Source organism: Mesobacillus subterraneus (genome assembly GCF_023715485.1).
Lineage (GTDB): Bacteria > Bacillota > Bacilli > Bacillales > Cytobacillaceae > Mesobacillus > Mesobacillus subterraneus_B.
Genome location: NZ_JAMBOF010000008.1, coordinates 171,817 through 226,094, shown reverse-complemented (window position 1 = coordinate 226,094; position 54,278 = coordinate 171,817). Strand labels below are relative to the sequence as shown.

78 protein-coding genes, 1 tRNA gene and 1 pseudogene (1 of these 80 running past the window's edge) are annotated in these 54,278 nt (G+C 41.0%); 70 read left to right on the top strand and 10 right to left on the bottom strand.

Features of this window, described 5'->3' with window-relative positions; all coding sequences use genetic code 11:
- Positions 1 to 631: 631 nt before the first annotated feature.
- Both M3204_RS14135 and M3204_RS14130 read right to left on the bottom strand, forming a co-directional pair.
- Entirely contained in the window at positions 632 to 1,111 is a 480-nt protein-coding gene (locus M3204_RS14135; protein WP_251482874.1) for a hypothetical protein, read from the bottom strand.
- Positions 1,108 to 1,482, bottom strand: a complete 375-nt coding sequence (locus M3204_RS14130; RefSeq protein WP_251482872.1) for a hypothetical protein — start codon at positions 1,480 to 1,482, stop codon at positions 1,108 to 1,110. Before M3204_RS14130 ends, M3204_RS14135 begins: the two co-directional genes overlap by 4 nt.
- A gap of 329 nt (positions 1,483 to 1,811) precedes the next feature.
- Here M3204_RS14130 and M3204_RS14125 point away from each other — a divergent pair, with 329 nt between their 5' ends.
- The 9 genes from M3204_RS14125 to M3204_RS14085 all read left to right on the top strand — a co-directional run bounded on the left by M3204_RS14125 (position 1,812) and on the right by M3204_RS14085 (position 8,973).
- Complete coding sequence (locus M3204_RS14125; protein ID WP_251482870.1) at positions 1,812 to 2,297, top strand: DUF4912 domain-containing protein; 486 nt, start codon at positions 1,812 to 1,814, stop codon at positions 2,295 to 2,297.
- Positions 2,269 to 3,489: a glycosyltransferase family 4 protein gene (locus M3204_RS14120; RefSeq protein WP_251482868.1), complete on the top strand. Its 1,221-nt coding sequence runs from the start codon at positions 2,269 to 2,271 to the stop codon at positions 3,487 to 3,489. Before M3204_RS14125 ends, M3204_RS14120 begins: the two co-directional genes overlap by 29 nt.
- The gene (locus M3204_RS14115; protein ID WP_251482866.1) at positions 3,486 to 4,118 is read left to right on the top strand and encodes a hypothetical protein; all 633 of its coding nucleotides are present in this window, start codon (positions 3,486 to 3,488) and stop codon (positions 4,116 to 4,118) included. Before M3204_RS14120 ends, M3204_RS14115 begins: the two co-directional genes overlap by 4 nt.
- A 57-nt stretch (positions 4,119 to 4,175) precedes the next feature.
- Complete coding sequence (rpmG, locus tag M3204_RS14110) at positions 4,176 to 4,325, top strand: 50S ribosomal protein L33 (RefSeq protein WP_082686875.1); 150 nt, start codon at positions 4,176 to 4,178, stop codon at positions 4,323 to 4,325.
- A 142-nt stretch (positions 4,326 to 4,467) separates the two neighbouring features.
- Positions 4,468 to 5,037 (top strand): 5-formyltetrahydrofolate cyclo-ligase, encoded by a 570-nt coding sequence (locus tag M3204_RS14105; protein WP_251482864.1) that lies wholly within the window; start codon positions 4,468 to 4,470, stop codon positions 5,035 to 5,037.
- Positions 5,027 to 5,815, top strand: a complete 789-nt coding sequence (locus M3204_RS14100) for a DUF92 domain-containing protein (RefSeq protein ID WP_251482862.1) — start codon at positions 5,027 to 5,029, stop codon at positions 5,813 to 5,815. The genes M3204_RS14105 and M3204_RS14100 overlap by 11 nt, the downstream gene beginning before the upstream one ends.
- Before the next feature lie 132 nt (positions 5,816 to 5,947).
- A complete protein-coding gene (locus M3204_RS14095; RefSeq protein ID WP_251482860.1) occupies positions 5,948 to 6,898 on the top strand; it encodes an L-lactate dehydrogenase in 951 nt (316 codons plus the stop codon).
- Between the two features lie 150 nt (positions 6,899 to 7,048).
- Positions 7,049 to 7,246, top strand: a complete 198-nt coding sequence (locus M3204_RS14090) for a hypothetical protein (protein WP_251482858.1) — start codon at positions 7,049 to 7,051, stop codon at positions 7,244 to 7,246.
- A 176-nt stretch (positions 7,247 to 7,422) separates the two neighbouring features.
- Complete coding sequence (locus M3204_RS14085; protein WP_251482856.1) at positions 7,423 to 8,973, top strand: rhomboid family intramembrane serine protease; 1,551 nt, start codon at positions 7,423 to 7,425, stop codon at positions 8,971 to 8,973.
- On the opposite strand, the gene M3204_RS14080 is transcribed toward M3204_RS14085, so the two are convergent.
- Positions 8,945 to 9,826 carry a hypothetical protein gene (locus tag M3204_RS14080; RefSeq protein WP_251482854.1) on the bottom strand — a complete coding sequence of 294 codons (882 nt, stop codon included), beginning with the start codon at positions 9,824 to 9,826 and terminating at the stop codon, positions 8,945 to 8,947. The genes M3204_RS14085 and M3204_RS14080 overlap by 29 nt on opposite strands.
- Positions 9,827 to 9,994: 168 nt before the next feature.
- Between M3204_RS14080 and M3204_RS14075 the strand changes: the two genes are divergently transcribed.
- From M3204_RS14075 to M3204_RS14050, 6 genes are all read left to right on the top strand, one after another.
- Positions 9,995 to 11,455 carry a spore germination protein gene (locus tag M3204_RS14075; protein ID WP_251482852.1) on the top strand — a complete coding sequence of 487 codons (1,461 nt, stop codon included), beginning with the start codon at positions 9,995 to 9,997 and terminating at the stop codon, positions 11,453 to 11,455.
- A 234-nt stretch (positions 11,456 to 11,689) separates the two neighbouring features.
- Positions 11,690 to 11,905 (top strand): YqgQ family protein, encoded by a 216-nt coding sequence (locus M3204_RS14070; protein WP_251482851.1) that lies wholly within the window; start codon positions 11,690 to 11,692, stop codon positions 11,903 to 11,905.
- A gap of 6 nt (positions 11,906 to 11,911) precedes the next feature.
- Complete coding sequence (locus M3204_RS14065) at positions 11,912 to 12,889, top strand: ROK family glucokinase (RefSeq protein ID WP_251482848.1); 978 nt, start codon at positions 11,912 to 11,914, stop codon at positions 12,887 to 12,889.
- A 291-nt stretch (positions 12,890 to 13,180) separates the two neighbouring features.
- On the top strand, positions 13,181 to 15,067 hold the full coding sequence (locus M3204_RS14060) for an LTA synthase family protein (RefSeq protein ID WP_251482847.1): 1,887 nt from the start codon (positions 13,181 to 13,183) through the stop codon (positions 15,065 to 15,067).
- Positions 15,068 to 15,261: 194 nt separating this feature from the next.
- Complete coding sequence (locus tag M3204_RS14055; RefSeq protein WP_251482845.1) at positions 15,262 to 16,413, top strand: hypothetical protein; 1,152 nt, start codon at positions 15,262 to 15,264, stop codon at positions 16,411 to 16,413.
- A gap of 21 nt (positions 16,414 to 16,434) precedes the next feature.
- On the top strand, positions 16,435 to 16,746 hold the full coding sequence (locus M3204_RS14050; RefSeq protein ID WP_251482843.1) for an MTH1187 family thiamine-binding protein: 312 nt from the start codon (positions 16,435 to 16,437) through the stop codon (positions 16,744 to 16,746).
- Between the two features lie 63 nt (positions 16,747 to 16,809).
- Here the strand turns inward: M3204_RS14050 and M3204_RS14045 are convergent, their stop codons facing one another.
- Both M3204_RS14045 and M3204_RS14040 read right to left on the bottom strand, forming a co-directional pair.
- Positions 16,810 to 16,983: a DUF2759 domain-containing protein gene (locus tag M3204_RS14045; RefSeq protein ID WP_251482841.1), complete on the bottom strand. Its 174-nt coding sequence runs from the start codon at positions 16,981 to 16,983 to the stop codon at positions 16,810 to 16,812.
- 119 nt (positions 16,984 to 17,102) lie between these two features.
- On the bottom strand, positions 17,103 to 17,570 hold the full coding sequence (locus M3204_RS14040; RefSeq protein WP_251482839.1) for a hypothetical protein: 468 nt from the start codon (positions 17,568 to 17,570) through the stop codon (positions 17,103 to 17,105).
- A gap of 106 nt (positions 17,571 to 17,676) precedes the next feature.
- Here M3204_RS14040 and M3204_RS14035 point away from each other — a divergent pair, with 106 nt between their 5' ends.
- Positions 17,677 to 18,312 carry an MBL fold metallo-hydrolase gene (locus M3204_RS14035; protein WP_251482837.1) on the top strand — a complete coding sequence of 212 codons (636 nt, stop codon included), beginning with the start codon at positions 17,677 to 17,679 and terminating at the stop codon, positions 18,310 to 18,312.
- 231 nt (positions 18,313 to 18,543) lie between these two features.
- A complete protein-coding gene (locus tag M3204_RS14030) occupies positions 18,544 to 19,638 on the top strand; it encodes a class I SAM-dependent methyltransferase (protein WP_251482835.1) in 1,095 nt (364 codons plus the stop codon).
- A gap of 100 nt (positions 19,639 to 19,738) precedes the next feature.
- Here M3204_RS14030 and M3204_RS14025 read toward each other — a convergent pair whose 3' ends face one another.
- Positions 19,739 to 19,984, bottom strand: coding sequence for a DUF2626 domain-containing protein (locus M3204_RS14025; protein ID WP_251482833.1), 246 nt, complete (start codon positions 19,982 to 19,984; stop codon positions 19,739 to 19,741).
- Positions 19,985 to 20,063: 79 nt separating this feature from the next.
- The gene (locus tag M3204_RS14020) at positions 20,064 to 20,765 is read right to left on the bottom strand and encodes a helix-turn-helix transcriptional regulator (RefSeq protein ID WP_251482831.1); all 702 of its coding nucleotides are present in this window, start codon (positions 20,763 to 20,765) and stop codon (positions 20,064 to 20,066) included.
- 196 nt (positions 20,766 to 20,961) lie between these two features.
- Between M3204_RS14020 and M3204_RS14015 the strand changes: the two genes are divergently transcribed.
- Positions 20,962 to 21,315, top strand: coding sequence for a Spx/MgsR family RNA polymerase-binding regulatory protein (locus tag M3204_RS14015; protein ID WP_251482829.1), 354 nt, complete (start codon positions 20,962 to 20,964; stop codon positions 21,313 to 21,315).
- A 154-nt stretch (positions 21,316 to 21,469) separates the two neighbouring features.
- On the opposite strand, the gene M3204_RS14010 is transcribed toward M3204_RS14015, so the two are convergent.
- Positions 21,470 to 21,541: transfer RNA gene (locus M3204_RS14010), tRNA-Gln, on the bottom strand.
- Positions 21,542 to 21,631: 90 nt separating this feature from the next.
- Here M3204_RS14010 and comGA point away from each other — a divergent pair.
- A pseudogene (gene comGA / locus M3204_RS14005) lies at positions 21,632 to 22,393 on the top strand (competence type IV pilus ATPase ComGA); the annotation flags it as partial.
- A gap of 16 nt (positions 22,394 to 22,409) precedes the next feature.
- Here comGA and M3204_RS14000 read toward each other — a convergent pair.
- Both M3204_RS14000 and M3204_RS13995 read right to left on the bottom strand, forming a co-directional pair.
- Positions 22,410 to 23,858, bottom strand: coding sequence for a recombinase family protein (locus M3204_RS14000; protein WP_251482826.1), 1,449 nt, complete (start codon positions 23,856 to 23,858; stop codon positions 22,410 to 22,412).
- A 381-nt stretch (positions 23,859 to 24,239) separates the two neighbouring features.
- Positions 24,240 to 24,569, bottom strand: a complete 330-nt coding sequence (locus tag M3204_RS13995) for a helix-turn-helix domain-containing protein (RefSeq protein WP_251482824.1) — start codon at positions 24,567 to 24,569, stop codon at positions 24,240 to 24,242.
- Between the two features lie 168 nt (positions 24,570 to 24,737).
- On the opposite strand from M3204_RS13995, the gene M3204_RS13990 reads away from it, so the two are divergent.
- The 51 genes from M3204_RS13990 to M3204_RS13735 all read left to right on the top strand — a co-directional run.
- Complete coding sequence (locus M3204_RS13990; protein WP_251482822.1) at positions 24,738 to 24,938, top strand: helix-turn-helix transcriptional regulator; 201 nt, start codon at positions 24,738 to 24,740, stop codon at positions 24,936 to 24,938.
- 140 nt (positions 24,939 to 25,078) lie between these two features.
- A complete protein-coding gene (locus M3204_RS13985) occupies positions 25,079 to 25,480 on the top strand; it encodes a hypothetical protein (RefSeq protein ID WP_251482820.1) in 402 nt (133 codons plus the stop codon).
- Positions 25,481 to 25,632: 152 nt separating this feature from the next.
- Positions 25,633 to 25,815, top strand: coding sequence for a hypothetical protein (locus M3204_RS13980; protein WP_251482818.1), 183 nt, complete (start codon positions 25,633 to 25,635; stop codon positions 25,813 to 25,815).
- A 33-nt stretch (positions 25,816 to 25,848) separates the two neighbouring features.
- Entirely contained in the window at positions 25,849 to 26,067 is a 219-nt protein-coding gene (locus M3204_RS23885) for a YqaI family protein (protein ID WP_251482816.1), read from the top strand.
- Positions 26,068 to 26,080: 13 nt separating this feature from the next.
- Positions 26,081 to 26,476 carry a YopX family protein gene (locus M3204_RS13970; RefSeq protein WP_251482814.1) on the top strand — a complete coding sequence of 132 codons (396 nt, stop codon included), beginning with the start codon at positions 26,081 to 26,083 and terminating at the stop codon, positions 26,474 to 26,476.
- Between the two features lie 83 nt (positions 26,477 to 26,559).
- Positions 26,560 to 26,946 (top strand): hypothetical protein, encoded by a 387-nt coding sequence (locus M3204_RS13965; RefSeq protein ID WP_251482812.1) that lies wholly within the window; start codon positions 26,560 to 26,562, stop codon positions 26,944 to 26,946.
- Positions 26,939 to 27,214 carry a hypothetical protein gene (locus M3204_RS13960; RefSeq protein WP_251482810.1) on the top strand — a complete coding sequence of 92 codons (276 nt, stop codon included), beginning with the start codon at positions 26,939 to 26,941 and terminating at the stop codon, positions 27,212 to 27,214. The genes M3204_RS13965 and M3204_RS13960 overlap by 8 nt, the downstream gene beginning before the upstream one ends.
- Positions 27,211 to 27,405 (top strand): hypothetical protein, encoded by a 195-nt coding sequence (locus tag M3204_RS13955; protein ID WP_251482808.1) that lies wholly within the window; start codon positions 27,211 to 27,213, stop codon positions 27,403 to 27,405. The genes M3204_RS13960 and M3204_RS13955 overlap by 4 nt, the downstream gene beginning before the upstream one ends.
- Complete coding sequence (locus tag M3204_RS13950) at positions 27,406 to 28,101, top strand: AAA family ATPase (protein WP_251482806.1); 696 nt, start codon at positions 27,406 to 27,408, stop codon at positions 28,099 to 28,101. It begins immediately after the preceding gene.
- A gap of 1 nt (position 28,102) precedes the next feature.
- Positions 28,103 to 28,537 carry a DUF669 domain-containing protein gene (locus M3204_RS13945; RefSeq protein WP_251482804.1) on the top strand — a complete coding sequence of 145 codons (435 nt, stop codon included), beginning with the start codon at positions 28,103 to 28,105 and terminating at the stop codon, positions 28,535 to 28,537.
- A gap of 76 nt (positions 28,538 to 28,613) precedes the next feature.
- On the top strand, positions 28,614 to 30,956 hold the full coding sequence (locus M3204_RS13940; RefSeq protein WP_251482802.1) for a phage/plasmid primase, P4 family: 2,343 nt from the start codon (positions 28,614 to 28,616) through the stop codon (positions 30,954 to 30,956).
- A 149-nt stretch (positions 30,957 to 31,105) separates the two neighbouring features.
- Positions 31,106 to 31,543, top strand: coding sequence for a hypothetical protein (locus tag M3204_RS13935; protein WP_251482800.1), 438 nt, complete (start codon positions 31,106 to 31,108; stop codon positions 31,541 to 31,543).
- Positions 31,540 to 31,713: a YozD family protein gene (locus M3204_RS13930; RefSeq protein WP_251482798.1), complete on the top strand. Its 174-nt coding sequence runs from the start codon at positions 31,540 to 31,542 to the stop codon at positions 31,711 to 31,713. The genes M3204_RS13935 and M3204_RS13930 overlap by 4 nt, the downstream gene beginning before the upstream one ends.
- Entirely contained in the window at positions 31,710 to 32,231 is a 522-nt protein-coding gene (locus M3204_RS13925; RefSeq protein WP_251482796.1) for an ERCC4 domain-containing protein, read from the top strand. Before M3204_RS13930 ends, M3204_RS13925 begins: the two co-directional genes overlap by 4 nt.
- A 12-nt stretch (positions 32,232 to 32,243) precedes the next feature.
- Positions 32,244 to 32,972 (top strand): phosphoadenosine phosphosulfate reductase family protein, encoded by a 729-nt coding sequence (locus M3204_RS13920; protein ID WP_251482795.1) that lies wholly within the window; start codon positions 32,244 to 32,246, stop codon positions 32,970 to 32,972.
- An 11-nt stretch (positions 32,973 to 32,983) separates the two neighbouring features.
- The gene (locus M3204_RS13915; protein ID WP_251482794.1) at positions 32,984 to 33,199 is read left to right on the top strand and encodes a hypothetical protein; all 216 of its coding nucleotides are present in this window, start codon (positions 32,984 to 32,986) and stop codon (positions 33,197 to 33,199) included.
- A gap of 178 nt (positions 33,200 to 33,377) precedes the next feature.
- Entirely contained in the window at positions 33,378 to 33,734 is a 357-nt protein-coding gene (locus M3204_RS13910; protein WP_251482793.1) for a hypothetical protein, read from the top strand.
- Positions 33,721 to 34,047 carry a hypothetical protein gene (locus M3204_RS13905; protein WP_251482792.1) on the top strand — a complete coding sequence of 109 codons (327 nt, stop codon included), beginning with the start codon at positions 33,721 to 33,723 and terminating at the stop codon, positions 34,045 to 34,047. Before M3204_RS13910 ends, M3204_RS13905 begins: the two co-directional genes overlap by 14 nt.
- Positions 34,044 to 34,217 carry a hypothetical protein gene (locus M3204_RS13900; RefSeq protein WP_251482791.1) on the top strand — a complete coding sequence of 58 codons (174 nt, stop codon included), beginning with the start codon at positions 34,044 to 34,046 and terminating at the stop codon, positions 34,215 to 34,217. Before M3204_RS13905 ends, M3204_RS13900 begins: the two co-directional genes overlap by 4 nt.
- Before the next feature lie 19 nt (positions 34,218 to 34,236).
- Entirely contained in the window at positions 34,237 to 34,434 is a 198-nt protein-coding gene (locus M3204_RS13895) for a hypothetical protein (protein ID WP_251482790.1), read from the top strand.
- Between the two features lie 10 nt (positions 34,435 to 34,444).
- Complete coding sequence (locus M3204_RS13890; protein WP_251482788.1) at positions 34,445 to 34,627, top strand: hypothetical protein; 183 nt, start codon at positions 34,445 to 34,447, stop codon at positions 34,625 to 34,627.
- Complete coding sequence (locus M3204_RS13885; protein WP_251482786.1) at positions 34,628 to 35,047, top strand: hypothetical protein; 420 nt, start codon at positions 34,628 to 34,630, stop codon at positions 35,045 to 35,047.
- Positions 35,044 to 35,292, top strand: a complete 249-nt coding sequence (locus M3204_RS13880) for a hypothetical protein (RefSeq protein ID WP_251482785.1) — start codon at positions 35,044 to 35,046, stop codon at positions 35,290 to 35,292. Before M3204_RS13885 ends, M3204_RS13880 begins: the two co-directional genes overlap by 4 nt.
- Positions 35,289 to 35,888, top strand: coding sequence for a dUTP diphosphatase (locus tag M3204_RS13875; RefSeq protein ID WP_251482783.1), 600 nt, complete (start codon positions 35,289 to 35,291; stop codon positions 35,886 to 35,888). Before M3204_RS13880 ends, M3204_RS13875 begins: the two co-directional genes overlap by 4 nt.
- 180 nt (positions 35,889 to 36,068) lie before the next feature.
- Positions 36,069 to 36,320, top strand: coding sequence for a hypothetical protein (locus tag M3204_RS13870; protein ID WP_251482781.1), 252 nt, complete (start codon positions 36,069 to 36,071; stop codon positions 36,318 to 36,320).
- A gap of 134 nt (positions 36,321 to 36,454) precedes the next feature.
- Positions 36,455 to 36,637 (top strand): hypothetical protein, encoded by a 183-nt coding sequence (locus M3204_RS13865; protein ID WP_251482779.1) that lies wholly within the window; start codon positions 36,455 to 36,457, stop codon positions 36,635 to 36,637.
- Between the two features lie 29 nt (positions 36,638 to 36,666).
- On the top strand, positions 36,667 to 36,852 hold the full coding sequence (locus tag M3204_RS13860) for a hypothetical protein (RefSeq protein ID WP_251482777.1): 186 nt from the start codon (positions 36,667 to 36,669) through the stop codon (positions 36,850 to 36,852).
- A gap of 75 nt (positions 36,853 to 36,927) precedes the next feature.
- On the top strand, positions 36,928 to 37,110 hold the full coding sequence (locus tag M3204_RS13855; RefSeq protein WP_251482776.1) for a hypothetical protein: 183 nt from the start codon (positions 36,928 to 36,930) through the stop codon (positions 37,108 to 37,110).
- Positions 37,111 to 37,129: 19 nt separating this feature from the next.
- Positions 37,130 to 37,633, top strand: a complete 504-nt coding sequence (locus M3204_RS13850) for a sigma factor-like helix-turn-helix DNA-binding protein (RefSeq protein WP_251482775.1) — start codon at positions 37,130 to 37,132, stop codon at positions 37,631 to 37,633.
- A 94-nt stretch (positions 37,634 to 37,727) separates the two neighbouring features.
- The gene (locus tag M3204_RS13845) at positions 37,728 to 38,012 is read left to right on the top strand and encodes a hypothetical protein (RefSeq protein ID WP_251482774.1); all 285 of its coding nucleotides are present in this window, start codon (positions 37,728 to 37,730) and stop codon (positions 38,010 to 38,012) included.
- A gap of 518 nt (positions 38,013 to 38,530) precedes the next feature.
- Positions 38,531 to 38,902 (top strand): P27 family phage terminase small subunit, encoded by a 372-nt coding sequence (locus M3204_RS13835; RefSeq protein ID WP_251482772.1) that lies wholly within the window; start codon positions 38,531 to 38,533, stop codon positions 38,900 to 38,902.
- Between the two features lie 34 nt (positions 38,903 to 38,936).
- Positions 38,937 to 40,634, top strand: coding sequence for a terminase large subunit (locus M3204_RS13830; protein WP_251482895.1), 1,698 nt, complete (start codon positions 38,937 to 38,939; stop codon positions 40,632 to 40,634).
- A complete protein-coding gene (locus M3204_RS13825; protein WP_251482771.1) occupies positions 40,635 to 41,828 on the top strand; it encodes a phage portal protein in 1,194 nt (397 codons plus the stop codon).
- Positions 41,828 to 42,415 (top strand): HK97 family phage prohead protease, encoded by a 588-nt coding sequence (locus tag M3204_RS13820; protein ID WP_251482770.1) that lies wholly within the window; start codon positions 41,828 to 41,830, stop codon positions 42,413 to 42,415. Before M3204_RS13825 ends, M3204_RS13820 begins: the two co-directional genes overlap by 1 nt.
- Positions 42,387 to 43,820: a phage major capsid protein gene (locus M3204_RS13815; protein WP_251482768.1), complete on the top strand. Its 1,434-nt coding sequence runs from the start codon at positions 42,387 to 42,389 to the stop codon at positions 43,818 to 43,820. The genes M3204_RS13820 and M3204_RS13815 overlap by 29 nt, the downstream gene beginning before the upstream one ends.
- Before the next feature lie 25 nt (positions 43,821 to 43,845).
- A complete protein-coding gene (locus M3204_RS13810) occupies positions 43,846 to 44,022 on the top strand; it encodes a hypothetical protein (protein WP_251482766.1) in 177 nt (58 codons plus the stop codon).
- Positions 44,022 to 44,318 carry a hypothetical protein gene (locus M3204_RS13805; protein ID WP_251482892.1) on the top strand — a complete coding sequence of 99 codons (297 nt, stop codon included), beginning with the start codon at positions 44,022 to 44,024 and terminating at the stop codon, positions 44,316 to 44,318. The genes M3204_RS13810 and M3204_RS13805 overlap by 1 nt, the downstream gene beginning before the upstream one ends.
- Positions 44,315 to 44,635, top strand: a complete 321-nt coding sequence (locus M3204_RS13800) for a phage head closure protein (protein WP_251482764.1) — start codon at positions 44,315 to 44,317, stop codon at positions 44,633 to 44,635. Before M3204_RS13805 ends, M3204_RS13800 begins: the two co-directional genes overlap by 4 nt.
- Complete coding sequence (locus M3204_RS13795) at positions 44,635 to 45,084, top strand: HK97-gp10 family putative phage morphogenesis protein (RefSeq protein ID WP_251482763.1); 450 nt, start codon at positions 44,635 to 44,637, stop codon at positions 45,082 to 45,084. The genes M3204_RS13800 and M3204_RS13795 overlap by 1 nt, the downstream gene beginning before the upstream one ends.
- Positions 45,068 to 45,430 carry a hypothetical protein gene (locus M3204_RS13790; protein WP_251482762.1) on the top strand — a complete coding sequence of 121 codons (363 nt, stop codon included), beginning with the start codon at positions 45,068 to 45,070 and terminating at the stop codon, positions 45,428 to 45,430. Before M3204_RS13795 ends, M3204_RS13790 begins: the two co-directional genes overlap by 17 nt.
- Before the next feature lie 9 nt (positions 45,431 to 45,439).
- A complete protein-coding gene (locus tag M3204_RS13785; protein WP_251482761.1) occupies positions 45,440 to 46,030 on the top strand; it encodes a hypothetical protein in 591 nt (196 codons plus the stop codon).
- A 15-nt stretch (positions 46,031 to 46,045) separates the two neighbouring features.
- Complete coding sequence (locus M3204_RS13780) at positions 46,046 to 46,351, top strand: hypothetical protein (RefSeq protein WP_251482760.1); 306 nt, start codon at positions 46,046 to 46,048, stop codon at positions 46,349 to 46,351.
- A gap of 83 nt (positions 46,352 to 46,434) precedes the next feature.
- Complete coding sequence (locus M3204_RS13775; protein ID WP_251482759.1) at positions 46,435 to 46,632, top strand: hypothetical protein; 198 nt, start codon at positions 46,435 to 46,437, stop codon at positions 46,630 to 46,632.
- A 43-nt stretch (positions 46,633 to 46,675) separates the two neighbouring features.
- The gene (locus tag M3204_RS13770) at positions 46,676 to 48,643 is read left to right on the top strand and encodes a tape measure protein (RefSeq protein WP_251482757.1); all 1,968 of its coding nucleotides are present in this window, start codon (positions 46,676 to 46,678) and stop codon (positions 48,641 to 48,643) included.
- Positions 48,636 to 49,442, top strand: a complete 807-nt coding sequence (locus tag M3204_RS13765; RefSeq protein ID WP_251482756.1) for a phage tail domain-containing protein — start codon at positions 48,636 to 48,638, stop codon at positions 49,440 to 49,442. Before M3204_RS13770 ends, M3204_RS13765 begins: the two co-directional genes overlap by 8 nt.
- Before the next feature lie 12 nt (positions 49,443 to 49,454).
- Complete coding sequence (locus tag M3204_RS13760; RefSeq protein WP_251482755.1) at positions 49,455 to 51,281, top strand: glycoside hydrolase; 1,827 nt, start codon at positions 49,455 to 49,457, stop codon at positions 51,279 to 51,281.
- 77 nt (positions 51,282 to 51,358) lie between these two features.
- On the top strand, positions 51,359 to 53,194 hold the full coding sequence (locus tag M3204_RS13755; RefSeq protein WP_251482754.1) for a phage tail spike protein: 1,836 nt from the start codon (positions 51,359 to 51,361) through the stop codon (positions 53,192 to 53,194).
- Positions 53,191 to 53,370: a hypothetical protein gene (locus tag M3204_RS13750; protein WP_251482753.1), complete on the top strand. Its 180-nt coding sequence runs from the start codon at positions 53,191 to 53,193 to the stop codon at positions 53,368 to 53,370. Before M3204_RS13755 ends, M3204_RS13750 begins: the two co-directional genes overlap by 4 nt.
- 79 nt (positions 53,371 to 53,449) lie before the next feature.
- Positions 53,450 to 53,680: a hypothetical protein gene (locus tag M3204_RS13745; protein ID WP_251482752.1), complete on the top strand. Its 231-nt coding sequence runs from the start codon at positions 53,450 to 53,452 to the stop codon at positions 53,678 to 53,680.
- 71 nt (positions 53,681 to 53,751) lie between these two features.
- Entirely contained in the window at positions 53,752 to 54,114 is a 363-nt protein-coding gene (locus tag M3204_RS13740; protein ID WP_251482751.1) for a hypothetical protein, read from the top strand.
- Between the two features lie 12 nt (positions 54,115 to 54,126).
- Positions 54,127 to 54,278: the 5' portion of a phage holin gene (locus M3204_RS13735; protein ID WP_251482750.1), read on the top strand. The gene runs 115 nt beyond the window's last position; the window shows 152 of its 267 coding nt (coding positions 1–152); the start codon lies at positions 54,127 to 54,129; the stop codon falls past the right edge of the window.

The following is a 54,278-nucleotide window of genomic DNA, read 5'->3' as shown; positions in this document are numbered from 1 at the left end:
AGATTTAGGTTAAACTGTAATTGAGTCATAATTAATTCCTCCACATTGTTTTCGTCGCTGATAACATTGTTGACTAAAGGAATTAATTTGACTCATTTTCTTTTTACACAATTATATGGGCTTAATCGTTTGGGGCAAAGGAGAGGCCCTGCTTTTACCGTTTTCGGTTCTTTCTCACAGTTTGGGGCAAAGGAGAGGCCCTGCTTTTACCGTTTTCGGTTCTTTCTCGCAGTTTGGGGCAAAGGAGAGGCCCTGCTTTTACCGTTTCCGTTTTTTTCTCGCAGTTTGGGGCAAAGGAGAGGCCCTGCTTTTACCGTTTTCGGTTCTTTCTCGCAGTTTGGGGCAAAGGAGAGGCCCTGCTTTTACCGTTTCCGTTTTTTTCACGCAGTTTGGGGCAAAGGAGAGGCCCTGCTTTTACCGTTTTGAGTGCTTTCTCGTATTTTCGGGCAATGCAGCGAACTGATTTTACCTTCTCGGGTTCATTTTCGTTTTTTTGGGCAAAAGCATAAGTGTCCGGAATAGAACTCAACAGAATAACTAAAGAATAATAAAAAGACTGTAGACACACTGGTTTTTCAACTAGTATGTCTACAGTCTGAGACCCTGCTGATAGCAGGTCTAATCCATAATATTATCTATTTTTCGTAATAACTTTGGCAATCTGGTGATAATCCATGCCGCCAGTTAGCTCGTACTGACCGATTTGGACCTTGGTATGGTAGCCCTTGTCAATCAGGAATCTTTCAAACTTAGTTTCATCATCAATGATTCCCTGGCTTTTCAGCATGATTGCAACGTCACCTGGAGTCATTCCGCCAGCGATTACGAGGGTGAATTTTTTCTCCTCTTTCACTTCTTCTGCTTCAGTCTTTTCAGCAGGTGCTTCTTCTTTTGGCTTCTCTACTTTCACTTCAGCTTTCTTCTCATTGAGCTTTGCGAACTCATTGCTGCTCATTACTTTATAGCCTTTAGTTTCAAGAACCTTTTTTGCGTCCGAAACTGCAACTTTTTGTTCCGGTTCTTTTTCAGCGATTACACTGCCTCCTGCCCAAAGGAATATGGCAGAAAAAAGAATTCCTAATGCAAATGCTTGTGCTGTCCGTTTATTCATACGATCTGTCCTTTATCAACAAATTCACTAATGATTTCCTGTACCTCTTGATTCGAAAGAGAAGATTGCTTTGCAATCTGGTTAATATCCATACCCTGCTGGGCAAGCGACCATACTTGGTTTTTAATGATATCATGGATTTGCTTTTTGCCAGAAGTAAATGAAGATTGCTTTTCCAGGATTGAATCATTTACAAGCAATTCTTCCTCCAGTACCTTCAGCTTTTTCTTGATCTGGTAGAGATCCTGGATTTGTTGGATTGTTAACTGGTCTATTTCCTCGCGCAGTTCCTTATACGGGTCTTTTAAAAAGAATGAGAGTCCAAAAAGGAGTGCTGCAAGGGCGACCAGACTTATGATTATGTAGCCCATCTGTTATTCCTCCCGAGCTGTAATTAGAACACATAGAATTAGTGTACCATTCCGTATAGGAAAATTCGATTCATATTTTTTTCCTGAAAAAAAATGATAGTTTTGTCATATTATGATTTCCAGTCGTTGTAAAGCTTGTCGATCACCCACCATATTTGTAATTCATAAAGCCTAGTGAAAAATATTTGAACTCTTCCATATTGTATCTTCATGAGGGTGCAAATTACGACAATTTGTGTTCATTGTGGCAAGGCAGGTAACATGCTAACATAAATTTATAGAATAAATGTTTAATTTGATTCATACACTTAATAATTTGGGGGTGCAGCGTGACAATAAGAAAACATAGAGCAAGCAAGACATATGACCATCTGTCTGCGCGAATCCTTTCACCCGGCAAGCTTTTTGTTTTTTGGCAGCTCCAGGATGAGAAAGTGCAATTCATGAGCCGTTATTTCAATTTACCGGAAAAACGGGTTGTCAGAACCTTGCGACTGTATGATCTAGCGAATGGCAGGAATGATGGCTGTATTCAAGAGATCGTCTTGCGGCAAGATGTATCGAGCTGGCTATTCAAGGGTGTAAGCGAAAACCGAAGTTATGTTGTGGAACTAGGAATCAAGCTAAACGAAGAGAAATTTTTCCCGGTGTTAAGGTCAAATGAAATCATTTCAAGTCTTAACTCAATAGAATCAAAAGAAAATATTTATGATCAGCAGTCCCCTGGATGGGTAGGACAGGTGAGTACTTACACCTATTATGACACCCTTGAAGGGAGCAGCAAAAGTGAAAAACAGCAAAGGAACAGAAGATAGGAAGACTATCTTGATGCTATCCTGGGAGTATCCGCCGCATATAGTCGGGGGACTTGCCAGGCATGTGCATGCTCTCTCTATAGAACTAGTGAAAATGAATTATGATATCCATGTCATCACTGCAAGAGCATTTGAATCGCTAAGCTATGAAAAAAGGGATGGTGTCCATATTCATCGGGTATCCCCCTTGAATCAAAATGATCCAGACTTCCTTGCCTGGATTGGCGGCCTGAACTTAGCAGCGTTAGAAGAAGCAATCGCGATTGCTGATCATATCGAATTAGATGCAGTCCATACACATGATTGGCTGACAGGTCCAGCGGCTGAATTTATAAGCCAATCTTTAGGTATACCATTAATTGCGACCATTCATGGAACGGAATTTGGCCGCAATAAAGGAATTTATACTGAGCTGCAGCAGTTTGTTTTTTCAAAAGAAAAGAATCTTGCACACACAGCTGATGAAATCATTGTGTGCAGCAATTATATGGAAGATGAGGTTGCCAGATTATTTAAAGTGTCAAAAGAAAAGATTTCTGTCATTGCAAATGGAGCAGAGGCTGATAACCGCAGCATACCGGACATTCACATTGAGGAAGTATATCCTTTTTTAAGAGGAAGGAAAGTGGTCTTTTCAATCGGAAGAATGGTAGAGGAAAAAGGGTTTGGAACTATAATCCGTTCCGCATTAGCTCTAAAAACTGTCTGCCCAGAGCTTTGCTTTGTAATCGCAGGAAATGGACCGCTGCTAGAAATATACCGGCAAAAGGTAAAGCAGCTTGGATTGACTGATACTGTTTATTTCATTGGTTTTGTCAATGATGGCATCCGCAAAGGTTTTTTGCAAAGGGCAGACATGGCAGTGTTTGCAAGCAGTTATGAACCATTCGGACTTGCTGCTGCCGAAGCACTGGCGGCTGGTGTACCTACGATTGTAGCCGAAACAGGTGGGCTGAAGAGTCTTGTAGAGAATTTTGAGACAGGCTTTTACATGAAACCTGATGATGAAAAAAGTTTAACAGATACAATTAATTTCATTATAAAGAATGACCAGCTTGCTAGAGCCATAGCCACAAAAGGGGAATTAGCGGCTAATGCTAATTTCAGCTGGGAACAAAACGCGAAGGCAACAGATAAACTCTATAGTAGTTCATTAAATTTATACTCTTCACAGAAGGAGGGAATGCAATGAAAATGAATGCTTATCTTGAGGTAGACGATGATGGCAGAATGGAATACAGCAGAAAGCCTTTGATCTTCAGCCATGGTTTATGGATCGACGGTAAAATATACTGGCTGGGCAATGCCAGCGAAAAGCTGCTGCCGTTTGATGAATTATCGATTAAAGTCAAACAGGCTAATATACATTCTAAGGTAGAGTTTTTTGATATTTTCGTAACGAATCATGCCAAATCCTGTAAGCAAGCAAAATTGATCCTAATTCAACGGCATGCTGAAACAGCGAATGAACACTTAAGTTTCGTATCGCCAAATGAGGATGTCATCTTCCATATTGCCGATAAAAGAATTTATTTAGTGAACGGGATGAATAGCAGCGGCAGGATGAAGCAATGCACAGTCCAGCCGGTATGGAACATCAGTACCGAACGCCTGTGGAACTGCCGTGAGTCAGGAAAGCTCAATTATCAGCCGATGGCGAAAGGAGCAGCTGCCAGCGTCTTTTCGCTTGACCTGAATATGGGGCCTCGTGAAACTCAAAAAAGCAGCTGCTGGATGATTGAAGGGACGGAAAAAAATACGGTCGTAAATTTGAATAATATGCTTTTGAAAAACACACTAGCGTTTCCCGACAAAAAGTGATATTATAGAAAAGTCGTATGCACGAACCTAGCTTGAATTAGTTTGGAGGGAAATAATATGCGTGTAAACATTACATTAGCTTGCACAGAATGCGGAGAGCGCAACTATATTTCTAAAAAAAATAAGCGTAACAACCCAGATCGTCTTGAGCTTAAGAAATATTGCTCAAGAGAAAAGCGTTCTACTGTACATCGCGAAACAAAATAAGCAGCGGGAATTTTCCCAGCTGCTTTTTTGTTTGCTTAAATTCATAGAGTATATATAAATTTCCTTTTAAAAATGCCAGACAAAGAAAATAATGGTAAAGTTTATACATAACGAAATTTTGTGAAGTTTGGGGGAAGAATTGATGGAAGCGAAACAAAAACTTCGTAAATTGGTAAGAGCAGAGTTGTCGGAGCTGAGCTTACCTCATTATGAAGATATGTCCTACCAGATTGCCCAGAAGCTTTATAATGATCAAGACTGGAAAGAAGCTTCAACGATCGCCGTTACTATTTCAAAAGCTCCTGAGGTTGATACTTTTCAAATCATCCGTAAAGGCTGGGAGCAAGGGAAAAGAATAGTCGTGCCAAAATGCGAACCCAAGTTACGAGGCTTGGATTTCCGGCAGCTGACTCGATTCTCCCAGCTTGAATCAGTCTATTACGGCTTGTTGGAACCGATCGTTTCCGAAACAGAAACGGTAAAACCTGAAGAAATAGACTTAGTGCTCGTCCCTGGCCTTGCTTTTTCTGAAAGTGGATACAGACTTGGCTTTGGTGGAGGATATTACGACCGTTTTCTGGCAAACTATCATGGTAATACGGTTTCATTGGCCTTTAAAAACCAAATTGTAACTGAAATCCCAACTGAAGAGCATGATATTCCTGTAAAGAAAATCATAAGCAATGAAGAGGTTATATTCGTTGGACGCTGAGCAATTTATTGTCATAACTTTAATAGGGATCGCAGCGGCAGTTTTCAGCTATTTTAATCTTCTCAGCTCATCAGGGGCAGTTGCTGCATCTTTAACAGGAATATTGGTTTGGGCAGGGTTCGGAATCAATGGGGTGATTGTGATGGGCACCTTTTTTGTTACATCCAGTCTCCTTTCAAAATATAAACATAAGAGAAAGGAATACCTTGGAGAATTGCATGAAAAAGGTTCAGCAAGGGATTGGGCCCAGGTTGCCGCTAATGGAGGGACTGCCGCGCTAGCCGGTCTGGCTAACCTTTTGTCCCCTGATCCAGTCTGGCTTCTTGTGTTTTCGATTTCCCTGGCAAGTGCGAACGCCGATACATGGGCGTCTGAACTTGGGGTGTTAAGCAAGAAGTGGCCCGTATCAGTCAAAAATATGAAAAGAGTTCCAAGAGGAACATCAGGTGCAGTTTCAGGTTTCGGTACAGCTGCATCTGCTGCTGGTTCACTGTTGATTGCTCTATCCGCTTATTTTCTTTTTGGACTTGAACAGCGATGGGCCGTTGCAATTTTTATATTCGGGTTTGTCGGGACTATGCTGGATACGCTGCTGGGAGCCTATCTCCAAGCCGGTTATAAATGCGTAAAATGTGGGCTTTTTACAGAAAAAACCCTTCATTGTTCTATGCCTACCATCCAGGTTTCAGGTTACAAAAAACTCAATAATGATGCGGTGAATTTTATTTCGTGTTTTACAGCAGCATTTTTGGGAATGGTTTTATATATAGTTTTTTAGTTAAGGAATGCTCTGTAACAAAATGTTTATAATGATAACGTTTTCTGTTTCATAAAGGAATACATAAAGTTTGTGAAATAATGTACAATCTATTTGAGGGAAGATAATTACAAATTCAAGGAGGATGGCGATATGAAAAATCGTGTAAACCGTGTCGTGCTCGTCGGAACTGGTTTTGTTGGTTCAAGTTATGCATTTGCTATGGTCAATCAGGGAGTGGCAGAAGAACTGGTACTTGTTGATCTTAATAAGGAAAAATCAGAAGGAGACGCAATGGATTTGAACCATGGAATGGCTTTTGCCCCTTCCCAGACAAAAATTTGGTTTGGTTCATATGCAGACTGCCAGAATGCAGACTTGGTCGTACTTTGTGCCGGTGCCAATCAGAAGCCAGGCGAAACAAGACTCGATCTTGTAGAAAAAAATACAAAGATTTTCAAAAGCATTGTCGATGAAATCATGGCCAGCGGATTTGACGGTATTTTCCTTGTCGCAACAAACCCCGTCGATATCCTGACATATGCAGTCTGGAAGTTCTCCGGCCTGCCGAAAGAACGTGTGATTGGCTCAGGAACGATTTTAGACACAGCAAGATTCCGCTTCTTGCTTGGAGACTATTTTAAAGTTGATACGAGAAATGTCCACGCCTACATCATCGGTGAACATGGCGATACAGAATTGCCAGTATGGAGCCATGCCGATATCGGCGGCAAACCGATTGCCAGGATGATGAAAGACCAGGAGCACTACAAACACGATGACCTTGAACAGATTTTCACGAATGTCAGGGATGCGGCTTACCACATCATTCAACGAAAAGGGGCAACATATTATGGAATCGCGATGGGGCTTGTACGCTTGACTAAGGCCATCCTCCATGATGAAAACTCAATCCTTACTGTTTCAGCCCAGCTGAATGGAGAGTACGGCCACGAAGATATTTATATCGGCGTACCTGCAATAGTGAACCGCAGCGGGATCAGGGAAATAGTCGAGCTATCCCTTGATGAAGAGGAACAAAAGAAATTCGACCATTCCGTAGAAGTGTTGAGAAAAGTTATGGAACCTGTCCTGAAGAGTTAGTATCGAGGGAGCTGCATATAAGCAGCTCCTTTTTTATTGCTGCTGAAACCGCTTTCTACTATTATATATACACAACTTTTGGAATGTATTTTTTATCGGCAAGGGATAAAATCATCATCTTTTTCCTAAAATAAAAAGGGAGGGATATATATGGTAAGAAAAATGGTTTCGATCTTCATGCTTGGTCTTGCCGGTTATTTTTTATTTGATAACAGATACCGTGTCATGAATATGCTTCTGGGAAACAGGTTTTTGCGCCGAGTGGCAGTGGGTTCAATAATGGGTTTGCCCGGTATTAGAAGCAAGATGATGCAATCCGTGTTCTCAGGACCTTCAGAATTCCAGTAAAAAGACCCTTAGTGGTCTTTTTCTGTTTTTGTCAGGTGAATAGAGGGCTCTTGATATCTTGCTTGAGTATAATTAGTTTATAATATTTTAAAAAGGAAAAAATAAAGGAATGTACATACATATATTTATATATTTTATTGGCCAGATATTATTCTGGCAAGAAAGTAGGGGAGAAGTTGGCTTTTTTGGAAGAGTATTTGTTTTGGAGGGTCACGGAATTCCTGATTGTAAAAAAGGGATACCGAATCCTGCAATTATCGAAGGATCAGGGCGAGCTGTGGCTTGAGAAAACAGAAAACAAGCAAGCGCAGGTGATTCGCCTGCTTCATTATAATCTTGACTGGAGCAACTGGCTGCAGAGGGATATAGAAATAACTGCAGAAAACGGGGAACGGATACGGGGTAAGCTTGCTAAAGGAGACTTGAAGATATTAAATCTTTACTTTAGCGCATATCCACCTGTTGACGATTATGAATTCCGGCTTGCGGAACCATACCAATCCTCAGATACCGGCAAGGTAACTGTAAAATCGATTTTAACGGACCGTGCGAATGCGATGGATGCCTTAAGAGAGATTGAAAGTAATCTTGGTGATCAGGTAGATATCGAGCTCGTAGATGACTTTTCAAGCCACGATATTGAAAACATAAAGAAACATGCCCTGTCTACGGCATTTGACAGAGCAAAGGCAGAGCAATCCGTTTTTGATTACGGAAAACCCTTTTTCACATATATTTTTATTGCAATACAGATTTTGGTGTTCCTCGTGCTTGAGGCAGCCGGCGGAAGCACTGATACATCGACATTGATAAAATTCGGAGCTAAATTTAATCCACTTATTTTAGATGGGGAATGGTGGCGGTTTTTTACGCCGATTTTCATCCACATTGGATTGCTGCATTTATTCATGAATACTCTTGCCTTATACTATTTAGGAACAATGGTTGAAAGGCTTTATGGCAATTTCCGATTCTTATTTATTTATATAGTCGCAGGGTTTGGAGGAGTGCTTGCCAGTTTCATTTACAGCCCGAACCTTTCAGCAGGAGCGAGTGGTGCGATTTTTGGCTGTTTTGGGGCATTGCTGTATTTTGGCGTGACTAACCCAAGATTGTTTTGGAGAACGCTTGGTCTTAATATTCTGATAGTGCTTGGTATCAATCTCGCCTTTGGTTTTACGATTCCTGGTATAGATAATGCCGGTCATATCGGCGGGCTTGTGGGCGGATTTGCGGCAGCAGGAATTCTCCACCTGCCGAAGAAAAAACGTCCATTGCTTCAACTAGTTTTCCTGGCTGCTGCCGGTGCGACGATTTTTCTTGCCCTTCAATACGGATTCAGCGGTAAAGCTGATCTTGTTGACGAACGGTCGGTCCTGGTTCTTGCACAGCAGCATCTAAAAGAAGAAGAATATGAAAAGGCCTATGATGTGCTGTCAGCATACAAGCAAGAGGGGAAATCCTCTGCTGAAACAATATTCCTGCTTTCGTTTACTGAAATCAAACAGGGCAGACTTGAGGAGGCGAAGGGTCATCTCCATGAGGTTATTGAGCTTGAACCAAGTTTCCATGAAGCTTATTATAATCTCGCCTTGATTTATTTTGATGAAAAGAACTACTTGGAAGCACAGAAGTATGCGGAAAAGGCTGCGGAACTTAATCCTGGTCAGGAAAGCTACCAAAAGACACTTGAGCAGATCAAGTATTACCTTGAAGAAGCTGCTTAAGAACAATGCTTTCACCATCTTTGGTTTGCGTGACTACCAGGAGATGACTTTTATCCTTAGACACTAAAATAAGCGGCATGGTGCTGTCAATTGGATCAACGACAGTGCCATCGCTTTTTTTAATGCCCAGGTAGTAATTTTTATATAATCCCTCCCATAGCTTTCCGAGGATATTGGCAGTCTCTGTCTGGGAAAATCCCCGGATGGGCTGATCTTCATATTTCCTGATTTCATCAAGCGGGATGGTGATATAGTTCGCAGTCTGGATTCCGTAAGTTTTAGCAGCTTTGTTGAGACTTTTATTCAGCCTGTTAACAGTACTCTGATCTAAAACATTTTTCCATTCCTTCTCCAGCTTGCTTTTGGCTATTCTGAAGGAGTGAAGTGGACTGAAAGGTGAATCAATCACATAAAGCATGTCATCTGACATCCTTTGGGCACTTGTGATTTTATCTCCTGCGCCATGGAGCTCGGTATAATGAAAGGTGATCGCGTCATATCTAGCACTCTCCCCTGTCGAGATGATCTCTTCCTGGGATAAATCGGCTGTGTCCTGCTCCCATTTCCCAACTTTCCCTTTTAAAAGTCCATTTACATATAGCAGGCCTAAGTCCTGTCTTAAATATGCATCCCTGTCCAGAAGGGAGCTCTCTTTCCAATCGATTCGGTGAAGGTTATTTTTTTTGTTCTTTTCAAGTGTCAAAGTGGTGCTGGCACTTTTATAACGTACAGATTCATCGATTGGGAAAAACGTGATGGTTTCCTCTGATGGATTAACTATTTGCAGCTGGATCACAAGTGCAGAAACTGCTATGGCCAATGTACTAATCCCTAAAAATAGATATTTTTTCATTAATCTCATCCTTTTAAATTTCATATGGTTGACCGGTATAACCACTATATGACACTTGTCCTGAACACATGCAATTAAGTATGTTTTTCTCGATCTTTGGCTAAGATGGTGAAGGAAAAGTCAGGAAAATAATGGGTAGCGCTGTTATGAAAGGTGTTTAGATAGACTATGGCAGAAAAAAAGAAACATCCGGTTCATGCAAACCTCAAAGAAAATATTGAGTTTTTAAGGGAAGAGCTTGGAATTGGCAAGAGTTTCGATGTCATCCAGCTTGATGTTGAGTACGCTGGAAGGGACATGGCTTTGTTCCTTGTTGATGGTTTTGTAAAGGACGACATACTGCTCTATATTATGCAATTGCTCGCTAAGCTGGAGCCGGGGGCATTAGAAGTTGATACACTTAAGAAAATGGTCAAGACATACATTCCATATGTGGAGGTTGAAACAACCGATGATCTGGACAAGGTGGCGGACATGGTTCTTGCTGGACCGACAGCTCTGGCGGTTGATGGCGTTTCAGAAATCATCCTGATCGATGCAAGGACCTATCCTGTCAGAGGGCCCCAGGAACCTGATACAGAAAGAGTAGTAAGGGGTTCGCGGGACGGTTTTGTCGAAACGCTTGTGTTCAACACTGCGCTTACGAGAAGGAGAATCCGTGACCGCACATTAAGAATGGAATACATGCAAGTCGGCAGAAGATCCCAGACCGATATAGTTATTTGTTACATAGAAGATATTGCTGACCCTGATATGGTCAAAAAAGTAAAAGACTCTATCAGCAAAATTGATACTGACGGTCTTCCGATGGGGGAAAAGACAATCGAGGAATTCATTTCTGGCCGGCACTGGAATCCGTTTCCGACGGTAAGGTATACGGAACGGCCAGACACGGCAGCAACTCACATATATGAAGGGCATGTGTGCATCATCGTCGATGGATCGCCAAGTGTGCTTATCACACCCACTACCTTTTGGCACCATTTGCAGCATGCAGAAGAATACCGGAATAAGCCGCTTGTTGGAGCTTATTTGCGGATGGTGCGCTTCATGGCTGTATGGACTTCATTGTTTTTGCTGCCGCTTTGGTACCTATTTGCTGTCAGACCTGAATTGCTGCCCGAAAAGCTATCGTATATCGGTCCGAATGATCCCGGCCAGATACCACTGTTTTTACAGTTTTTCATCATTGAGATCGGAATTGACGTCCTGAGGATGGCAGCCATCCATACGCCAACTTCACTGGCGACTGCACTGGGACTAGTCGCTGCATTGATGATCGGCCAGGTGGCGGTCGAAGTCGGCCTGCTGACTAATGAAGTAATATTGTATCTTGCCATCGCTGCTATTGGCACGTTTGCAACCCCGAGTTATGAAATGAGTTTGGCCAACAGGCTTGTAAGGCTGTTCTTGCTCGTGATGACAGCGGCATTCCAGCTTTATGGGTTCTTGATCGGAATTGTTCTGTTCATTATCATGCTCGCTAGAATGAAATCCTTCGGGGTACCTTACTTATGGCCGTTTATACCATTTAATCTGAGAGCCTTCCGGGATGTCTTGGTCCGTTCACCAATTCCTCTGAAAAATCGGCGGCCGCGCATATTGAATCCGCAGGATCCGGATCGTTAAGATAAAGCAGCCTATGCTGCTTTTTTGTTTTTGTTTAAATACAATGTTGATTGGCACTCACAGTCCCGAGACTCCACCGGGATTAGAAACAGCTGGAACGGAAATCAACATTTAATTTAAATAGAGCCTCGTCTAATAAAAACTTCTCCAGCACTCTTGAGGCGGGTGCGCGTATCCATTATACTTAAGTAATGTAAACATGCTCTTATTTTCACAAACATCGAGGGGAATACGTTGAAAACGATTTATGAAATACAGCAATTCCTGAAAAAATTCGGGACAATTATTTATATTGGCGACAGAGTTTCTGATTTAGAGCTTATGGAGTCTGAGTTAAGGGAGCTCTTTCATTCACAATTGATTGAGACAAGAGACTACCAGACTGCACTTTTGCTGTTAAGGCATGAAATACAGCTGGAAAAAGAAAAAAATGCAAATAGGAAAAGGTGACACAAAATGGCTGAAAAATGGCTTGTTGGTGTAGATTTAGGCGGAACAACCACTAAACTTGCATTTGTTAGTTTATATGGTGAAGTACTTCATAAATGGGAAATACCAACTGATGTTTCAAATGAAGGGAAAAATATTACGGTCAATATCGCTAAAGCAATTGACGCGAAGCTTGAGGAATTGGGGCACTCAAAAAGCGAAATCGTCGGGATTGGAATGGGTGCACCTGGACCTGTCGACCTGCCTACAGGTGTTATTTTTGAGGCGGTCAATCTCGGTTGGCGTGAGCCATATCCATTAAAAGATTTATTGGAAGTGGAAACATCTTTGCCGGCAGTGATTGATAATGACGCTAACTGTGCAGCGCTGGGAGAAATGTGGAAAGGCGCTGGAAACGGTGCAAAGGATCTTGTTTGTGTAACCCTGGGTACTGGGGTCGGCGGCGGAGTAATTGCCAATGGTGACATCGTACATGGAATAAGCGGAGCTGCGGGAGAAATCGGTCATATCACATCATTAGCTGAAGGCGGAGCACCTTGCAACTGTGGCAAAACTGGCTGCCTGGAAACGATCGCTTCTGCTACTGGGATCGTAAGAATTGCTCTGGAAGCATTAAGCGCTGAAGATTCAAGCGGTGAACTTGCAGTGGTCCATAAAGAAACAGGACTTGTTACGGCGAAGGATGTCTTTGATGCTGCGAGGAGAAAAGATGTAACTGCCCTAAAGGTGATTGATACCATTGCATTGCATCTGGGAATCGCGCTTGCGAATATCGCCAACACCCTTAATCCTGAAAAAATTGTCCTCGGAGGCGGAGTTTCAAAGGCGGGAGATATTCTTCTTGATCCCGTGAAAGAACAGTTTTTAAGAAATTCATTTCCGCGTGTCGCGCAGTCGACTGAAATCAGCATCGCGACATTGGGAAATGATGCAGGCGTCATCGGAGCTGCATGGCTGGTGAAGAATAAGTTAGGACAGGTATAATAATCGGGATGAGGAGTTTTCTTTTTATATGAGAAAACTCCTTTTTTAGTTAGGAATAAAAGATTCAATTTTCCGAATTTGGACATTCCTGAAACTTTTTGAGGTTTGAAACGTCTATAATGGTGGAAAATCACATTGATGAGTCAATTGCTTAGTATACCGTTTATCTTTAATTTCCCGTTTGCTTTTTCGTAAAAAAAGTATTAAGATTATGTTTGATTCTTGAGCGATCAGAAAAATTAACCTAAAAATTCCCATATCTGTTATTTTTAACAGGGAGGTAACAAACCAATGAAAAACAAAAATTGGTCAAAAGCATCCATTGTTGCGATTGCGACAATCCTGCTCTGGCTGAAAACTTACATTGCCTATAAAACTAGCTTTGATATTAAAATCGAAAATTGGAGACAGGAAATCATCCTGTTCATAAATCCTTTGAGCTTCCTGATGTTTATCTTTGGAATCAGCTTGTTCATGAAGGAGAAGAACCAGAAGCGCTACATTTTGATTACAAGTTTCATAGTTTCAGCAGTCTTGTTCGCTAATGTGGTCTTCTATCGCTTCTTTAATGACTTCCTTACGATTCCGGTCCTGTTCCAGACGAGTAATATGAGCGATCTGGGAAGCAGTGTCACTGAACTCATCAACTTTAGCGATTTATTGTATTTCGCTGATTTCATCATTTTAGCCGTTCTTTTAAAAGTTAAACCAAAATTCATGGGATATCGGGAATATTCCAAGGTAGATCGCAGAGCATTTTTCCTTGTTGCCATCGCGATTGCTTTTTTCAACCTGGGAATGGCTGAAACTGAGCGTCCGCAGCTGCTGACAAGAACGTTTGACAGAGAAATGCTTGTCAAGAACATCGGAACCTACAATTATCATCTTTACGATGCGTACTTACAATCAAAATCATCCGCACAGCGTGCTATGGCGGATGGCAGCGAACTAGCTGACATTGACAACTATGTGCGTGCAAATTATTTGCCGCCGAATGATGATATGTTCGGGATTGCCAAGGGCAAGAACGTGATCCTGATTTCTATGGAATCGACACAGAATTTTGTTATCAACCAAACGGTAAATGGTCAGGAAATTACACCTTTCTTGAACGATTTCATTAAAGAAAGCTATTATTTCGACAATTTTTATCACCAAACTGGACAGGGGAAAACCTCTGACTCTGAGTTTTTGGTTGAAAACTCGTTATATCCATTGAGCCGTGGAGCCGTATTCTTTACTCACTCAGGGAATGAATATACTGCTACACCAGAAATACTGAACAAAAATGGTTATTTTACAGCATCCATGCATGCAAACAACAAGAGCTTCTGGAATCGCGATATCATGTACCAGGCATTGGGATATCAGCGTTTTTATTCCTTGCCTGATTATGAAGTGACTGAAGAAAATTCAGTAGGCTGGGGAATGAAGGATGTAGACTTCTTCCAGCAATCCGTGCAGCATCTGAAGGATATGCCAAAACCGTTCTATTCAAAATTTATTACTTTGACTAACCACTTCCCATTTGAATTGAGTGAGGAAGACAGCTTAATCCAGCCGTATACTTCTAATGACAAAACGGTTAATAACTATTTCCCAACTGTCCGCTATCAGGATGAAGCAATGAAGATGTTTGTTCAAAAGTTAAAGGATGAAGGTCTCTATGAAGATTCAATCATCATTTTATACGGAGACCATTATGGAATATCCGAGAACCATAACAAAGCGATGAGTGAGTATCTTGGCAAAGAAATAACGCCGTTTGAAAGCACTCAGCTTCAGGAGGTTCCATTTATTGTCCATATTCCAGGAGAGAAAGGAAAGACAATCTCTACAGTCGGAGGTCAGATTGACATTAAGCCGACGATCCTTCACATGTTGGGCATCGATACAAAGAATGACATTGATTTCGGTTCAGATCTTTTCTCAAAAGACAGACTAGACTTTGCTGTCCTTCGCGATGGCAGCTTTATCACCAAGGATCAAGTATTCACACGAGATACTTGCTATGATAAAGCGACAGGTGAGCCTACAGACAGGGCTGCTTGTGAACCATATATGGAAAAAGCGAAGAATGAACTCGAATACTCTGATAAAATCATTTACGGTGATTTGCTAAGATTCTATGGCCAGCCTGAAGGCAGCAAAGAATCCTACCCGGAAACCGCAAAATAAAATCTGATAAAACCTGCGCCTTAAGAGCGCAGGTTTTTTATTTATTTTAAGGATTGAATTTTTATATTATGGGGTGTATGTTATCAATATCCGGAAAGTGCAAAATAAATATACATTGATTTTTCAAAATTAAATGAAACATTTAGGCAATTTCCACGTACAGATATATACAGTGTTTTAAAGGGGGTGTAGAGGTGGAGCGCAAGGAGAATACATATCGTGCAACATTTTTAATGTCTCTGTTCTTTATACTATCCACTTCTGCTTTCCTCCTTACTGGCTGCTCACCAAAGCCTGATGGGGCTTACCATGGAGGAGCGAAGCACAGCTTGAACAGAGTGAAAGAAACACCGAGTCCCTCATTTTTAGGAGCCGAAATCATCCCTATCCAATCTGATGGAGAAGAGTTTTACAAAGCTGCAGGCTGGCTTAATGATTCATCTATCCTTTATATAGCCAATAAAGGCGAAGGTTCTTTGCTTTATTCCTATAACCTGGCTACAGGGAAATCCACCTTGCTTTTCGAGAGCGAAGTGCCCATCATATCTGCTGAAGCAAGTCCGGGAAAAAAGATGGTAATGATCCATAGTGCTGTTTCCAATGAAGGTATCCTGACTATCATAGATCCGAGAGGGAAAAAGTTGCATTCCACGAATATTGATTCTTACGAATTAAACTTTGAATGGAATCCTTTTAATGAGGAGCTGATTTTGATTTCAGCCTTTACTGAGGAATGGGATTTCAGTTCTTATTTATGGAATTTGCGCGAAAATGATTTACAGGAAATCAATCTGTCAGAACCTTTTGTACGCTGGATTTCAAAGGAAGAATTGGTTTACCAGAAGTGGGATGAAGAGGGCATTGCTTTGCAAGCTCCCTTGTATTCAGTATCACTTAATGATAATCAACCAGCTGAAATAGAGGATGATGTATTCCAGTTCGATTCATTAAGCGGGTATCTGTTGACTGTGAAAATTGATGAGCAAGCGAATCCTCAAACAGCCCAGTATACCGTATATGGCAAAGGAATTAATCCGGCAGCCAGTTTCGATGCACCGGTTCTGACCTCTTTTTCTGGATGGGTTGTCCCATTTTATGATTTAATGGAAGAAGGGCAAGATTTTTTATATTTGCGCGCACTTCATAATGGAGAAGCAGATATATACCAGGAGGGCTTCGACCTGATCCGTTTTAATCTTGGATCGAAAACAGAGGATTTGATATTTTCCGGGTTGGCCAATGAGCCTATTTCCTGTTCACCGTCTTCTAAAATGTGCCTGTACGGTTTTCAGCTGGAAAAGGTTTTGAATATAGACACAAAGGAAATAATCGAGCTCGTTCAATAAATTTTTCTAGGAGAGATTCTTATGGCAATAGTAGATGTAACAGTTATTCCAATTGGCACTCAAACTCCCAGTGTAAGTTCATATGTAGCTGATATCCAAAAAGTTCTCAAGGAATACGAAAAAGAGGGGAAAATCCAGTTTCAGCTTACACCAATGAATACTTTGATTGAGGGAGAGCTGCCTGTATTGTTCGAAGTGATCCAGGCGATACATGAGGTGCCCTTTAACGCAGGAATCCACCGTGTTGCCACCAACATCAGGATTGATGACAGGCGCGATAAAAAAAGGAAAATGCATGAAAAAGTGGAGCGTGTTAACGAGCTGCTCAAATAATCAGGAAACCATTGATATAACAAAAAAGACCACCTGCAAAGGGTGGTCTTTTAATGCCTTAGATTAATGCGCAACTGGGAATCCATGGTTAAGGATGGTCATGACTGTGAACCAGCCAAGTACAACGAATGTTCCTCCACCGAATACGATTCCAAGAAGGTTTTTGTTTTTAAGTGCCGAAAAAGTAGCATAGCCGGCAAGCAGCGTAACTAAAGCGAAGATAATTGCCAATCCCATGATAAAGCCCCCTTCATAATTATTAGGCAGACAATAAGCCTGTTTGTTGATAAGTTTAGGCGGCAGCCTGTTATGTAATTACAAGCATACACTCGTTTTTTATTTTATATTTTTTTAAATCATTTGTCGAGGTCTAAAAACTCAACTTTAACTTCATATGCTCTTACTATACCCTTTATTAGTTCAGTATAATGGCTGATCGTGAAAAAAATGCCGCCATCGGCTTTGAAAACCAGATGCTCTTCTAATTGGAGCAAAGCCATTTCAATTTGAATAGTGTTACCGTCAGAAATTTTGAAAGCTGCAAGATCTTCGATATACAGATAAACGGAATCTTCAGCGTGAAATCCATAATCAAAAAAAACTTCGCCGGACGCCCCAGCTGTTAATTTAACCAGGCGATGTGTTTCTTCAAATAAATCCGCTTCCTTCAATAATTCTAGAGCATCTTCAGCATCTCTTCTGTTGTCGTATATATAAATGTTTTCATGGATTCGAACTGGTGGCGCCACAGAGAGCAGGAATTGTTGGAAATCTGGCAGCTCCGTCAAAAACGGTTTGGTTTCAACCCCAATCAGTTTGTACACTTTTTTTCTCTCCTTCGTTTCTAAATGGGCAAATCCTTAAATCTTCCCCAATAATAGTGTAGAATAAGTATATCAATATTACCATTAGAAGCTGGAGGCATTATACATGAAATGGAAACAGGTCCCGCTTGGGCCATTGCAGACAAATTGTTACCTCGTCTATGGTGACGACCAATCATGTCTTATCGTAGACCCTGGTGATAATCCGAAAAAATTAATAAAAATGATTGACCAGCTGGAATTAAAGCCTGAAGCTATTTTGCTGACACATGCGCATTTTGACCATATCGGCGCAGTTGACAGCATCCGGGATAAATATGCCTTACAAGTTTATATCCATGAAAAGGAAAAGGATTGGCTCACGGATCCTGCCATGAATGGGTCGAAACATTTTATGATGCAAGATAGTATTACAGCTCGTGCTGCCGATCATTTAATAAAGGATGAAGGAGAAATGTCAATCGGCAAATTCACGTTTGAAGTGTTTGAAACGCCAGGGCATTCTCCAGGAAGCATTTCCGTCCACTTTCCAAAAGATCATTTTGTCATTGCTGGTGATGCACTTTTTAACGGAAGCATCGGCAGGACTGATTTGCCAGGCGGGAATCATAATCAACTGATCAGAAGCATCCATGACAGGCTTTTGGTATTGCCAGAAGAAACAGAGGTATTGCCAGGACATGGGCCGACCACTACAATTGGCCATGAAATGGATTCCAATCCCTTTTTGAATGGATTTTAACTTAAGCTGTCTTCAAATGGCTAGTATACGGCAGTGATGATTTTTTTGATTAGGGATGGTTTAGTGCTCTTTTCATACCTAAGGAACTAGAAAAGCCCTTCTCAAGGAGAAGGGCTTTTCTGGGGGATGTTCTATTCATATCATGGGAGGGGATATAGTTAAGCTACTAATTAAACAATATTATAAAGAAAACACTATGTCAATAGTGAAAATCATCATCAAGGAGTAAATATGAAAGAAATAATCAGCCAGTTTATTGCCGATTCACCACATAAAATGATTTCTTATGCTGACTTCATCGAGCTTGCCCTCTATCATCCTGAGAAAGGCTATTATATGAAAAAACGCGAGAAAATTGGCAAAGGCGGTGACTTCTATACAACCAGCAATGTATCTGACATTTTCGGCAGATTGATTGGGAAGTGGTTTGCCAGAAATGCAGGCATTCTGGGGCTGCAGCCTTCGGTTTGTGAGATAGGGGCAGGGAATGGCCGTTTTGCCAGTGCTTTTATACAGGGCTGGAGTGAAATAACAAATGATATACTTACATATTATATTGTTGAGGCAAGTCCATATCATAAAAGCCTCCAAGAGCAGGAATTAAGCGGGCTGGAGAATGTAAAAATCACCTACGCCAATACATTCGCTGATTCAGGAATGAATCAAGGTCTTGTTTTTTCTAATGAATTGTTTGATGCTTTTCCGGTCCATATCATTGAAAAAAATAAAGGCATGGTCAACGAAGTGTTCATAGGCTTTGAAAACGATCGATTTATTGAAAAAATAGTTCCGATGGAAAATAAGAAAATAATCGAGTTTCTAAAGGAACAGGATATGGATCTTGCAGAGGGACAAAGAATTGAAATTCCGCTCGCGATGGAGCCTTTCATCAAATCCATTTCAGAAAATTTGTCAAAGGGTATCATGCTGACTGTCGATTACGGATACACGAAAGAAGATTGGACTCATCCTGCACGCAAGAAGGGGAGTTTAAGGGGGTATTATCAGCACCAAATGCACCATGACGTCCTGCAGTCTCCTGGGGAGATGGATATAACGAGCCATGTGCATTTTGACGTCCTTATATCCCAGGGGGAGAAGTATGGATTAGAGCTTCTGCAAAAACAAAGGCAGGATGAATTCCTCATGGCCATTGGCATTCTGGAGGAACTGGCAGAGCATCAAGATCCGAATCCTTTTTCAGAAGCCAGCAAACGGAACCGGGCCATCCGGAGCCTCATCATGCCAGGCAGCATCAGCCAATCCTTTGACGTAATTATCCAGGGAAAGAGACTTGATGAATCGGCAAAAAAATTATTAATATGATATATGCTTGCTTTCTGCAGAAAACAGTAATTGTGTAAATTGTAGAACCAAATAAAAAAAGCGATGGGGTTCCATCGCTTTTTTATTGCATAGACATTTATTAATGTCCTGCTCCACCCAGTGGCATCATAAAAGTTGTCCAGTAAGTAAAACCTGCAAAGAAAACAGTTAAGTATGCGCCGAAAACGTAAATATACATACGCTCGGACAGTTTCAAGTAACTTAATAGCAAGAAAAATCCAGTTTGACCAAAGAAAATCAAGGACGTCGTATACATGTGACCTAAGAAAAACATCACAGCAAAGATTCCCGTCCAGAATCCTAAAACTCTGTACATACGATCCAAAGATATCCCTCCTTTACCCTACAAGTCCATCACTATCATATTATAAAGTAAAGTGGAGTGAAAAGTAAACAAGGATTGATTATTGTGCGATAACAGCTTGGTATGCACAAGAGTCACAGCCGTTAAACATGTTTTCTTTTTCAATCAACTCGATGTCCCCAAACAGTGATTCAAACATACCGCGCAAAAATTCATAATGCATATTGCATACTGTTTCAGTATGTTCCATCGCTACTTCCTTGAAAGGGCAGTTGAAAATTTGGAAGTAGATTTTTGTTTTTTCGCTGTTAGACTCGAATTCAGGATAAAATCCTGCAAGCGTTGCTGCATTTTTGATTGCATTCAATTTATGTTCGAATGACATTTCCTCTGATAGATGCGGATGGCGGGAAATTTCCTGGTCGATTAGCTCGGCGCCAAAACGTTTACCGGTCAAGTATAATGCTTTTTTTCCTGCCTCTCCAAGTGACATCATTGTTGTCATTGCAATCTTGGATAGCAGCTGGTAATCGCGGAAAGGGAAGTGAAGCTGGATCACATCATCAGATAGACGGTACAGTCTGCTCGGGCGTCCGCCCTTTCCAGTTTTTTTAGTTTCAGAAACCAGCATATTGACATCTTCAAGCTTTGATAAATGAAGCCTTGCCACGTTTGGATGGATATCAAAATTATCCGCGATTTCCTGCACTGTTACATCTTTATGCCTTTTTGTAATGTATTGATAAATATAATAACGAGTTGGGTCAGACAAAACACTTGTGATTTTTAATGTTTGTTCCACCTTAGTTCACCTCAGACCACTGATTTGCCTTTATTATATAGGAGGGAAAATAAGGTTTACACTGTTTGCACTATATGTTTAGAAAATGTTCACAACTAAATGGCGAAATGATGACAAAATAATGTACAAAAGTTATACAAAAGTTATACAATAGAAAAAAGATAAGAAAAATCGCTCGCCAGGAGGTTTTACAAGTATGAAAGAATTGACGTTTTTTTCCTATCCTAGCTGTACTTCATGCCGGAAAACAAAAAAATGGCTAGTCTCGAACAGCGTGAAATTCAATGAACGTCATTTGTTCAAAGACACTCCATCTAAAAATGAACTGATGCAAATATTGTCATTGACGACGGACGGACTTGATGAGCTGCTGGCAACCAGGGGAGAAACCTATAAAAAACTCGGGGTGGATGTTGAGGAACTGCCGCTCTCGGAAGTTATAAAACTTATGATCAATGAACCGAAGCTGTTAAGACGCCCGATTTTAACAGATGGGAAAAAGCTGATTGTCGGGTTTAACCCTGATGCCCTGAAAGGGATAGCGAAATGAGGCGTCTGCAACGTAAAAGAAACCAAAAAGAACAACGGAAGCGGGAATGCCTCCGTTGTTCTTTTTTACGAGATAAGAAAATGTAAATTTCTCTTCGAGAAATGTCCAGCTCCAGCGCTTGTCGGGTCTGACCAGGGCGCTTGCGCTTTTCTTACTGGGCTAGCTGGATTCGAACCAACGCATGACGGAGTCAAAGTCCGTTGCCTTACCGCTTGGCTATAGCCCAAAATTATTATTTGCTGTCACTACGCTAGTAGTATAAATAGATTTGTCATTTTTTATTCACATTTAAGATGATTTTTTCGCAGGTATTGCAATGCTGATAGCGAAATATTTTTTTTATAAACAAAAAAGGTGGTGCATCCCTATTGTAAAATCAATCGAGCAGTTAGCTGATAATGTTTTAAAAGATGCTTTAAGAAGCGGTGCCTCGGATATCCACATCATCCCCCGAGAAAAAGATACACTGATTAAATTCAGGCTCGGCAATCAACTGCTCCCGCGTTATACGCTCGATCAGACAGATTGCGAAAGGCTCATTTCCCACTTCAAGTTCACAGCTTCTATGGATATTGGCGAAAAAAGACGGCCCCAGAGCGGTGCCTTCACTTACCCGTATAACGGCACCAAAATCGGCTTAAGGCTTTCCACCCTTCCCGCCTACAAGAACGAAAGCATGGTCATACGTCTCCTTCCCGAGCAAAATCAAATTACTTCCTATCAGATTTCATTGTTTCCATCCACTTCCAAAAAACTCATATCCCTTTTAAAACATGCACATGGATTGATTATTTTTACTGGTCCGACTGGCAGCGGGAAAACGACTACTCTATATTCGATGCTTTCAGAAACAGCGGAAATTATCAACCGCAATGTCATCACCCTGGAGGATCCGATTGAAAAGCCTAGTGACGCCGTGCTTCAGGTCCAGGTCAATGAACGTGCGGGGATCTCCTACTCTGCCGGCCTTAAAGCGATACTCAGGCATGATCCTGATATCATAATGGTGGGGGAAATCAGGGATAAAGAAACCGCGGAAACTGCTATAAGGGCATCATTGACCGGACATTTGGTTATGATAATACGACAACGCACTATTCCCTTAACTGAATATCCGTTATCTTCACACTTTCAATCTTTCCATTAGGCCCGATTTTATCCACATCAATCCGTTCGACGATCAAAGCCAGGAAGTTCTTTTTCTCCAATGCGGTCAAGTAATTCCAGTTTAGTCGCAAGTCTGATAAGACAGATAAAATTTCTTCTTCATCCACAACTTGAATTATGGTATCTTCCTGTAATAGTTCCAGCTGCTCTCTGAGCGGCTTTTCTTTTTGTGCTTCTTCTTGCATCCTCGCTCTAAAATCATCATCACTTAGCATATCGTTTGCCCATCCATATTGCCATTTCTTTTTGCGTTTTTCGATTGCTTCAAGTGATTTGATAATCGATTCCCTATCATCTTCCTGTGTGGAAGGTTGACTTTTCGTTTCCGGCACCTCATCAGCTCGAATATCCCACTTGCTGATTAACTCTAAAAAGTGATGCTCTAAGTACTTCTCTGATACCTGGCGCAAGTCGCACATTTTTTGTACGCTTTTTGTGCAAACATAACCCCTCGGCCTGTGGATTTTTTCACCTCTTTTGGAATAACCGTATTTCCCTGTTAGTGGAGATCCACACCGAGCACACTTCACTACACCCGAGAAAATAAATTCACTGGTTGCGGCTCGTGGATGGGAAACACTCCTGGCTTCCATTACTTTTTGAACTTGTTCAAATTGATCTTTGCTGATAATAGGAGGAATAGCATTTTCAACTTCAAAATAGTTTTCTTTATTCACCCGATAATTCCAGCGCATGGTTCCGATATAAGCTGGGTTTTTTAGGATGTATTGTAATTTTGTTGCGTGCCAAGTGCTATCCGTTTTAGTGCTTATTCCTTTTTTATTTAAATCAATGGAAATGGTGTTCATTCCTTTCCCGGAAAGGTATTCATCATAAATGTATTGGACCGTTCTGGCTTCTTCTTTATTGATGACTAAATAATCGCCTTCAATGTCATAACCGAATGGAGCCAGATTCACTGCCCACTTTCCTTGCCTTGCTTTTTCTGTTAAACCAAAGCGGATACGTTCTGCTAAGTTCTCTCTCTCCCACTGAGCCATAGCAGCAACAATGGTGATAAACATACGTCCGAGTGCGGTTGTCGTTTCAAAAACTTCTGTGGCTGATTTGAATTTGCAATCATATTTCTCGAATGTTTCAAGCAACTTATATAAATCTAATACGGATCTCGTCAAACGGTCCAGGCGATAAACCAAAACACAATCGACTTTGCCATTCTGTATATCTTTCATCATCAATTCTAATTGTGGACGGTTCATATCTTTGGCAGATAATCCTTCATCCACATATACTCCAGCTACTTCCCAATCCTGGGCTATACAGTAAGCTTTTAATTTCTGTTTTTGCGCTGAGATGGAATATCCTTCTTTTGCTTGTTCTTCTGTACTGACGCGAATATATAATGCTGCTTTCATGGTGTTCCTCCTAAATAAAAAAACCGAGCTTATTCAGCCGGTTCTTCCTTTGGTGCTGTTTTTTGAGTGCCAATAATGAGTAAGTCATCCAATACGATTTCAATTCCTAAAGGTAGTCCATCAAACATTACCACTTCCACACACTCCACACACCTTTCAAAAATACGAACAATAATAAGAACACTTGTTCTAATTTGGTATAAAATTATTATACCCTGTATGGGTTTGAGTGTGAAGAGTGTCTTTACATGTCTGACCTTTTCCGCTTTCGACAAAATAAGACTAATATAATAAGTCATAATACCTGATTTGGAAGGGTTTCCCTATATTTGGTATGAAAAACTTGTATTAATTTGTCGATAAAATAATTTAATTGTCATGTTAGATTTTTCCTAACTTCTCAAGCAATTCCAATGTGGCTTTTATTTGTTCAGGTGTGAGTTCCTTTTGTTCCATTTCTTCTATAAAGTTGATCCAACCCTCTCCATGTTTTTTTAGTTCATTCGGCAGTTCCTTTGTTTCCCCGAAAAAGAATGAAACCGGAACATCATATATTTTTGCTATATCTTCTAGTAATTCTAGTGTTGGTTTTCTTGTGCCTCTCTCTATCTTGGACAAATTGGAAAAATTAAAATTTAGTTTATTGCCTAATTCTTCTAGGGTGTGACCGTTCTTTGTTCTTAAATATCTTATCTTTTGACCTATATCCATCCTTATTCACCCCCAAAAACTCACTTATTTATTCTCCTATATTTTATCGGAAATATACATAAAAAATATTTTCCATATTGACCAATAAAAGAGTTGACTTTGTTCAAAATGAACAGTACAATCTAAATATAAGTTAGTCAGATTGACTAATTGGAAGGGAGTGAAGAAATGGTAAAGTGGAGAAATGAGTTAAAAAAATATCGGCTTGAAGCTGGGTACTCTCAAAAGGAATTTGCTGAAATGCTTGGGATTACAGTCACTCACTTGAATCGTGTTGAAAATCACCTTGATCGCAACTTGAGTGTTCCTTTAGCGACAAAAGCAGCACAGATATTAAATGTTCCTCTGGACAAAATTTTTTTAAAGTAAATTTGTTCAATCTGAACAAAAAAGGGAGAGGGGAAATTGAAACAACCAAACGAATCAACCAAAAAAATGATTCATCTTTACTTCATGAAAACATCGGTGCCAAGGATTTTGGCGGACCAGAAAAAGGAGGCCAAAGCACAGTGAACAGGGATGAAGCAAGAGAACATTTTAAAAATTCGGGTTTATCGTATGTAGACATTACAGAAGAAGATATTTCAAGTCTATTTCATTTGATGAAAGCTGAACTAGCGGAATACTTTATGTTTGGCGGCGAACATGCTCAATTAATGAATTTAAGGGTCCGAAAACCTTTGAAAAAACACATTAAAGTCTATCAGAAAACCGGATTGAGATACGCGTACCTAAAGGTAAAAGGAAGTTATTTTGATTCAAGAGAAGCCATTTCATTTAATGAAAATGGATTTATCGGATTCGGTGGAGAACTGGATGATAAAAACGTCCAACCGATTATAAGTGCATTTTGTAGATGGTGCGACTTAATAGCTGATGGAACACCTGCTAAGGAGGCGAAAGCACAATGAGAGCGGTAAAGGATGAAAACGCGAACCACTCCATTGAATGGGGTTGGGCGGTAATCGGCTGGGGATTGATGATCGTGGTGATTGTGGCGAATGTGTTTGTGGCGAATTAGACCAAAATAGTGAAACAAATAAAAATGAATTGAGGGATTGAATTGGAAGAAAATAAAGCTGGATATATTTTGGTTTTTGATTGTGGCGATTATGTGGAGTCTTATGATTTAGCAAACAAAACAGTAGATACAAGCTGTATGAGAAAAGATGCAATTGTATTTCAAAGTAAAAGTGAAGCAAGTTATGTCGCTGAAATTTTAGGATGCAAAGTTAAATACGTTTAGTACGCAATCCGAAGAAAAACTCCATCTAAGGAGGTGAGTACAATCGAACACCCGGCAATATCTCGCACACTACGCACTGGCTATCCCACTAACACACCTGACGAGCCGGACACATACGGAAAGGATTACTTTGGCGAAATTATCGTCATCGGCGAGGACATTGTGGAGGACGGAGAAACCACCGTACTGAAGCACAATCTGGAACGGTATCTTGCGGAGGAATATGGCTTTGAGTTTAAAACAATAGGTTAGGAGGTTGGGGAGAATGGCAAGAGTTATAAAGTTTCGGATATGGAACCAAGAATTAAACGAAATGTACACGTTGTCAAAGGAAAATTATCTAGGATTCACTGGATTGGCTGATAGCTATGTAGGTGCAAAAGAAGCTATCTGGATGCAATTTACCGGGCTACACGACAAGAACGATGTGGAAATTTATGAGGGGGATATTGTTCATTTTAAAAGACCTGATGTTCCGTTCGTAGTAAGTGGTAACGGATATTTAGATTCAGACATTGAACAAGGATTTGAATTAAAAGGAGAAATTAAATTCTTATACGGATGTTGGTTTATTGATGAAGGTAACGGAAAAGGTTGCCCATTAGACTTTGATGAAAACCAAGTTGTGGAAGTCATCGGCAATAAATACGAACAAAAATAGCCACTGCCGCAAACAGTGACTAAACAAAATACCCAACTCCATCTTACCTGATTCGGTGAGGGGAGTAAATAGGAGTGAGGAAAGTGGAATTTCTAACACAGTTAGAAGAACGTGAACTAGGCGATAAAACAGCGTTACGAGCAATTTTCGAGCCTGATAACATGCACAGAATGCACAAAGGTATTCAAGTAGGCCCATATGTCTTATCAATCCAAGCGAGCTATTATCACTACTGTTCACCAAGGATAACGATGGAAACTGACCTCTATTCAGAAATGGAAATGGCGGTAATCAAGGATAACGAGTTCATCAGTATTGTGGATGACGAGAACTTCAAGGACTTTGAACAGGCTTATCTTATTCACGACAGTTGGGATGCCGGTGTTTATGCGTATGTTGATGTTCAGTTAATTGAAGGATTGTATCAATATCTAAAAACTAAATTTGAGGGAGGTCATCCACATGAATAAAGAAAGGCTCATGCAGTTTTTGTCCGATGCGATTGATTCAGGCGCATACCTACACATCCACATGACACAGTTTGAAGGGGAGAATTACAGGCCGGTATCTCGGGAAGAAGCCGAGGAACGTGCTAAAAGGTTTGCCAGCATTATCGGTGAGCCAATCGAGGAATCGAATTACGGTGACCCAGCAGAAACATTCTCAGTAGGAAGCACAGCGACAAATGGGATTCGCGGAGATTTCACATATTTGGTGAAGAAGCCGGTGACAACATGAACTACGTCATCCACACTCTGCAGCGTGAATTGAAGTACCGCAATCGCCAACTGGAGGACAACGAAAATAAGATTCAACTAAACAAGGAATCTATTGAAACACTCGAACAGGCGAACGAACGTGAACGACAGGCGATCCAGCAGATTGAGCAGTTGCTTGAAGAATTGGAAGCGAAGGAGTTGAACCAGTAAATGCAAATTGTCAGTGCATCAGACATAACAACGGACATAGCCACTTACTTAATATATGGACCGCCAGGCATGGGCAAGACTTCCACCATTAAATACTTTCCGGGAAAAACATTGGTTCTCGATGTGGACAGAACAACCCGAGTGTTAAGAGGGAACGAAAACATCGACATTGCCTATGTGGACAATTCAAACACTTGGGAAGTATGGGAGAAGTTGATCCTGGACCTGAGCAAAAATTACAAGGGTGTATATGACAATATCGTGGTCGACAACATCAGTGAATTAGAACGATGCCTACTCTCTGATTTAGGGAGCAAAGGCAAAAACAAGGGTGTTCCCTCGCAAGGGGATTATCAATATATGCAGTTCCGTATTGTAAACAGTCTGAGGTATATGAAGAATCTTGGTGCGAATCTTATCTGGACAGCATGGGAAACGGATGACCTTTACACAGATAGCAGCGGTCAACAATATAACCGAAGCTACCCACAAATTAATAAGAAAATCATGAATAACGTACTGGGCCTGTGTGATGTAGTCGGAAGGATCTTAGTCAATTCAGACGGAGAAAGAGGATTTGTCCTGAGTGCTACAAATAGCACTTATGCCAAGAATCAACTCGATGACCGTAAAGGCTGCTTGCAAAGCGAATTATTAGCAACTACACAAACTAACCAATTGAGAGGGGAAAATTAATATGTTTAAAGTAAATCATTCAGAAGCAGGTTCTACATTTGAAATCGTCAAGCCAGGAGAATACGAAGTTATCCCAATGAACTACGAAATGAAAAAAGCACAGTCCGGTAACAATCGTGTTGTATTCGATTATGAAATCCGTTCCGATGTTGAGCAACCATGCCAAGGGCAGAAAATCCTTTTTGATAACTTCACAGTTTCAGATAATTCAATGTGGAGATTCCAGGCAGCATCAAAGGCAGCACAATTCCCGGACGGTAAGGAATTTAAGAATTTCAAGGAATGGGCAGACACTTTCCTCAACTCTCCTGTTCGTGTTGTGGTCGGTGAGCGTGAGCACAATGGAAAGAAATATCCTGAGATTAAGAGTTTCAAAGTTTCAGAGGTCAATCCTCCACAAGAAGTTAAAGTTTCAGATGATGATGTCCCTTTCTAAACCGACAATAGGCAATCACTAAAAAGGGGGAGGTGTTCCCTCCCTCGTTTTTCTTTAGAAGGGAGGGACTACAATCTTGAAATATGATTTTACAGATATTCCAGACGAATTAAAGAAAGCCAATCAATGGATCGTGTGGAAGTCCGAACTGCGAGAAGGGGAGGACAAGCCTACAAAAGTCCCTTATCAAACTAATGGAGTCATGGCCCAATCCAACAACAAAAGAACATGGTCCAGCTTTCACTCAGCTGTCCATACATACAACAAGGGTGGTTACGAGGGCATAGGCTTCATGTTTTCCAAGGAAGATCCATACATTGGCATAGACATAGATAAATGTTACAAGGATGGAAAATTTTCCGAATTAGCAGATGAAGTCATTGAAATGATGGACAGCTACACAGAATTATCACCAAGCGGTACAGGAGTCCACATCATTGTCAAAGGTGAGCTGCCGATTGAAAAAGGTACCGGAAAGAAAAATTCAAAGCTAGGTCTTGAAATATATCGCTATGGCAGATACTTCACATTCACAGGTAAATCACAAAACGTTTATGAAATTGTGGAAAGAACATCAGAATTAAGCTTGCTGTTTAAAAAATACTTCCCGGACGATGATAAAAAACCATCGACTGTGAAGAAACCAGTAAAGAAACAAAATGACATCGTGAATCTTTCCAATTCTGAAATATGGGTGAAGATGTTCAAGAGCAAGAACGGAAGCCACATTCAGTCCCTATACAACGGTGAACTGATTGACGGAGATCACTCTTCAACAGACCTCGCTTTATGCAATCACTTAGCCTTCTGGACAAACAAAGACATTTACAAAATGGACGATATGTTCAGGGAATCAGGATTGTATAGAGAGAAATGGGACAAGCAACATTCCTCGGATGGCCGGACTTACGGAGAAATGACGTTAGAAGCGGCTATGCAATCAACGCATAACACCATCGCAGACTTTGAACCTAAGACCTACAAAATCAACATTCTGAATTATGAAGAACCAATAGAGAAAGCACCTAACTTCATGAGGACAGACCTTGGTAATGCTGAAAGGTTGATATACAGATTCGGCAAGGACTTGCGATATAACAACGCTTTTAAGAAATGGTACATCTGGGACGGTAAACGCTGGCGAGAAGATGACACCAATCAGATAAAACAAATGGCAAAGCATACGGTCCGAATGATATACAAGGAAGCTTCACAGGAAGAGGAATCAGAAGCCAGGGCAGCATTATCAAAACATGCAGTAGGCTCTGAATCCAGGTCCAGACTTGAAGCGATGATTGCCTTATCTGAATCAGAAGTGCCGATTTTACCGGACGATATGGATAAAGACCAAATGCTTTTTAACTGTGCTAACGGAGTAGTAAACCTAGAAACAGGCGAGTTTTTAGAGCATAACCGGGAGTTTTATATGAATAAAATCTCTCCTATTGCCTACGATCCGAACGCTGATTGCCCACTGTGGAAGAAATTCTTAGAGGACATCATGCAGGATGAAGAAGGCAACGTTAAACAAGAGCTGATTAATTTCTTACAAAAAGCCATTGGGTATGCGCTTACAGGTGACACATCGGAACAAGTTTTATTTTTCCTCTACGGAAAGGGAAGAAACGGAAAGAGTACCTTCTTGGATACTATTCGTTATCTATTTGGGGATTATGGTCAACAAACGAACACAGAAACCTTCTCGGTAAGGAAAAACGAAGGTGCCAGGAGCGATTTAGCCACTTTGAAAGGTTCAAGATTGGTTGCCGCTTCAGAAAGTGAAGAAGGTGCAAGATTAGCAGAATCATTGATTAAGCAGCTGACAGGCGGTGAACCTATCCAGGCGAGGTTCTTATACGGAAATCCATTCGTGTATAAGCCTGAGTTCAAGATATTCTTCACCACAAACCACAAGCCGATTATTAAAGGCTCAGATGAAGGAATATGGCGAAGGATTCGACTTGTACCCTTTACTGTAACCATCCCAAAAGAAAAGGTAGATAAACACTTAGGGGATAAACTACTTCAACAAGAAATGTCCGGAATACTACGCTGGGCGGTGGAAGGCTGCCTTAAATGGCAGAAGGAAGGTCTAGGTAATCCGAAGGAAGTCCAGGAAGCCACAGACGATTACAGGGGCGAAATGGATGCAGTAGGAAACTTCCTGAAAGAGTATTGCGTTTTTAATGATGCTGCCAAGTGTTATGTAAAGGATCTGTACCAAAAATATGAAGAATGGTGTATCGAGAATGGAGAATACCTCCTGACTCGTCCCAAATTCAACAGAAAAGTGGAAGAAAGAGGATACAAGAAAAACCGCGACAATAAGGGCTATTATTTTAACGGTTTGGGCATTAATTTCTCGTTTTCCTCTTATTCTTCTTATCCTACTTCTTATCAAAATAGAAAAAAAGTGTAGAAGTGTAGAAGAGTGTAGTAAATACAGTAAAGTCCCTATATGAAAAATAAGAGGGAAAAATTATAGAAAAATGCTACACAAAAGTTCACTTCTACACCTTTTTCGTCCTTGTCCATATAAATCTATTAAAAAGGATGGTGAAATATTCCTTGCATCCTAAAAATATTGTGGAGGATTTCAAAAAAATGGGTTCTCCACTCACAATTGACGGAAACGATCTCTTCATTGAGAATCCAGAAAACATATATCCAGAGTTGGAAGAACTGGTCAAAGTATATAAATCACGCATCATCACGTATCTAAAAGGCGAATACACAGACAAAGAACACAACGTTAAGCAAACCATCGATAAGATTGTGGACTTCTACAGGGAAGGCTGCCGAATCGACAGCAAGATTAATGACTGGTTGCAGAATGATGTGGAGGGACTAAAACTTGTGATGGATTTAGTAGTTGAATTTTCTCGGAATGGATGGGTACTCAGTGATCCAGTTTGCAACTTTGAAAACGAAAAGACAGATGAAATGTCCATCGAGATATATAACAAAGCAATGACTTACTTCCAAAAAGGAGTTGGTACTCAGTGAAGGAAATCGAGGTTTTTGTTGATACTGAAGAAATTGCGGATTTTTTCTATAAGGAATTAATCAAACGTGGATTAGCACCAAAAGAAGAAGATGTTGAAGAAATTGCTGACATTGTTTTTGAATACCTTCTCAGCAAGAAGATTATTGATGATGACGAGGATGAATTATGAACGCACTCTCTTATAAATTCACAGAAAAAGAAATCAAGGACATATTGAAAACCTTAACTTTAATTGTGGACACACGTGAAAAATCAAACGCTCACATTCTCGACTATTTTCGAAAGAAAGAAGTTCCATTCATTTTGAGGGGGATGAAAACAGGAGACTATTCAGCCTTCATCCCCAAAAATGAAGAGTTTGGGATAATGAGAGATTTGCATTTCAATGTGGTTGTGGAACGGAAGAACAACATTGACGAATTTGCTCAGAACACCAAAGAGGACAGATTCGAGAATGAATTAATCAGAAGCCACAATTTAAACTTTGTGCTAATGATCGAGGACAATTACGAAAATCTTATCAACGGAAAATATCGAAGTCAGTATCAGCCGAAAGCGTTGTTGGGAAGGCTTAAGACATTCGAAGCCAGGTACGGATTCAATACGGTGTTCATTGATAAAAAGTTAGCTGGGAATTTCATCTTTCATCATCTGTACTATCATGCAAGGGAATTTTTAAAGCACTAAGGGGGAGTGAATGTGAACAAAAAAGAAGTGTGTTGGTTCAGCGGTGGAGTTAGTAGTTTCATCGCTGCCTACCTTAGAAGAGATACCATAGACGAGATATTTTATATAGATATTGATGACCAACACCCGGATACCATGCGATTTTTACACGATTGCGAAAAGGCGTTAGGGAAGAAAATAACAATTCTTAGAAATGATAAATTCAAGACAGTTGAAGAAGTCATTCGTAAAACCAGATATGTAAATGGTCCACAGGGGGCAAGATGTACTCTGGAGTTAAAGAAACAAGTTCGCCAGGAGTGGGAAAAACAGCAAGACGGTGAAATGGTGTATGTCTGGGGATATGACGGAACCGAGAAGCACCGGGCAGATAGGTTACAGCAAACGATGCCTGAGTATGAACACATCTTCCCATTGCTTGATGAAAATTTAACCAAAGAAGAAGTTCATGGAATGTTGCTCAGGTTAGGCATTAAACGTCCGGCAATGTATGAAATGGGCTACAGAAATAACAACTGTATAGGCTGTGTAAAAGGCGGTATGGGTTACTGGAACAAGATTAGAAAGGACTTCCCGGAAGTATTCGAAGAAAGAGCAAGGCTTGAACGCGAAATCGGAAACTCATGTATTAAAGGAGTATTCCTTGATGAATTAGAGCCAGGCAGAGGGCGGATAGATGATGAAGTCATGGAAGAATGCGGGATTATGTGTGAAATAGCCTACGATAAAACGACTGAATAGGGGGAGCTCACATGAACGACCTATCCGACACAGACCGATTACACGCAGAACTTGACCGGCTCCAGTGGGAGTTGTTCCACAAGAATAAGCGGATTAATTCACTGGAGAAGCGGATTAAGAATTATGCCTACACGATCAGGAAGATGAATGAGCGATTACGGAAGCTAGACCCGAAGGATCGTTATTATAACTCGAACGGTAAGAGGAAAGTGGGGAGAAGGAAATGAAAAGTTTAAGAATATTGATTGCGCTACTGTTGGCAATGCCTGTTGTTATTATCACCGAAGACTGGTGGATAAAAGGGTGCGTTTGGGGGCTACAGATTATAGCATCATTGGATTTTGAGTGGGGGAAGAAGTGATGATTGAACCAGGTGTAACCATACCAATTAAGCGGTTACAAAATATGAATTTCGAGCATCACAGACCACAGATTAGCCAGAGCGTCATAGACACGTTCACAAGGCTTGTGGACGAACAAGACGCAAAGGGAATAGCAAAGTATGGCATGACCATAGATGATGCGTCAGACGAGCAATATGAGTGGCTACGAATGGCATTGGAGGAAGCGGTAGACTTAGCAAAGTATCAGAACAAGGAAATCGAAAAACTACGCAAGGAAATCCACAGGCTACGAACCGACAAAAGCCGGATATTCACGCAGAAGGTGCTAGAGGAAAATCTCGATTTATCCAAAGAAGTGGAAACTTTGAAAGCGATGATTACTTACTTGGAAGCGAGGTTAAATCATGGGGCCAAATAAATTTGAAATACCTGACCATTTCACAGTGGACTTTCTGCTCGAGCAAAACGCACAGGGAAAGACGGACCAAATGATTGCTGATGAATTGTTTATCTCAAAAGCCTTGCTGCAGAACTGGAAGAAGCAAATCGGCTGGGTGCCATTCTCAGGGAAGAATATCTCGGGCAGAAAAGCCATGGTGGACATAAACCTGATTGCCGAAATGAGAAGCCAGGGCATCAAGCGGAAGGATATAGCCGAAGCCACAGGGATCTGCATCAACAATGTGGACTATCACCTTAGAAAAATGAACATGACGAGGAAACGGGCATGAGCGGAAAATTGCATTTAGGCAGAGAGAAGCAGGTTCATTTGAATTTAAACAAAGCCCAAGTCACTCAGTTGGATAATATTCGCAGAGAATACGGAATGTCGATGAGTGATGCCATTAAGATGTTAATAAGACAAGAAGCTTTAAGGCTGTCTAAAAAAGAAATTAGGTAGAAAGTGAGAAGTGATGAATATGGGCCTTTTATTCGCAGCTGCCATGGCTGAACAGAAAAAGCAATTCATCATCGAGAGATTGAACAAACGGAATATATTTGAAACTCAACAGGGCAAGAGCCTTTATGAAGCTGATTATGAAGAATTGAAATATGAGCTTGTGCTATCGGAATTTAAAGAAATCGACATATCAGCCGATGCGAATAAATTTTTCTAGGAGGATGAAAATGGACTTACAATCAGCTTGCGAAATTTTGGAAGAGTTATCAGATAAAGATGCAGTTAGAAACCACAACAAGCTTAACGCAAAGGAATTTCTTGCTTTACAAGTAGTTTTGTTGGAACTACAAGTTAATGGAATGTATAAGCTTCCAGAAAAGTATTCAAATGATGTGTGGAGGGAGTCCTAAATGGAATACCTATCTCCAGAAGATTACGAAATAGCCGAAAAGAACGGAATCAGCCGGGATAACGCAAATCAGCGTTTTTACAAATATGGATGGTCAAAACGCAGGACACTTACGACTCCATTGAGAAAAGGAACACCGGAATACGTGAAACACAGAAAGATTGCTGAGAAAAACGGTATATCGTGTGTGACATTCTCTGACCGAGTGAGGAGAGGCTGGACATACGAGGAAGCCAGCTCATTGCCGATAGGGACTGTAAAGCCGAGGAAGAGGAAAATCACCGCTGAGCAGTTCGCCATAGCTGAAAAGAACGGAATTTCGATAGGTACATTGTGGAACAGGGTAAGCTGCCGAAAATGGCCAGTGGAAAAAGCCATTACTGTACCGATCAATAAGAAGTTTGCGAGGAAAACGTCATGAGGTGGGAATTAGCCAATAAACAGCAACTTTTACAGATTGCGATATCAGAAGATTGCGAACTTGATAACAAATATGAAGCGGCCAGGGAATTACAATCCAGATGGTCACAGGATATGCTCACAGACGTTGTAATCATGTTCGGTAAGGGATACATGCCGAAAGAGATTGCGGAGTTTCTAGGGGTGTCTGTGCAACAAATAGGCGGGGTTATCAGTAAGTATCAATTGAGGAGAGTGGGCGCATGAATTTAGCGAAGTTGTTTGATGCACAAAGGGAATTAGGGAAAGTTGGATTGTTCGCTTATAAAGGTGAGGACAGATTTAATAAATTGGTGCTGGCTCTATTGGTGGAGCTGGGGGAACTCGCAAATGAACAACGCTCATGGAAGTTTTGGAGTAAGGATAGGGAACCGAGGATATTAGTTAGCGGTGGAAGTTGCTTACATTGTGCCGGAACAGGAAACAAATTTTATGATGACGATGAAGAAGGGTGGGAATGGTGCGAGTATTGTGAAGATGGAGAAACATATAAAAACCCACTCCTTGAAGAATATGTGGACGGACTACACTTTGTTTTGGAGTTGGGGATTGAATTAGATTTTTCAGAATTACATCTAATTGGAAATGTGTCAATGCCAACTAGCGAAATAACTGAAATGTTTATTGATATATACCAAACTACAACATTAGTCAAAAACACCCGAAACAAAATACACTATTCAATTTTATTTGAGGAATATTTAGTTTTAGGCGAAATGCTCGGCTTCACCTGGGAACAAATCGAGCAAGCCTACTTCGAGAAAAACAAATTGAACCACACTCGCCAGGATAGCGGTTACTAACATGAGAAGAACCATCCAGCGTGAATGGGTGATGTTGGTCAGGATGGACAGAGGACTTGCAACGTTGGTGTATGAGCCTTTGAGGAAGAAGGAGATCCGCGTGAGGTTGAAGCGGGGATGGAAAATGATTGGGTAATGAAGTAAAGACCAAAAAATAGCGACACAAGAGGAAGTGATTGAGTGAAGAAAATAAGATGCTACTTAGGCTTTCATAACACGTTTAAGCACATGACAATTAAACATTTGAAAGCTGTTATTGAGGTTTGTCACGATTGCAGAAAATTATTTATTAAAGGAGAGAAAACCATGAAAACAAATTGCGTATTTTGCGATTCACAAATTGATATGGAAAAGGATAAATATTCTGTTGGAGAGTCAATGGGAGAGTACTGGTGCGAGGAGTGTCTTTCTACAGGTTCAGATGAAAGATGACCAATACAGCGTCAGGGGAGGTTGTAAGAAATGGCGATTTTCAAGGAATGTAGCAAGTGTAAGAAATTTTATTTTGATAAAAGATACACCAAAAATTGCAAAGATTGTAGAGATAAAGAGAAGGGGGCTTCGAAATGAATGAGCGGTTGAAAATCATCAAAGATAATTATGATATGGATCATGTTAATTGGGAAGATTTACGTTGGCTTATTGAACAGGCTGAAATACTAAACAAGATTAGGCTTGAAGAGGAAGAATTGTATAACGATGAAATCAGCTTAATGGATTTCGGTGAGCGTGTACACAATCTACTCTAACACACTATTCGATGAAGGGAATTGGTGAAATGCCTCCTGAAAATAAGAAGCCTGTTGAACCAGTCACAACGAGAAGCGCAAGGATAGTTGAAGTTATCGAAACTGTTTCCATTCGAGGTAATGGAGTAGAAAATCCCGTCCGAGAAGTTATTCAATACTGGAGCAAAGATGGTATTTTACTTGCCGAACAAGATCCTTGTAACGGGGTTGAGTAATGAACAATACGACGACATACCTCATTAGCCTTACCAATCTAACAATCTATAAATTAGACAGGAGGGACTAAGAAGATGAAGTTGTTTATTAAGGAATCCTTCAAAATGATGCTTGAAGCAGTTTATCTGGTATTCATTTTGATTGCTTCAGTTCTATGGATTGTGTTTCTTGCATTATTGGTACTTGTGCCATCTGTTTTTATAACAATAGGGATAATCTATGGGGCAGTTAAACTTTCCGCATACTTATTTACCTAAACCACCAGGAGGGGGTTAGATGCAAGCGTTAATCGAAGAATACAAGCAAGCATTAAAGAGCATTCGCCTTCTCCAACAATCTGCATCTGTGGAAGATAACAAACTGCTCGGGGGCATGGCATCAGACCTGCAATATGCCCTTGAGTGGATGCAGACAGGGAGAAGGCCGGGGAATAAGCGGGGGATAGAGAGAAGGGCAGCGTATGAGCGTGAGAGACCATTTGACCCGTTACTAATGCAAAGATACTTCAGGAGCATGGATGATAATGTGTATAGCTGGGATGACCACAAGAAAGAGAGCACACTATCTGCATATGACAGGGAATTGATCGCTGATGCACTATCCACATTGACCGAGAGAGAAAGAGAAATATACTTAATGTCCAGAGGTTACTGCTTCCCGGAAAGCCATATTGCATACATGCTGAATGTCCATATTGGGACAGTAAGGAAAACCATTTCCAGGGCAGAAGATAAGATAAAGATACAGAAGAACCAAAGCCTCTTTTGCTTATATGCATGAGAGGTTTCTTTTTGCCATAGGAAAGCCCATAAGTAGTAGGGATAACTATGACTTATAGTTTTATATACTACTTGTTAAAAGGAGATGTTGTGACATGGCAGATATGCGCGAGTCGAACAAAAGGAGTATCGGGCAATTAACGGTAGACATTGATTGCTCCGATGCACTCAAAGGATTAAAGGCAATCACAAGGGAAGCAAAGAAAGCGACTGAAGCATTGAAAGAGTTGGAAGAACAGCGGAGAAAGTTGAGCGGTCAACATGTCCATACAATCACAGGGAGTATATCGCATGATCAAGAGATCCTTTCATTAGAATTCGATAAGGTGCTCAAGAAGCAAATGGATAGACAAAGGAGAAACCAAGGTATCACATATTAATTATAATGAGGTGAGGGCAGAATGAAGAAATGCAATAGCTGTGTGTATGCAGTGAAGGAAGATGGCAGAGTAATCTTCTGTCCTTTCCACAATTGCATACAAGGTAAACTGCCAACGAAGGCTGAGAGCAGATGAACTTCTACAAGACGGACAAGTGGAAGAAGAAACGTGCAACAGTACTGAGGCGAGATAAGTATTTGTGCAGAGAGTGTGTGAGGTATGGGAAGTCGACAGCAGCTAAGGTAGTGCATCATACTTTCCCTTTGGAGTTTTATCCAGAGCATAAGCTTAACAGTGATACGCTGATCAGTTTGTGTGGGAGTTGTCATGAACGAATGCACATTAAAGGTACACATGAATTAACAGCAGAAGGAATCAGGTGGATGGAGAAAACACGAACAATGATATCCCCGCCACCTTCGAATATTCGTGTTTAAAACCACAGGGACCGGAGGGGGGAACTCGTTCCAATAGAGCGGGTCCTGAGAATCTTTTTTGGAATTAGGAGGTGAATACAAATGGCACGAAAGAAAAAGGCTGATGTAATCGAGTACCGAGCGGTAAGTATCAAAGAGAAAATTGTGTCCGATATGAAGGGACTAGGCACATATAAGCCGGAATACGATGCGATCATCACCATCTATTCAGATTTACTGGCACAATATGAAAATGCTAATCAAAAATTCATAGAAAGCAATTATCAATACGAAACCGAAACTGCAGCTGGGGGAACGAAGAAGTCTGCCATCGTTGCTACTTTGGAAAACCTTCGCAAAGACATAATCGCATACTCCGACAGATTGTGTCTGAATCCGAAATCAGTTGAAACGGTCACGACAGATAGTCCTAAAAAGTCAAAACTAGCAAGTGTGTTGAGCGCTCTTGAGTAAGGGGAAAACGACTAAAAAAAACCATGATGTTGTTATGGAGTATGCAAACAGCATCGTGGAAGGCAGAAAAGTTGCTTGTGTAGAAACAATTCAAATGTGCGAAAGGTTTCTCAGAGACTTAGAAAATGATGCTTACGACTTCAACCCGAAAGATGCTGAGTTTGTTATCGGGATTATCGAAAGGACATTCGTTCACCAAAAAGGTGAGGATATGGATGGCAATCCTTTGAGGGGTACACCTTTCTATCTACAGCCTTGGCAGAAATTTGTTATTTATAATCTTTTGGGATTCTTCCACAAAGGAACAATCCTCAGACGATTTAAAGAAGCGTTTATAATGTTGGCGAGGAAAAATGGTAAAACACCATTCAATACGGCTTTAGCTTGGGGATTAGGAATATTAGAAAGAAAATCCGGTGCGGAAATTGTAATTGTGGGAGAAAAATTAAAACAAGCATTGCAAGGCTTCAACTTCCTCAACTTCAACCTAAAGCAAATGGGCGAAGAAGATAATTTTCGAATCTTAGATAATAACCAGGAACATAGCATCAGCGGCGATTTAGGCGATGGATATATGAGAATTGAAACCATTGCCGGTAATAGTGACAGGATGGACTCGTTAAATACTTTAATCCAGATACTTGACGAACTTCATCTTTATAAAAGCGCCAGCCACTACAACACCATTAAAGAGTCAGGAAAGGCATATCGTAACAGTTTGTGTATCGGCATCACTACTGCTGGGGATAACATGAACTCATTCTGCTACAACCGTATGACTTACTGTCAAAAGATTTTAAATGGGACTGTGGTAGACGAACAATACTTTGTTTTCATTGCGAAAGCAGACCAGGATGAAAATGGCGATGTGGATTATACAAACCCACAAGAACACGAAAAAGCAAATCCTAATTATAATGTTTCCGTATCAGCTCAAGAACTGCTCAATGATGCCAGACAAGCGCAAAATGATCCACAACAGAGAAAGTCGTTCCTTGCTAAATCACTCAACGTTTACACTTCAGCAATGAAAGCTTATTTCAATGTGGAAGAATTTAAGGTAAGCAATAAAAAATATTCATGGACTATTGAACAGCTCGCTAAATTACCGATTGAATGGTTTGGCGGTGCTGACTTAGCGAAAGTCCATGATTTAAATGCCACTGCGTTATATGGTTCTTACAATGGTGTGGACATAGCAATCACACATGGTTTCTTCCCTATCACGCAAGCTCATATAAAAGCGGATGAAGATAATATCCCTCTATTCGGCTGGAAGCAAGACGGATGGCTCACAATGCCGAATGCTCCAGTAGTGGACCATGACGATTTGGTGAAGTGGTTTATCATGATGCGAAATAAAGGATTCAAGATTAAACAAATCGGCTTTGATAGAAAGTTTGGACAAGAATTTTTCTTGAACATGAAAAAGAATCGATTCAATATTGTGGATCAACCACAGTATTTTTATAAAAAGTCACAAGGATTCAGACGAATCGAACAGAAAGCGAAAGAAGGAAAGTTTTATTATCTCGGTTCACAGGCTTATGAGTATTGCATCCAGAATGTACTAGCTGTGGAAAAAACAGATGATATGATTCAATACGAAAAAATACTACCTGAGCAACGCATTGACTTATTCGATGCGAGTGTGTTCGGGGCAGTTCGTATGCTCGAAAACATGGATAAAGCTCAAGCGGCATCCAGATGGTTAAATGGGGGAGGTGAGTAAATGGGTCTAAGAGATATGTGGAAGAATCTAAATAAACGAGCCGAACCGACAACCACGGATGCAACTGGATGGTTTTTATCGACTGATGCGTATGATACTTTGTGTGTTCCTGGTTATACGAAACTATCCGACAATCCAGAAGTGAAAATTGCAGTCCACAAAATAGCGGATCTCGTTTCATCCATGACGATTCACTTAATGGAGAATACGGATAATGGTGATATTCGTGTAAAGAATGGATTATCACGAAAGATTGATATTAATCCCTATTCATTGATGACTCGCAAGAATTGGATATATAACATCGTCAATACGTTGCTGCTTGCCGGTGAGGGAAATAGTGTCGTTTATCCGAGGTTAAAGGATGGCTTGATTGATGAATTGATTCCTCTCAGTCCGTCAAAGGTTCGATTCACAGACTTATCAGATGCCTATTTAGTGGAGTATAACAACAAAGCATATAGGCACGACGAAATTTTACACTTTGTTGTCAATCCGAATCCTGATAAGCCTTATATGGGGCAAGGGTACAGGATTGTGTTGAAAGATATTGCCCACAACCTGAAGCAAGCGACAGCGACAAAGAAAAGCTTCATGAGTGGCAAGTATATGCCATCACTTATCGTGAAAGTCGATTCCACAACTGCGGAACTCGCCAGTGAAGAAGGTAGAGACAAGGTATATGACAAGTTTCTTGCATCCAGTGAAGCGGGCAAACCTTGGATTATCCCGGCTGAATTGCTGGAAGTCGAACAGGTTAAACCTTTGTCATTGAATGACCTGGCGATTAATGATGCAGTACAACTTGATAAAAGAACGGTGGCGGGCATCTTTGGAGTGCCGGCTTTTTTTCTTGGAGTCGGGGAGTACAAGAAAGACGAATACAACAATTTCATTAATACAACCATCCTTCCAATTGCTAAAGGCTTAGAGCAGGAAATGACCAGAAAGCTATTAATCAGTGATTCTATGTATTTCAAATTCAACTCTCGTAGTCTATATGCCTATGATTTGAATGAATTGGTAACTGCTGGCGGTCAGATGGTTGACAGGATGGCAATGGATAGAAACGAATGGCGCGATTGGATGGGATTAAGTCCTGATGATCGCATGAATGATTTATTAGCTTTAGAAAACTATATCCCGGCTGACCGACTAGGCGACCAGGAGAAATTGAAGGGTGGTGATAATTAGTGGAAACACGCGAGATGTATTTTAAAACCGACTTCAAAACGCGGGCAGAAAACGATGCCAAGTATATCGAAGGTTATTTTATTCGATTCAATCAGGAAACTGAATTGATGCGAGGAATGTTTGAGGAAATCAAACCGAGCGCAGTTGCAAACAGCTTGCGAGCTAATGACATCAGGTGCTTATTTAACCATGATTCAGCGGTGGTTTTAGGTAGGACAGGCAACAGCACCCTTGAACTACGAGCCGATGATATGGGCTTGTGGGGAAGTGTGAAGGTCAATCCGAATGATAAGCAAGCCAATGACATCTACGCACGAATTGAACGCGGGGATATTAACGCTTGTTCCTTTGGATTCATTCCGATTGATGAACAGATTGAACATCGTGATGATGGCTCAGTAAAGTTCAATGTTTTAGATATGGATTTAAAGGAAGTGTCCCCAGTGACATTCCCAGCTTATCCACAAACTTCTGTACAAGCGCGGCAACAAGATGCACAGCAGCACAAGAAGCGAATGCTCGAAACAAAAAAATCAAAGTTAAGGGAGCGATTAAACAATGGCATTAAAACAACTCATGCTGGCTAAGAAAATTGAGCAGCGTAAAAGCTTGCTTGCTGAGCTAGTGAAGAATGAAGAATCTTATACCACTAGATCAGCAGAATTGGAGAAGGCAATCGAGGAAGCCAACAGTGATGAAGAAGTTCAAACTGTGGAAGGCGAAATCGAGAAGCTTGAAGGCGAAAAGTCGGAAAACGATGAAAAGAAATCAAAGCTTGATGCGGAAATTCAAGAGCTTGAAGGCGAGCTTGAAGAATTGAACCAACAGGCTCCAAAGAATGACGATGGTCAACGATCTTCAGCACCTGAAACGCAAACAAAAACTATTATTGTCGAGGGGGAAACACGAATGAAAGTGAATAAAGGATTTTTCAAAGGACAAGAGCGTTCTGCAGCAACTGTGTTTGTTGAACGTCAAGAAGTAAAGGATTTCTTAACTAGCATCCGTGAAAGAAGCGTACCAAAAGAAAACCAAATGAAGCAACGTGCAGTCGAAGGTGCTGGCTTGGGCATTCCTGACACAGTTCTTGGCTTGATTCGCGACAATCTTCACCGTTATTCAAAACTGATTAATAAAGTAAATGTTCGTGGCCTAAAAGGCACTTCTCGTACTAACATTGTCGGTGACATTCCAGAAGCAGTGTGGACAGAGGCATGCGCAAAGCTGAATGAATTGGCACTTCGTTTCTACCAAGTTGAAATGGATGGCTACAAAGTGGGCGGTTACATCCCTGTATGTAATGCGACTCTTGAAGATTCAGACTTCAACCTTGCTAATGAAATCTTCGATGCTCTAGGACAAGCTCTTGGTCTTGCGATTGACAAGGCAATCCTGTACGGAACAGGCGTAAAAATGCCAGTCGGTATTGTTACTCGACTAGCAGAAATTGCCCAGCCTGCTTACTGGGGAACAAATGAACGCGCTTGGTCAAACCTTTCAGCAACTAATGTCGGACAGGTAACAGGTGCGGATGCTAAAGAATTGTTTGCTAACCTTGTACGTTTCAGCGGTAAGGCAAAGGGCAACTATGGCAACGGTCAAAAGTTCTGGGCAATGAACGAAAACACTTACACAGAAATCCAGGCACAAATGGTGGAATTTAATGCTGCGGGTGCTATCGTTTCAAGTGTGAACGGAACAATGCCAGTAATTGGCGGGGATATTGTTGTCCTTCCGTTCATGGCAGACGGAGATATTGTTGGTGGTTACGGTGCTCACTATATCCTTGCTGAACGTTCTGGATCTACTTTTGCACAATCTGAACATGTTCAATTCATTGAGGATAACACAGTTTATAAAGCAACTGCTCGTTATGATGGCCGTCCTATTTCAGGAAATGGATTCGTGGCAATGAATATCATGGGCGCGGCTCCTACGACTACAGTGACATTTGCTCCTGACGAAGCTAACACTGAGGCTCCTGCGGTTTAATCTAACTTAGAAGGGATGATGTGAAATGGCTAAATATAAAGTAATTAAAGCGTTCACGGATCTCCAGGACGAAAACCACGTTTATAGAGTGGGGGACAAGTTCCCTCGCTCTGGACGTGCAAAAAAGGAGCGTATCGAAGAATTGTCAAGCTCCGATAATACCCTGGGTGAACCGGTCATTGCGGAAGTAGATGATAAGTGATGCTAGAACAAGAACTTGCAACGGTACTGAGCCTGGTTAAAGACAGGCTTGGTATTCGTTCAACGGTGCGTGACACCTATATAGCAGCGATTATAAAAGGTGTGGCTAAAGAGTTGGAAGTTGTCAAGGGTTTAACTCTTGATGTAACGAATGAAGATCATCATTTAATGTTTGTGGTGGATCTGGTTACATGGCGGTATCAAAACCGTGACAGCATGGAGGGCACTCCTAGGCATCTACAATTCAGACTGAATGAATTATATGTGCAAGCTGTATCAGGAAGTGATACTCCATGACCTTTGATGATGAATTAACTTTAATTGGAATATCTTACACAGAGAACGAGCTTGGGGATTTAATCGAATCCGAATCCAGGCTCGTTGTTTTGTGTGAGGAATTATCCGTTACTCGTTCAGAGCACTATGCAGCTGCACAGGCGGGCATGAGGCCAGAGGTTGTATTTGCAGTGAATATGTATGACTATGACGGTCAACAACGAGTGGAACATGACGGGAACACTTATAAGGTGATTCGCCATTATAAGCAAAAGAAGTCGAAGGATATTGCCGACTTTGAAACGGTGGAATTGGTATGCCAAGGGGTTGATGCGTAATGCCAATGCCTAGAAGCGTGGTCAGGGTAAGAAGAAACGGAATCACCTATGTCTCTAATGTGGACAGAGCGCAATATACAATGAGAGAGCTAATGCGTGGAGCCTTGCGGGATATTGCTAAACTTCTCAGAAGAAGGATGCTCGACAAAGCGCGGAAAATGCCTGGTATGAAACGCGGTAAACGTATTCCTAATGCATTCCAGTATTGGAACAGACGGATTGAGGCGGATTTGCAGATAGGTGTGAAGCATGATACGTGGTACTCTACCCAGCAGGAAATCGGAAGTCACAACCAACCCAAACGCTCCATTATTCGTTCCACAACTTACGAAAACATTCTCGAAATCAGAAAAATTGCTGGAAAGTATATTAAAGAAATCGAAAACGAAAACAGGGCAATGGGATTAATAGACGAAAGTGAGGATATTGGCGATGATGCTGGAAATTAGAAAACTATTAAATACTCGGCTGAAAGCCATCCATCCTCGTGTCTACTTCCTCAGAGCACCCGAAACAGCGGTATTCCCTTATCTTGTTTATTCGTTTGAAATTACAAATCTTGAAGATGGTTTAAGCCTTCTCACTCTTGATGTGGATGGATGGGATAATACAGCGGATACGACAGCACTCGAAACGATGATGGAAAATGTCCATTCAAGCTTTAAAGAAGCTAACATATTCACTGAAAAATTATTCGTTCACTTCCACAGCGACAGGCGATTGCCAGTTGTGGATGATGATCCGAGTTTAAACAGGCGCACAAATATATATCTTGGAAGACTATTTGAAAGGTAGGGATATTAAATGGCATTACAAACGACAGGCTATACAAGCAATTCACCACTTCATTATCTACTTGATGCCGGTGCGATTTACACAAATGTGACTTATGACGAATTAACAGGAGACTTCACAGGAAGTTTGCTGGGAGCAACTAGCGGCGGTAATGAGTTTTCACTTGCTCAAGAAACACGTGTAATTGAAGTAGATGGCCTTAAAGGAGCCGGAATGGGTAACACAGTCATTGACTCCGAATCTCCTGAATTAGTCGTAAATCTAAAGGAATTGACAGCGCAAAACCTTGCTCTTGCAATTGCTGGCGGTCAGGTTGATACATCAGACACACACTATGACATTATCACAACTAAAGGGAAAATTGAACTAACCGATTACCTTGACAACGTGGCTTTTGTTGGTCGCATCAGTGGTTCGAGTGACCCTATCGTCATTGTCATCGACAACGCTCTATCTGTGGAAGGACTCTCCATCAGCACTGAGGATAAGAGTGAGACAGTCGTGCCGGTTCGCTTCCGTGGACATTACGGAGCAGACAATGTGGAACTAGGCAGCGCGCCTTTCCGTATATATATGCCGAAAATCGCAGTAACTCCATAATGGAAGGTGTAAAACATGCGTAATCTAAAATTTAAAGATGCCTTTGCGGTATCTCGTATTCTTAAAAAGATGCACATTCGACCTGATGTGCAAGACGGTATGACCCAGGAGCAGCTTGGCGCGGATCTCGTTTTCAAGTTTGTGGAAAACATCGGGGAAGCTGAGGAAGAAGTCCTTGAATTTCTAGCCGATTTAAAGGGAATTAAGCCTGATGAATTGGCTAAAATGGATTTTGAAGAAGCAGCGAAAATGATTGAGGACTTTAAGAATATTAAAGGCTTGCAAAGTTTTTTTCAGCAAGTTGGCAAATTGATGAAGTAGAACATCTGGACCTTATCTATTCTCGCTACAATGCCCCTGACAGTGTGTTAAACCTTCCCTATGACTATGGCATGGATATGCTAATGAAAGCGATTGAGAAGGATACTGACCGTGCTGCATGGGAATTATGGCTGACCTTTGATGGCAAAGCGAAATCCGAAACACCATTTAATAAATTCTTGCAAAAAATCAAAGAGCCACAAAGGGAAAAAGATAATCGGTCAGATGACGAAGTGATTCAAGATGCCGAGGATATATTGAAAATGATGAAGCGTACTTAGGTGCGCTTTTTTTATTTGCCTTTTAGAAAAGAGGTGGAAAATATTGGAACTTTTTAGGCTCTTCGGTACGATAGCCTTACACGACGATCAAGCAAGACGAGGACTAGAAAACATCGATAGGCAAGGTGAAAGAACAGGAAGCCGATTAGGTGGATTCTTTAAGTCAGCCGGTGGAATGATGGGGGCAGCAGTAGTAGCAGGAGCAGCAGCAGCAGGAGCTGGACTTCTGGCACTTGGCGGAGTCATTGGGAAAACAGGTATCGCCTATAATTCCATGATGGAAAACAGCGCAGTTGCATGGGAAACGCTTCTAGGTACACAAAAAGAAGCTCAAGCCATGCTTTCCGACATTGGAAAGTTTGCCAAAAATACTCAATTTGAGACTGGTCAAGTTGATATGATGGCGAAGTATATGCACAATGCCGGACTAGAGGGGAAAGCCTTATTTGATGAATTAACCAAGGTAGCCGACATATCCGGTGCATTTAATATTCCAGCACATGAAGCAGAGGAATTAACTCGCCAAATGTCACAGGTTCGTCAGGCTGGATTGGCTTACACAGAGGACTTGAATGTGCTTCAAGACAGAGGTATTCCGATTTACAAAGCCATTTCAGAGCAATTGGGTATAACTGTTGGCGATGTAAAGAAAATGGCTAGCCAAGGGAAATTAACTTCTGACATATACCTGAAAGCCTTTGACAAAATCGCTAAAAGTGTGGAAGGCTCAGCAGAAAAGCAGAGTAAGACACTCACTGGTATGATGAGTACTCTTAAAGATAACCTTTCCATGATTAGCGGAGAATTGATGAAAGGGGCTTTCGAGCGGCTGAAAGGCACTTTAAGCGCAATTATGCCAATCATCGAAAGATTCTCCAGCACATTGAAGGATAAAGGCCTTAAAGCGGCATTAAGCGAAATATTTCCTGCCCCACTTGTGAACACAGTTACTGCTATATCAGATGCTATAGGCTTTATGGGTGATGGTCTAAAAGCGGTTTATGACATGATGCTTGGAACCGGAGATATGACATGGTTTGTTGATAACTTCGGATTGGAAAAAGCGGTTGCTATTAATAATTTCCTTTGGAATTTGGTTGACTACATCAAAAAAATTTACGACACTGTTTCTTCTTACTTCCCAATAGTAAAAGAGGTGGCTCTGGATGTATTCAACGCAGTTATTGAAGTGGTATCTACTGCGTGGAACTTCTTTAAAACTAACTTGCTTCCTATTTTTAAGGATTTGTTTAATTGGGTTATGGGCCACATGCCAACGATCCGAGCGACAGTTCAGCAAGTATTTAACAAAATTACAGAAGTAGTACGAAATGCGTGGTCTTTCTTCAAAAACAACTTGCTACCTATCCTCGCTTCTGTATATGGTTGGGTACAAGCACATATGCCACAAATTAAAAGCATCATCGAAACAGCTTTCACCGTTATAAAAAATGTAGTCGAAATCGCCTGGGGTATTTTTGAAAATTTACTGCTACCTGCCCTAAAGAAATTGTGGGAATGGATTGAGCCTCATATGCCGGCAATTAAAAAAGCCATTTCTGAAAACATGGAGAAAGTAGTTGAGGCGATTCAATTTGTGGTAGATGTTTTCGATGCTGTGACAAGCGCAATTAAACTAGCTCTTGATTGGCTAGGTAGATGGAACAACAAGGAAGCCAAGAAGAAAACTGTTACTGTGGAAGAAAGGCGAGTGTCCACAGGTGATTACAACATAGGCAGAAACTACACAGGCACAAGCAATTTCAGAGGCGGTGCAACGTGGGTTGGAGAACACGGACCAGAAATTGTTGAGCTTCCGAAAAATACGAAGATTCATTCAGCTAATGATTCAAGAGCGATGACTCAACAGGAAACTGTAAGACAGCCTATTATCATTCAATCAATCTTAAACGGTCGTGTAATAGCTGAGGAAACCATTGACGATATAAGCATATTGCTGGGCGCAAAAACGAAAATGCAAGCAAGGAAAGGCGGTGTGGTATTTGGTTAAACTAGACGGTTATTCACCTGATGAATTTGGCTTAGTGTTCCTAAAAGACCACTACCACCCTGCCACTCCTGAAATGCGTAATCGAACCATGACAATCCCCGGAATGCCCGGTGAATGGGATTTCGGCTCTGAATGGGGAAGCAGACCTTTTAACCTTCCCTTTGCGGTTATCGAATATGACCGATATGAGCTGCAACGCAAATTAAGAGCGTTTGTAGCTTTTTTAATGGATGCCTATGGTAAGCCAAGGGAGATACGCTTATCGTTCGACTATGAGCCTGATAAGTATTATTCAGTGAAGGTGGCTGGCAAGGTTGATGTGGAGAGGGCGATTCATACAGGGCAGTTTAGTTTAAGTTTGATTGCTCATAAGCCAATGGCGAACTTCATTGTACCAACAGATGAAATCTCATGGGATTCAGACATTCCATTTACAGCTGACATATCCCTTGATTCTCAATATGTGTATGATATAACAGCTCCAACGACTATAAACATCATCAATGATGGTCTTGTTTCTGTAAAACCCTTGATTTTAATAAGTGGTACAGCTAGTTCATTGACAATGCAGTATAACGCTCAAAAATTTTCATTCGGTTCTATTTCTGCGCCTGCATTGGTTCCAATGGAGATTGATGTGGAAAGATACACGGTCAGGATAAACGGAGTTCCTACTTTATCTGCATTGACAGGACCGATTGAAAAAATGTTCTTGTACCCGAGTGACAATGCAATTTCCGTTGACGGAACCGACTTGAATATAAAACTTACATTCAGATTTAATCATCAATATATATAAGGTGGTGTGAACATGGCAGATGCACCAAAAATCGTTATAACCGGGGTAAACAAAGATTCACTTAGAACCGGTGCGGAAAAGATAAACAAGGCGATTGATAATGCGAATGAAGCATTAGGCACAGCGAATACTGCAAAAAGCACTGCTGATACGGCAAAGAGTACAGCAGATTCGGCACTGGCTAATTCGGAGAGTACACAGGCTCAACTGGATGCGGTAGTGGTAGATGGTGATTCTTCGCCAGCGATTGCTCAAGCTTTGGCTGATACTCCATACACAACTTTGAGGCAAAAGCATGATGCGGTTGATGCACAATTGGCGGAAACTGAGAAGAAGCAATCCCATTTCTCCAGATACCAACTTGAAAAGGCAGGAGAACCACACCAAGACAATTTTGCATACACTTCTTTCTTTTCTGGTGTCGTTTTTAATGGAAAAGAAATTCATGTAGGTAGAGCTGGCACAGGTCACACTGGAAACAGTACTATTCTTGTCGCTTACATTCGTGAAGATGATGGGAAGTTTACACGGAAGAAAATCGGAGGGAATATAAATTACTCCATTGGTGATTACCGTGATCCAAATCTGTTTATAAACCCTGTGAGTAAAAAACTTTATCTTAGTGTTTCCGTCAAAAAACTCGATGGAACGTACACAAATTACTTCTGTGAATTGAATACATCATATGACGTTGCTGTAGCCTATGAAATGTCGGGAATGGGCGGTTATTTCACTTGGGGAAATTCCATCCCTTCCAGTGACGGATTTACACTGCGGTTAGGATACGATGTTGTTACTGCAAACAAAGGTGTTGCTTTATTTAAGTCGGGAACCATTAGCGGAAGTACCATTCCATTCAATAAAATCGCTGACATCTTCCCTCCTTCCATCAGCCTTCCGACTGAATGTACGCTTGCACAATGGGGAGATAGATTAATAGCAATAGCAAGGCAAGACAACGGGAATATGGTATATCGGCAAACCTACGACCTAACAGGAGCGACGGGCTGGGGAGAAATAACCGACTTAGGATTTAAAGGGGATGCTCCTGTATTACTTCCGTACACTCCTGCTGATAAGCCTTTAATTATCGGTAGAAGTATTGGTGGAGGTACTTACCAAAGAAGCCCTGTTTTCAATGTTACTTTTGACTTAAAAAACTATACTTCCTCATTGTTTGTAGACCAATTACAGACATATGGCGGTGGTTATCACTCACTTGTGCCAAACAGAAACGGTTTTGGGATTATGTATTATCAGGATGGCAGTGATCCAGCACAAGCGACAGCAACATCCAATGTCTTTTACAAGGAAATGGACATTGAACAACTGCTATCTGTTGAAATTGAATATTTAAAAAACAACAAAAACACCTTGAATATGCCTATAAATGTTTTCAGAAATAATGAAGCTGTTGCTGGTGATGCTACATTAATTGATGCTATGTTCAGTTCAAGTGCCAATGTTACCGAAATGGAGTTTGAAGTCAAGAAGAACATTTCGGTAAAGGCTGTTGAACTGTTACTTAATAACAACGGTACTCTTTCTACTACCTTAGAAATAAGAGAAGATGGGGTTTTGATAGGTACTTCAAACGCTGTTTCTGTTTCAACTTTAACCAAAACAGCTTACAGTTTTCCGTTTGCTACTGCCATTTCGCTTCAAATGGGCAAAAGGTATAATTTGAAGTTGACTGCTGCGGTAAGGAATCATTCTAAGAATTTCATTAATCCGTTTAACAAAATTGACTTCGGGGATTTTGTCTATTTAAAGACCAAACATAATGGTACAACATTTGATAAAAACATCATTCCTTTTGGATTGGTTAAAAACATTTAATAAACTATCGGACACGATAGCGACACAAACAAGGATGCCTTTTAGGTGTCCTTTTTTCTTTGAAATGAGGTGATACCTTGATAAAAATATTGAATCAAAACAGGCAAACTGTGGCGATACTGGAAAACGCATATGATATTTCATACGAGAAGTCATTCAATGCTTTATGGGTGGCTTCTTTTTCTTTGCCTTTGGACGATGAAAAAAACGACCTTTGCAAACCTCTCTATTACGTGGAAGTATACGACAATGGCGAGTATGTGGGATTGTTTAGGATTATCCCGAAGGAAACGACCATCGATGAAGGCGGGAACACTGTCAAATATCAATGTGAGCATGTTCTGGCTACTCTCTTAGACTCAAGCATATTCAAGTACAGGCAAATTGACGGATTGCCCACAAATGAGTCCATCGAGTATGTGTTAGGCTTTCAGAAGCAAGCTCACTGGGTACTGGGGAATTGTGAGATAACACGCTATTTCAGTTACAAATTTGAAAATAGCAATGTATTATCTGCTTTATTTTCCATTCCACAACCATTCGACCAGGCTTATCAATGGACATATGATACGACAGTGTACCCTTGGCGGCTCAATCTTCTAATCCCTGACGATGTGCCAACATGCGAAATCAGGGAAGGTAAGAACCTTCGAGGACTCACGCTAACAGAGGACCCTATGGGCATTTATAACCGTATCTATCCATTAGGTTATGGAGAGGGTGACAATCAGCTTACGATTGAATCTGTAAACGGTGGAGTGCCTTATATTGAGGATTCTTACAGTGTGGCTGAGTATGGCATCAGGGAATATATCTGGAGTGACAAAAAATTTGAGAATGCAGCAAGCCTAAAAGCAAGTGCTGAAGCCTTACTCGCTAAATGGCGAGAGGTCATTGCATCGTGGAGGATTTCAGCTGCTGAGTTATCAGCCATCACAGGCGAGGACATTGATAAGCTGAGAATGGGCCGGATTGTGCGATTAGTCGTTCCAATACTGAAAAAGACCATCGATTTGCGGATCGTGAAGGAAAGTAAATCTGATGTGACCGGCAGCCCTGGTGATGTGCAGCTGGAGATTGGGAACAAGGTTGAGGATTTGGGGACGACTCAGGCTGATTTGGAAAGGCGCGCCCAAATTAATGAATTGTATAGTCAAGGTGCGACCAACTACCAATCCTATTCATACAATGACAATGCAGACCAAAGCAATCCAGCAGAAATCGTATTCTATTTATCTGATGATGTGGTTAAGGTCAACGAATTGAATCTGTGGTTTGAGACATCTAATTTTAGAGCGTATGAGAAGGCGATTGGTGGCGGTGGTGCGAGTAGTGTAACCAGTTCGGCTGGGGGAGCGGTTTCCTCCACATCCTCGTCTGGCGGTGGTACTTCCTCTACAAGTTCTGAAGAAGGTGAACATGTTCATAGAATGTTTCTAGCTTTACAAGGACCAGTGGAAGCTTTACCTGATGCATTGTTCGCTGGTAAAAATAGTGCTGGACAGACAGTCAACATCAACCTTCCTGCTAATGGAGTGGATTTGTATACCTACAGTTCTAGCGGTAAGCATTACCATACTTTTCAAGTTCCACCACATGTTCATACTTTTCAGATAGATAATCACGTGCATACGTTCACTCTTTTAGATCATATTCACGAAATTCTGTGGGGGATATTTAAACTGCCTGAATTGCCCACTGCGGTAACGATAAAGGTTGATGGAAATACAGTACCATTTACGAATGTGGAAGGGGAAAATATTGACCTTGTTCCTTATTTAGATAAAGATACCGATGGAAGGATTACAAGAGGAAAACATGTTGTTTCCATTGCTCCAAACGAAAGAGGAAGAATTAACGCTCAAATTAATACAAAATACTTCATACAATCAAGGGGGTCTTACACTCTATGATTAAATTAAAAATCCTTACACATCATTCTGGAGAATATGAAACAACTGTGGAAAGCTTTGATCCACAAGCTCTTAATGCCCAACTAAACGACAGGGAAATCAACACTGTTGTTATCGGTGACAAGATACTTTCAAAAATAGATGTGAAAGTTGTTTCACCGATTGAAGAAAATTAATGAATCTTTTTGAATTCTCTTGCGTATTAATTACCATAAGAAGTAAAATATAGGTAATTAAATGACAGGAGCGGAAAAAATGAAAAAACTAATTAGCGTTTTATTAATCGGTTTGTTCCTATTGAGCGGTTTATCTTCCACATCAGCGGAGATTCAACATAAAGTATACGGTCCAGAAGAATACAACGGTCAGCCATTGGAAATGTTTAAGCAAGGTGCTGCAGAGTATAGCGGTCAAGAATTGATTATGTTTAAGCAAGGCCCTGAAGAATACAACGGTCAACCATTACTTAACTTTAACGACAGATAATTGAATAAACACTACGGAGGACTCAGACGAGTCCTTTTTATTTTGGGTAAATAGAGAGAGGGGGTACACGAATGGAGGAACAGAACATGTTGAATAGTCACGAAGAAATCATCCACAAAAATATACTACCTCGTCTTGATGTGCTCGAAGAAGCGCAAAATGCATTCCGTCAAGAGGTGACACTGTTGAAATCAGATCTTATGGGAGTTCAAAGAGGACAAGCTCAATTAGAAGTAACCGTCATGAAAGACGGAAAGGAAACCCGGGCATTACTCAAACAATTTGTCACCCACGTACTCGGACAGGATGAAAAGGAAACACAGGCTGAGATAGACAGAGGGAAGCAAAAGTGGGAAATCATCGGGAAAGTGGCTGTTGCTCTAGTGGGAAGTGGCGGCCTTTTATATTTAGTCGTGGAGGCATTCACAAAATAGGGAGGGTTTTATATGGTGAATTGGAAAGTGCGATTTTCGAATAAATTTTGGGTTGTGGCCTTCGTGTCACAGCTTTTTATTTTGGCTGAAATTTTATTAATTGGTGCTCATGCAGCTGGACTAACTGATTTTCAGATTACCGAGTCAATGAAAGAATGGTTATT

What these genes read in the sequence shown, in the direction of transcription:
- M3204_RS14135 (WP_251482874.1), bottom strand. Translation starts at nt 1,111, where the DNA reads ATGAATAAACGGACAGCACAAGCATTTGCATTAGGAATTCTTTTTTCT.
- M3204_RS14130 (WP_251482872.1), bottom strand. Translation starts at nt 1,482, where the DNA reads ATGGGCTACATAATCATAAGTCTGGTCGCCCTTGCAGCACTCCTTTTT.
- M3204_RS14115 (WP_251482866.1), top strand. Translation starts at nt 3,486, where the DNA reads ATGAAAATGAATGCTTATCTTGAGGTAGACGATGATGGCAGAATGGAA.
- rpmG (WP_082686875.1), top strand. Translation starts at nt 4,176, where the DNA reads ATGCGTGTAAACATTACATTAGCTTGCACAGAATGCGGAGAGCGCAAC.
- M3204_RS14105 (WP_251482864.1), top strand. Translation starts at nt 4,468, where the DNA reads ATGGAAGCGAAACAAAAACTTCGTAAATTGGTAAGAGCAGAGTTGTCG.
- M3204_RS14095 (WP_251482860.1), top strand. Translation starts at nt 5,948, where the DNA reads ATGAAAAATCGTGTAAACCGTGTCGTGCTCGTCGGAACTGGTTTTGTT.
- M3204_RS14090 (WP_251482858.1), top strand. Translation starts at nt 7,049, where the DNA reads ATGGTAAGAAAAATGGTTTCGATCTTCATGCTTGGTCTTGCCGGTTAT.
- M3204_RS14080 (WP_251482854.1), bottom strand. Translation starts at nt 9,826, where the DNA reads ATGAAAAAATATCTATTTTTAGGGATTAGTACATTGGCCATAGCAGTT.
- M3204_RS14075 (WP_251482852.1), top strand. Translation starts at nt 9,995, where the DNA reads ATGGCAGAAAAAAAGAAACATCCGGTTCATGCAAACCTCAAAGAAAAT.
- M3204_RS14065 (WP_251482848.1), top strand. Translation starts at nt 11,912, where the DNA reads ATGGCTGAAAAATGGCTTGTTGGTGTAGATTTAGGCGGAACAACCACT.
- M3204_RS14060 (WP_251482847.1), top strand. Translation starts at nt 13,181, where the DNA reads ATGAAAAACAAAAATTGGTCAAAAGCATCCATTGTTGCGATTGCGACA.
- M3204_RS14050 (WP_251482843.1), top strand. Translation starts at nt 16,435, where the DNA reads ATGGCAATAGTAGATGTAACAGTTATTCCAATTGGCACTCAAACTCCC.
- M3204_RS14045 (WP_251482841.1), bottom strand. Translation starts at nt 16,983, where the DNA reads ATGGGATTGGCAATTATCTTCGCTTTAGTTACGCTGCTTGCCGGCTAT.
- M3204_RS14035 (WP_251482837.1), top strand. Translation starts at nt 17,677, where the DNA reads ATGAAATGGAAACAGGTCCCGCTTGGGCCATTGCAGACAAATTGTTAC.
- M3204_RS14030 (WP_251482835.1), top strand. Translation starts at nt 18,544, where the DNA reads ATGAAAGAAATAATCAGCCAGTTTATTGCCGATTCACCACATAAAATG.
- M3204_RS14015 (WP_251482829.1), top strand. Translation starts at nt 20,962, where the DNA reads ATGAAAGAATTGACGTTTTTTTCCTATCCTAGCTGTACTTCATGCCGG.
- M3204_RS14000 (WP_251482826.1), bottom strand. Translation starts at nt 23,858, where the DNA reads ATGAAAGCAGCATTATATATTCGCGTCAGTACAGAAGAACAAGCAAAA.
- M3204_RS13995 (WP_251482824.1), bottom strand. Translation starts at nt 24,569, where the DNA reads ATGGATATAGGTCAAAAGATAAGATATTTAAGAACAAAGAACGGTCAC.
- M3204_RS13990 (WP_251482822.1), top strand. Translation starts at nt 24,738, where the DNA reads ATGGTAAAGTGGAGAAATGAGTTAAAAAAATATCGGCTTGAAGCTGGG.
- M3204_RS13970 (WP_251482814.1), top strand. Translation starts at nt 26,081, where the DNA reads ATGGCAAGAGTTATAAAGTTTCGGATATGGAACCAAGAATTAAACGAA.
- M3204_RS13960 (WP_251482810.1), top strand. Translation starts at nt 26,939, where the DNA reads ATGAATAAAGAAAGGCTCATGCAGTTTTTGTCCGATGCGATTGATTCA.
- M3204_RS13955 (WP_251482808.1), top strand. Translation starts at nt 27,211, where the DNA reads ATGAACTACGTCATCCACACTCTGCAGCGTGAATTGAAGTACCGCAAT.
- M3204_RS13950 (WP_251482806.1), top strand. Translation starts at nt 27,406, where the DNA reads ATGCAAATTGTCAGTGCATCAGACATAACAACGGACATAGCCACTTAC.
- M3204_RS13945 (WP_251482804.1), top strand. Translation starts at nt 28,103, where the DNA reads ATGTTTAAAGTAAATCATTCAGAAGCAGGTTCTACATTTGAAATCGTC.
- M3204_RS13925 (WP_251482796.1), top strand. Translation starts at nt 31,710, where the DNA reads ATGAACGCACTCTCTTATAAATTCACAGAAAAAGAAATCAAGGACATA.
- M3204_RS13915 (WP_251482794.1), top strand. Translation starts at nt 32,984, where the DNA reads ATGAACGACCTATCCGACACAGACCGATTACACGCAGAACTTGACCGG.
- M3204_RS13910 (WP_251482793.1), top strand. Translation starts at nt 33,378, where the DNA reads ATGAATTTCGAGCATCACAGACCACAGATTAGCCAGAGCGTCATAGAC.
- M3204_RS13905 (WP_251482792.1), top strand. Translation starts at nt 33,721, where the DNA reads ATGGGGCCAAATAAATTTGAAATACCTGACCATTTCACAGTGGACTTT.
- M3204_RS13900 (WP_251482791.1), top strand. Translation starts at nt 34,044, where the DNA reads ATGAGCGGAAAATTGCATTTAGGCAGAGAGAAGCAGGTTCATTTGAAT.
- M3204_RS13895 (WP_251482790.1), top strand. Translation starts at nt 34,237, where the DNA reads ATGGGCCTTTTATTCGCAGCTGCCATGGCTGAACAGAAAAAGCAATTC.
- M3204_RS13890 (WP_251482788.1), top strand. Translation starts at nt 34,445, where the DNA reads ATGGACTTACAATCAGCTTGCGAAATTTTGGAAGAGTTATCAGATAAA.
- M3204_RS13885 (WP_251482786.1), top strand. Translation starts at nt 34,628, where the DNA reads ATGGAATACCTATCTCCAGAAGATTACGAAATAGCCGAAAAGAACGGA.
- M3204_RS13880 (WP_251482785.1), top strand. Translation starts at nt 35,044, where the DNA reads ATGAGGTGGGAATTAGCCAATAAACAGCAACTTTTACAGATTGCGATA.
- M3204_RS13875 (WP_251482783.1), top strand. Translation starts at nt 35,289, where the DNA reads ATGAATTTAGCGAAGTTGTTTGATGCACAAAGGGAATTAGGGAAAGTT.
- M3204_RS13865 (WP_251482779.1), top strand. Translation starts at nt 36,455, where the DNA reads ATGAATGAGCGGTTGAAAATCATCAAAGATAATTATGATATGGATCAT.
- M3204_RS13860 (WP_251482777.1), top strand. Translation starts at nt 36,667, where the DNA reads ATGCCTCCTGAAAATAAGAAGCCTGTTGAACCAGTCACAACGAGAAGC.
- M3204_RS13855 (WP_251482776.1), top strand. Translation starts at nt 36,928, where the DNA reads ATGAAGTTGTTTATTAAGGAATCCTTCAAAATGATGCTTGAAGCAGTT.
- M3204_RS13850 (WP_251482775.1), top strand. Translation starts at nt 37,130, where the DNA reads ATGCAAGCGTTAATCGAAGAATACAAGCAAGCATTAAAGAGCATTCGC.
- M3204_RS13845 (WP_251482774.1), top strand. Translation starts at nt 37,728, where the DNA reads ATGGCAGATATGCGCGAGTCGAACAAAAGGAGTATCGGGCAATTAACG.
- M3204_RS13835 (WP_251482772.1), top strand. Translation starts at nt 38,531, where the DNA reads ATGGCACGAAAGAAAAAGGCTGATGTAATCGAGTACCGAGCGGTAAGT.
- M3204_RS13830 (WP_251482895.1), top strand. Translation starts at nt 38,937, where the DNA reads ATGGAGTATGCAAACAGCATCGTGGAAGGCAGAAAAGTTGCTTGTGTA.
- M3204_RS13825 (WP_251482771.1), top strand. Translation starts at nt 40,635, where the DNA reads ATGGGTCTAAGAGATATGTGGAAGAATCTAAATAAACGAGCCGAACCG.
- M3204_RS13815 (WP_251482768.1), top strand. Translation starts at nt 42,387, where the DNA reads ATGGCATTAAAACAACTCATGCTGGCTAAGAAAATTGAGCAGCGTAAA.
- M3204_RS13810 (WP_251482766.1), top strand. Translation starts at nt 43,846, where the DNA reads ATGGCTAAATATAAAGTAATTAAAGCGTTCACGGATCTCCAGGACGAA.
- M3204_RS13805 (WP_251482892.1), top strand. Translation starts at nt 44,022, where the DNA reads ATGCTAGAACAAGAACTTGCAACGGTACTGAGCCTGGTTAAAGACAGG.
- M3204_RS13800 (WP_251482764.1), top strand. Translation starts at nt 44,315, where the DNA reads ATGACCTTTGATGATGAATTAACTTTAATTGGAATATCTTACACAGAG.
- M3204_RS13795 (WP_251482763.1), top strand. Translation starts at nt 44,635, where the DNA reads ATGCCAATGCCTAGAAGCGTGGTCAGGGTAAGAAGAAACGGAATCACC.
- M3204_RS13790 (WP_251482762.1), top strand. Translation starts at nt 45,068, where the DNA reads ATGATGCTGGAAATTAGAAAACTATTAAATACTCGGCTGAAAGCCATC.
- M3204_RS13785 (WP_251482761.1), top strand. Translation starts at nt 45,440, where the DNA reads ATGGCATTACAAACGACAGGCTATACAAGCAATTCACCACTTCATTAT.
- M3204_RS13780 (WP_251482760.1), top strand. Translation starts at nt 46,046, where the DNA reads ATGCGTAATCTAAAATTTAAAGATGCCTTTGCGGTATCTCGTATTCTT.
- M3204_RS13775 (WP_251482759.1), top strand. Translation starts at nt 46,435, where the DNA reads ATGAAAGCGATTGAGAAGGATACTGACCGTGCTGCATGGGAATTATGG.
- M3204_RS13760 (WP_251482755.1), top strand. Translation starts at nt 49,455, where the DNA reads ATGGCAGATGCACCAAAAATCGTTATAACCGGGGTAAACAAAGATTCA.
- M3204_RS13750 (WP_251482753.1), top strand. Translation starts at nt 53,191, where the DNA reads ATGATTAAATTAAAAATCCTTACACATCATTCTGGAGAATATGAAACA.
- M3204_RS13745 (WP_251482752.1), top strand. Translation starts at nt 53,450, where the DNA reads ATGAAAAAACTAATTAGCGTTTTATTAATCGGTTTGTTCCTATTGAGC.
- M3204_RS13740 (WP_251482751.1), top strand. Translation starts at nt 53,752, where the DNA reads ATGGAGGAACAGAACATGTTGAATAGTCACGAAGAAATCATCCACAAA.